42 protein-coding genes and 1 tRNA gene are annotated in these 56,822 nt (G+C 37.2%); 19 read left to right on the top strand and 24 right to left on the bottom strand.

Annotation, left to right across the window (positions count from 1 at the left end; all coding sequences use genetic code 11):
• The first annotated feature begins 426 nt into the window (after positions 1-426).
• Positions 427-4,584 (top strand): S-layer family protein, encoded by a 4,158-nt coding sequence (locus H6F39_RS12440; protein ID WP_190396795.1) that lies wholly within the window; start codon positions 427-429, stop codon positions 4,582-4,584.
• Between the two features lie 865 nt (positions 4,585-5,449).
• On the opposite strand, the gene H6F39_RS12445 is transcribed toward H6F39_RS12440, so the two are convergent.
• Complete coding sequence (locus tag H6F39_RS12445; RefSeq protein WP_137906790.1) at positions 5,450-5,980, bottom strand: ComEA family DNA-binding protein; 531 nt, start codon at positions 5,978-5,980, stop codon at positions 5,450-5,452.
• Positions 5,981-6,055: 75 nt separating this feature from the next.
• A tRNA-Ser gene (locus H6F39_RS12450) sits at positions 6,056-6,142 on the bottom strand.
• Between the two features lie 161 nt (positions 6,143-6,303).
• On the opposite strand from H6F39_RS12450, the gene H6F39_RS12455 reads away from it, so the two are divergent.
• The 3 genes from H6F39_RS12455 to H6F39_RS12465 are packed head-to-tail and all read left to right on the top strand — an operon-like array spanning position 6,304 to position 8,105.
• Positions 6,304-6,672 carry a 2Fe-2S iron-sulfur cluster-binding protein gene (locus H6F39_RS12455; protein WP_028082833.1) on the top strand — a complete coding sequence of 123 codons (369 nt, stop codon included), beginning with the start codon at positions 6,304-6,306 and terminating at the stop codon, positions 6,670-6,672.
• Between the two features lie 31 nt (positions 6,673-6,703).
• Positions 6,704-7,273, top strand: a complete 570-nt coding sequence (locus H6F39_RS12460; RefSeq protein WP_228036446.1) for a thermonuclease family protein — start codon at positions 6,704-6,706, stop codon at positions 7,271-7,273.
• A 28-nt stretch (positions 7,274-7,301) separates the two neighbouring features.
• On the top strand, positions 7,302-8,105 hold the full coding sequence (locus tag H6F39_RS12465) for an inositol monophosphatase family protein (RefSeq protein WP_137906792.1): 804 nt from the start codon (positions 7,302-7,304) through the stop codon (positions 8,103-8,105).
• Positions 8,106-8,563: 458 nt separating this feature from the next.
• On the opposite strand, the gene proC is transcribed toward H6F39_RS12465, so the two are convergent.
• The 10 genes from proC to H6F39_RS12515 form a co-directional block, all read right to left on the bottom strand.
• On the bottom strand, positions 8,564-9,379 hold the full coding sequence (proC, locus tag H6F39_RS12470; RefSeq protein ID WP_190396796.1) for a pyrroline-5-carboxylate reductase: 816 nt from the start codon (positions 9,377-9,379) through the stop codon (positions 8,564-8,566).
• A gap of 119 nt (positions 9,380-9,498) precedes the next feature.
• Positions 9,499-10,095, bottom strand: a complete 597-nt coding sequence (locus H6F39_RS12475) for a cell division protein SepF (protein ID WP_190372443.1) — start codon at positions 10,093-10,095, stop codon at positions 9,499-9,501.
• A gap of 456 nt (positions 10,096-10,551) precedes the next feature.
• Entirely contained in the window at positions 10,552-11,241 is a 690-nt protein-coding gene (locus H6F39_RS12480; protein WP_190396797.1) for a YggS family pyridoxal phosphate-dependent enzyme, read from the bottom strand.
• Positions 11,238-11,516: a transcriptional coactivator PipX gene (gene pipX, locus H6F39_RS12485; RefSeq protein WP_028082939.1), complete on the bottom strand. Its 279-nt coding sequence runs from the start codon at positions 11,514-11,516 to the stop codon at positions 11,238-11,240. The genes H6F39_RS12480 and pipX overlap by 4 nt, the downstream gene beginning before the upstream one ends.
• Before the next feature lie 327 nt (positions 11,517-11,843).
• Entirely contained in the window at positions 11,844-13,703 is a 1,860-nt protein-coding gene (locus H6F39_RS12490; RefSeq protein ID WP_190396798.1) for a hypothetical protein, read from the bottom strand.
• A 139-nt stretch (positions 13,704-13,842) separates the two neighbouring features.
• Positions 13,843-14,160, bottom strand: coding sequence for an acyl carrier protein (locus H6F39_RS12495; protein WP_190396799.1), 318 nt, complete (start codon positions 14,158-14,160; stop codon positions 13,843-13,845).
• Entirely contained in the window at positions 14,161-15,489 is a 1,329-nt protein-coding gene (locus H6F39_RS12500) for a condensation domain-containing protein (protein WP_190396800.1), read from the bottom strand.
• Between the two features lie 96 nt (positions 15,490-15,585).
• The gene (locus tag H6F39_RS12505) at positions 15,586-17,235 is read right to left on the bottom strand and encodes a PfaD family polyunsaturated fatty acid/polyketide biosynthesis protein (protein WP_137906798.1); all 1,650 of its coding nucleotides are present in this window, start codon (positions 17,233-17,235) and stop codon (positions 15,586-15,588) included.
• A 96-nt stretch (positions 17,236-17,331) separates the two neighbouring features.
• A complete protein-coding gene (locus tag H6F39_RS12510; RefSeq protein ID WP_190396802.1) occupies positions 17,332-20,022 on the bottom strand; it encodes a PfaB family protein in 2,691 nt (896 codons plus the stop codon).
• A gap of 120 nt (positions 20,023-20,142) precedes the next feature.
• Complete coding sequence (locus tag H6F39_RS12515) at positions 20,143-26,460, bottom strand: type I polyketide synthase (protein ID WP_190396803.1); 6,318 nt, start codon at positions 26,458-26,460, stop codon at positions 20,143-20,145.
• A 754-nt stretch (positions 26,461-27,214) separates the two neighbouring features.
• Here H6F39_RS12515 and H6F39_RS12520 point away from each other — a divergent pair.
• From H6F39_RS12520 to H6F39_RS12535, 4 genes are all read left to right on the top strand, one after another.
• Positions 27,215-27,544 (top strand): hypothetical protein, encoded by a 330-nt coding sequence (locus H6F39_RS12520; protein WP_028082946.1) that lies wholly within the window; start codon positions 27,215-27,217, stop codon positions 27,542-27,544.
• Between the two features lie 325 nt (positions 27,545-27,869).
• Positions 27,870-29,099 (top strand): ABC exporter membrane fusion protein, encoded by a 1,230-nt coding sequence (locus H6F39_RS12525; protein WP_190396804.1) that lies wholly within the window; start codon positions 27,870-27,872, stop codon positions 29,097-29,099.
• 30 nt (positions 29,100-29,129) lie between these two features.
• Positions 29,130-30,305 carry an ABC transporter permease DevC gene (gene devC, locus H6F39_RS12530; protein WP_190372437.1) on the top strand — a complete coding sequence of 392 codons (1,176 nt, stop codon included), beginning with the start codon at positions 29,130-29,132 and terminating at the stop codon, positions 30,303-30,305.
• 18 nt (positions 30,306-30,323) lie between these two features.
• On the top strand, positions 30,324-31,028 hold the full coding sequence (locus H6F39_RS12535; RefSeq protein WP_190372436.1) for a DevA family ABC transporter ATP-binding protein: 705 nt from the start codon (positions 30,324-30,326) through the stop codon (positions 31,026-31,028).
• Between the two features lie 51 nt (positions 31,029-31,079).
• Here the strand turns inward: H6F39_RS12535 and H6F39_RS12540 are convergent, their stop codons facing one another.
• From H6F39_RS12540 to petC, 3 genes are all read right to left on the bottom strand, one after another.
• Positions 31,080-31,853: a glucosamine-6-phosphate deaminase gene (locus H6F39_RS12540; RefSeq protein WP_190372435.1), complete on the bottom strand. Its 774-nt coding sequence runs from the start codon at positions 31,851-31,853 to the stop codon at positions 31,080-31,082.
• A 188-nt stretch (positions 31,854-32,041) separates the two neighbouring features.
• The gene (petA, locus tag H6F39_RS12545) at positions 32,042-33,043 is read right to left on the bottom strand and encodes a cytochrome f (RefSeq protein ID WP_190396805.1); all 1,002 of its coding nucleotides are present in this window, start codon (positions 33,041-33,043) and stop codon (positions 32,042-32,044) included.
• A gap of 122 nt (positions 33,044-33,165) precedes the next feature.
• The gene (gene petC / locus H6F39_RS12550; RefSeq protein WP_137906806.1) at positions 33,166-33,705 is read right to left on the bottom strand and encodes a cytochrome b6-f complex iron-sulfur subunit; all 540 of its coding nucleotides are present in this window, start codon (positions 33,703-33,705) and stop codon (positions 33,166-33,168) included.
• Positions 33,706-34,040: 335 nt separating this feature from the next.
• On the opposite strand from petC, the gene H6F39_RS12555 reads away from it, so the two are divergent.
• From H6F39_RS12555 to H6F39_RS12595, 9 genes are all read left to right on the top strand, one after another.
• Complete coding sequence (locus H6F39_RS12555) at positions 34,041-34,349, top strand: DUF3067 family protein (RefSeq protein WP_028090991.1); 309 nt, start codon at positions 34,041-34,043, stop codon at positions 34,347-34,349.
• Positions 34,350-34,607: 258 nt separating this feature from the next.
• Positions 34,608-36,902: an IMS domain-containing protein gene (locus H6F39_RS12560; RefSeq protein WP_190372433.1), complete on the top strand. Its 2,295-nt coding sequence runs from the start codon at positions 34,608-34,610 to the stop codon at positions 36,900-36,902.
• Between the two features lie 579 nt (positions 36,903-37,481).
• On the top strand, positions 37,482-38,723 hold the full coding sequence (locus H6F39_RS12565; protein ID WP_190396806.1) for a DUF4912 domain-containing protein: 1,242 nt from the start codon (positions 37,482-37,484) through the stop codon (positions 38,721-38,723).
• A gap of 270 nt (positions 38,724-38,993) precedes the next feature.
• Complete coding sequence (locus H6F39_RS12570) at positions 38,994-40,058, top strand: NAD-dependent epimerase/dehydratase family protein (protein ID WP_190396807.1); 1,065 nt, start codon at positions 38,994-38,996, stop codon at positions 40,056-40,058.
• A gap of 57 nt (positions 40,059-40,115) precedes the next feature.
• Complete coding sequence (locus tag H6F39_RS12575; protein ID WP_190396808.1) at positions 40,116-41,423, top strand: glycosyltransferase; 1,308 nt, start codon at positions 40,116-40,118, stop codon at positions 41,421-41,423.
• A gap of 14 nt (positions 41,424-41,437) precedes the next feature.
• The gene (locus H6F39_RS12580) at positions 41,438-43,120 is read left to right on the top strand and encodes a hypothetical protein (protein ID WP_190396809.1); all 1,683 of its coding nucleotides are present in this window, start codon (positions 41,438-41,440) and stop codon (positions 43,118-43,120) included.
• Positions 43,121-43,181: 61 nt separating this feature from the next.
• A complete protein-coding gene (locus H6F39_RS12585; protein WP_190396810.1) occupies positions 43,182-44,249 on the top strand; it encodes an NAD-dependent epimerase/dehydratase family protein in 1,068 nt (355 codons plus the stop codon).
• Between the two features lie 338 nt (positions 44,250-44,587).
• Entirely contained in the window at positions 44,588-45,661 is a 1,074-nt protein-coding gene (gene fba, locus H6F39_RS12590; protein ID WP_028084868.1) for a class II fructose-bisphosphate aldolase, read from the top strand.
• A 179-nt stretch (positions 45,662-45,840) separates the two neighbouring features.
• Positions 45,841-46,323, top strand: a complete 483-nt coding sequence (locus H6F39_RS12595) for a DUF29 domain-containing protein (RefSeq protein ID WP_190396811.1) — start codon at positions 45,841-45,843, stop codon at positions 46,321-46,323.
• Between the two features lie 79 nt (positions 46,324-46,402).
• Here H6F39_RS12595 and H6F39_RS12600 read toward each other — a convergent pair whose 3' ends face one another.
• The 9 genes from H6F39_RS12600 to H6F39_RS12640 form a co-directional block, all read right to left on the bottom strand.
• Positions 46,403-46,633, bottom strand: a complete 231-nt coding sequence (locus H6F39_RS12600) for a type II toxin-antitoxin system HicB family antitoxin (protein ID WP_190396812.1) — start codon at positions 46,631-46,633, stop codon at positions 46,403-46,405.
• Positions 46,634-46,761: 128 nt separating this feature from the next.
• On the bottom strand, positions 46,762-47,574 hold the full coding sequence (locus H6F39_RS12605; RefSeq protein WP_190372431.1) for a carbon-nitrogen hydrolase family protein: 813 nt from the start codon (positions 47,572-47,574) through the stop codon (positions 46,762-46,764).
• A 286-nt stretch (positions 47,575-47,860) separates the two neighbouring features.
• The gene (locus H6F39_RS12610; RefSeq protein WP_137906810.1) at positions 47,861-48,514 is read right to left on the bottom strand and encodes an HAD family hydrolase; all 654 of its coding nucleotides are present in this window, start codon (positions 48,512-48,514) and stop codon (positions 47,861-47,863) included.
• A gap of 125 nt (positions 48,515-48,639) precedes the next feature.
• A complete protein-coding gene (locus tag H6F39_RS12615) occupies positions 48,640-49,833 on the bottom strand; it encodes an NAD(P)/FAD-dependent oxidoreductase (RefSeq protein ID WP_190372430.1) in 1,194 nt (397 codons plus the stop codon).
• Between the two features lie 38 nt (positions 49,834-49,871).
• Entirely contained in the window at positions 49,872-50,444 is a 573-nt protein-coding gene (locus H6F39_RS12620) for a GNAT family N-acetyltransferase (protein ID WP_137906812.1), read from the bottom strand.
• 26 nt (positions 50,445-50,470) lie between these two features.
• Entirely contained in the window at positions 50,471-51,601 is a 1,131-nt protein-coding gene (locus H6F39_RS12625) for a succinylglutamate desuccinylase/aspartoacylase family protein (protein WP_137906813.1), read from the bottom strand.
• A gap of 118 nt (positions 51,602-51,719) precedes the next feature.
• The gene (locus tag H6F39_RS12630; protein WP_137906814.1) at positions 51,720-52,970 is read right to left on the bottom strand and encodes a competence/damage-inducible protein A; all 1,251 of its coding nucleotides are present in this window, start codon (positions 52,968-52,970) and stop codon (positions 51,720-51,722) included.
• A 35-nt stretch (positions 52,971-53,005) separates the two neighbouring features.
• On the bottom strand, positions 53,006-53,797 hold the full coding sequence (locus tag H6F39_RS12635) for a nucleoside phosphorylase (RefSeq protein ID WP_190396813.1): 792 nt from the start codon (positions 53,795-53,797) through the stop codon (positions 53,006-53,008).
• A gap of 15 nt (positions 53,798-53,812) precedes the next feature.
• Positions 53,813-55,345: a YifB family Mg chelatase-like AAA ATPase gene (locus H6F39_RS12640; RefSeq protein ID WP_190396814.1), complete on the bottom strand. Its 1,533-nt coding sequence runs from the start codon at positions 55,343-55,345 to the stop codon at positions 53,813-53,815.
• A 120-nt stretch (positions 55,346-55,465) separates the two neighbouring features.
• Between H6F39_RS12640 and H6F39_RS20760 the strand changes: the two genes are divergently transcribed.
• The gene (locus H6F39_RS20760) at positions 55,466-55,651 is read left to right on the top strand and encodes a hypothetical protein (RefSeq protein WP_236097061.1); all 186 of its coding nucleotides are present in this window, start codon (positions 55,466-55,468) and stop codon (positions 55,649-55,651) included.
• 404 nt (positions 55,652-56,055) lie between these two features.
• Entirely contained in the window at positions 56,056-56,406 is a 351-nt protein-coding gene (locus tag H6F39_RS12650; protein WP_028084856.1) for a histidine triad nucleotide-binding protein, read from the top strand.
• Positions 56,407-56,822 lie beyond the last annotated feature (416 nt).

Below are 56,822 nucleotides of genomic sequence, written 5' to 3' on the forward strand. Positions count from 1 at the left end.
AGATAGGGATAATCCTGTATCACGAGCTAAAACTCTTTGGTTAGGGTATCCGTTGTCTGTAACTGCTAATTTTACTTTGGCAATGCAGTCATGACGAACTCTCAGTGATCTTGACATTGATTTTTGTTAAGTAGTTGTTCACTTAGTTATTCACCTATATGGTGGGATGTTGGTATTTTACGCAATTACTTATAACGTTAATTGTCTTTTTCCAAGCTAATAGATCAAGTAAGTAAATGTCAACTATGTACTTTAAGGCTGATTTATCATCTATCTAAAGATAGATATTTAAATCCTATTGCTATCCAGGCGATTACAAACTCAGTACAAACTCAGTACAAACTCAGTACAAACTCAGTACAAAACTATCTCTCAGGTATGATAATATTGAGAAAATAACCATTCACAATACACAGGGTTATCTCCATGGCAATTTCAACTTTCAGTAACACTAACTTCATCTCTATTCCAGACGGCGGGGCAAGTGATCCTTATCCTTCAATTATCAATGTTTCTGGAATCAGTGGTAGCTTGACTAAGCTAACAGTCACCCTGACTAACCTCAACCATACCTGGGCGAGTGACATTGATGTGCTTTTAGTAAGTCCAACGGGCGCGAAGAGCATCCTGATGTCTGATGTAGGGGCTGATTTTACGGGTTTAACCGACGTTACTTTGACTTTTGATGCCACTGCCACTTCTAGTCTTTCTGATTTTGATGCCATTAGCAGTGGTACTTATCGGCCAACTAATTTTGATTTTGATTTTGATGACCCCGACTTTTTTGACTTCCCTGCCCCCGAAGGACCTTACAATACAGACTTTTCTGTCTTTAACGATACTGACCCGAACGGTGAGTGGCGGCTCTACATCGTGGATGATACTCGTGGTGATATGGGAAATGTTGATGGTGGTTGGTCTCTCTCAATTGAAGCCGAGGAAGGCATCATCGATGGTAATGATAGTAATAACACCCTTGATGGTAATATACTTGATAACACTGTTAGTGGTTTTGGTGGCAATGACACCCTCAAAGGTAGTGCGGGTGACGACACCCTAGATGGTGGAGCAGGTAATGACACAGCAGACTATAGCCAACTTGGTCAAAGTATAACTTTTTCACCCACAGGAATCATCACTAAAGGTGGTGGACTGGGAAATGATCAACTGATTTCAGTAGAGACAATTATTGCTGATGCCAGTGCGGTTAATAATACCATTGATGTGTCTACTACGGAGAATGCAGCCTCTATCAACTTCAATTTACAAACCCAACAATTGACTATCAATGGTGTCGGAACATTCACAGTCACCAATTTTGATCATGTTCTGGGAACAAGTCAAAATGACACCATTATTGGTGATACTCAAAATAACCAACTCTCTGGTAATGCTGGTAATGACTCCCTCAATGGTGCTGCGGGTAACGACACCCTCAATGGTGGTGCGGGTACAGATACCTTAATTGGTGGTTTAGGTGATGATATCTATATTATAGATAGCGCCACTGACATCATTACGGAAAATGCCAATGAGGGTATAGATGGAATTCAATCCAGTTTCACCTACTCTATTGCTGCCAGGCCGAACATCGAAAACCTGACCTTAACAGGAACAACAGCGATTAACGGTACGGGTAACGCTGGTAATAATACCATTAGGGGTAATAGTGGTAATAACACCCTCAACGGTGGTGCGGGTAATGATATGCTATATGGGGATGTCGCAGATTACGGCGGATCTACCTTATTCAACTACAATGGTAATACATATCTGTTAAGCACTGCTGGAACATGGCAACAAGCTCAAACTCAGGCACAGAGTTTAGGGGGAAATCTTGTCACCATCAATGATCAAGGCGAGCAGGATTGGTTAGTCACTACTTTTGGTGGTAGTGAACAACTGTGGATTGGGTTTACAGATGAGGTGACAGAAGGCGAGTTTAAGTGGGTGAGTGGTGAAACCTCTACTTACACTAATTGGTATTCAGATGAACCAAATAATTCCGGGAATGAAGATTATGTGGGGATGAATTTCGGTGGTGCTGGTACATGGAATGACTACGGTAGTAGCACTTTACGAGGCATCATTGAAACCATAACTGGTAATGATACCCTCAACGGTGGAGCGGGTAACGACACCCTCGATGGTGGTGGGGGTATTGATGCTTTAATTGGTGGTACAGGCAACGATATTTACATTGTTGATAGTAGCACTGACATTATTGTGGAAAGTGCCAATGAAGGTACAGATGGAATTCAATCCAGTGTCACCTACTCTATTGCTGCCAGGCCGAACATCGAAAATCTGACTCTCACAGGAACAGCAGCCATTAACGGTACGGGTAACGTAGCTAATAACGTCATCACGGGTAATAGTGGTAATAACACCCTCAATGGTGGTGCAGGTAATGACACCCTTGATGGTGGTGCTGGTACAGATACCTTAATCGGTAGTTTGGGTAATGATACTTACATCGTAGATGACGCAAATGATATCATTACTGAAAATTCCAGCGGTGGTATTATAGATGCCATTCAATCTAGTGTTACTTACACTATTGCTCCCAACGTGGAAAACCTGACCCTGACAGGAACAGCAGCTATTAACGGTACTGGTAACGCGGGTAATAACGTCATCACGGGTAACGGTGCTGATAATACCCTTGACGGTGGTGCTGGTACAGATACCTTAATTGGTGGTTTAGGCAATGATATTTACATTGTTGATAGCACCACTGACACTATTACGGAAAGTGCCAACGGTGGTATAGATACCATTCAATCTAGTGTTACTTTGACTCTTGCTGCCAACTTTGAAAACCTGACTCTCACAGGAACAGCAGCCATTAACGGTACTGGTAACACAGTTAGTAACGTCCTCACGGGTAATGGTGCTAATAATACCTTAACTGGTGGAGCAGGTAATGACACCCTTGATGGTGGAGCAGGTAATGATAATTTGATTGGTGGAGTAGGTGATGATATCTACATTGTAAATAGCACCACTGTCACCATTACAGAACTTACCAACGGTGGTACAGATACTCAATCTACTAGTGTTACTTCGACTCTTGCTACCAACGTTGAAAATCTGACTCTCATAGGAACAGCAGCCATTGACGGTACAGGTAACGCAGCTAATAACGTCCTCACGGGTAACGGTGCTGATAATACCCTTGATGGTGGAGCAGGTAATGACACCCTGAATGGGGGTGAAGGTATTGATGATTTGATTGGTGGTTTAGGCGATGATATTTACTTCGTTGATAATAGCAGTGACAGCATTACTGAAAATGCCGCCGCTGGCACGGATACGGTTAACAGCACCGCTGATTATGATCTCTCTGAGAATATCGAAAACCTGATCCTGACAGGAACAGCAGCAATTAACGGTACTGGTAACACTGCTAATAACACCATCACAGGTAACGCTGCCGATAATGTCCTTGACGGTGATGCGGGTATTGATACTTTGATTGGTCGTTTAGGCAGTGATATTTACTTCGTTGATAATAGCAGTGACAGCATTATTGAAAATGCCAACGAAGGCATGGATACGGCTTACACCACCACTAACTATACTCTCTCTGCAAATATTGAAAACCTGAACCTGATAGGAACGGCTGCCAATGGCACAGGGAATGCTGGTAATAACATCATTACAGGTAATGAAATCAATAACACCCTTAATGGTGGTGCGGGTATTGATACTTTGATTGGTGGAGATGGTAATGATACTTACGTTGTTGATAGTACAACTGATATCATTACGGAGGAACTGGAGGAGGGTGCAGATACTATTGAATCTAGTGTCACTTTTACTCTTGCTACTGCTCCCAACGTGGAAAACCTGACCCTAACAGGAGCAGCTATTAACGGTACTGGTAACGCGGGTAATAACGTCATCACGGGTAACGGTGCTGATAATACCCTTGACGGTGGTGCTGGTATAGATACCTTAATTGGTGGTTTAGGCAATGATATTTACATTGTTGATAGCACCACTGACACTATTACGGAAAGTGCCAACGGTGGTATAGATGCCATTCAATCTAGTGTTACTTACACTGTTTTGCCTGCTAACGTGGAAAACCTGACCCTAACAGGAGCAGCAGCCATTAACGGTATAGGGAACGCAGCTAATAACGTCATTACTGGTAACGGTGCTAACAACACCTTAACCGGGGGGCTGGGAAAAGATACTCTGACTGGAGGGTTGGGAGTAGACCGTTTTGACTACCGTGTTTTAGCTGATTCTGTTTTCAGTAACAATATCAATAACAGTAACTTTGATGTGATTACTGACTTCAATGCTAATGATTTATTCCTTGTTTCCACTGCTCGCAACGGATTCTTTAATGCCGGATCTGTGATAGCACTTAATACAGCAAGCATTACAGCTAAGTTAACTCCTACTGCTTTTATAGCTAACTCTGCTGCTCAATTTACCTTTGGTACCCGTACTTTTGTCGCTATTAATGACGCTACCGCAGGATTTAATGCCACTACGGATGCCATTATTGAGGTGACAGGTTTAATTGGTACTTTAGGACCCAATAACTTTATCACTACCTTAGCGTAGCTTCTGGTATCATGTAGCTGAACCACGTTGTAGAGACGTTTCATGAAACGTCTCTACATCATCAAATTATCCTGTGATTGATGGGATATGATCAAGATTCAATTATTCATAACCGCACATTAGACAATTTACATGATTTGATAATATGGTGCGTTACTAATCGCTAACACACCCTACATACCATAAGTTAACCTATTTGTCAATGGTATATTTGTTCTAATAGTCAAAGTACATGATTTGCTGAATAATTTTTTCCCAATTGACTCTTTCAAACCACTCCTAATTTGTAAAGTTTTGTATATTTTTTCAAAATTTATCTCTGAAACGACTATAAATAAAGACTTTTACAGATCATCTTTTTAGCAGGGTACAAAATTGACAATAGTAACCCAATTATGAAATTCTCAATAATTCTAGCAAATCGCCGAAAGTATTGCAAGCTCGTTGCTAAATAAAAATTATTCTCAATTAATTGTTAAGAAAATCTCAAGTTGAATTTTCCTAAGTTCTGAATATTAAAAGTATTGTAGATTTTATATAAGTTATATTTATAATACATAAAAAATGATAAATAGGTTTGCTGATCAGATTTATGAATGATATAGAATAACAGAACTTACATATAAATTTACGTATAAATTACGGAAGAATGAACCACGAAGAACGCAAAGAACAGGAATTTAAGAGGGTTTGAGAGATATTTTGCGTAAGCCCGAATTTCCTCCATCCCAAAAAGACCACAGGATACTCACTCTCTTCCTGTACACAAACCCGGCATTTAGGGTATCTGCTAAATTATGTAAAACCCTTTGACGATGTTCTACAACAGAATTGTACCAACTTGTGTTCATTTATTGACAACTAACTAAAATCGCAAATAATACATTAACTGAGCGATCGCTTCCCCTGATAATTCTAACCGTTTTTGGAAATCCAGTAAACTTAGGTAAGGACCAGCAGCCAGTCTGTTTTCTATAACTGTCTGTGCGAGGGATAAATCAATAAAAGGAATTTTACACAACCCCTCAACCGTCGCTGTATTGGGATTAATTAGTTGGGGTTTATCTAAAGAATAATTGTCATAATAGTTAAATCTTAACAGAGGTTTTAGTGGTTCTAATCGCTGCACTGGTACACCCAAAGCCGCAGCCACATCTTCAAGACAATAAAATACTACACCAGCGCGGGAAAGTTCCACCAAAGATCGGCATTGATGAATTGATAACCCAGGTAAACGCAACCAATCATCCACCGTCGCTTGATTAGCATCAATCCCCAAACCCAATTCAGCCGCTATTTGCACTTCTTCACCGGATTGTAAACGATAGTAGGGGTCATTGAGTAATTTAACCCGGAGCTTTTGTAATTTCAGATTTAACGGTAGCCACTTATTCATATTTTTACAGTTATAAATAAGTGATTCTTACCTAAGCTAGTCATCATCAAATCGAACTTTTTTGTCACTTAGGAACGGAGAGGGAGGGATTCGAACCCTCGTATACATTACTGCATAACAGACTTTCCAGGTCTGCGCCTTCAACCACTCGGCCACCTCTCCAGGTGTCTCGCTTTACAATCCTACAACAGAATTTTCAAAAAAGCAAGCATTTTAAAAAAATATTTTTTTTCATGACTCCCTGACCTGAAAATGCCGGGTTTTCCACCTATTTTCTTATAATAGACTTTGACACCCCCTCAGCGGAAAAGCTAAAAATCAAAATGGTTCAAACCCACACCATTAAAGTTTATAATCGCCAAACTGGTATATCCCATACCCTGGAAGTTCCCGAAGACCGTTATATTTTGCACACTGCTGAACATAACGGGGCTGAACTCCCCTTTTCTTGTCGTAATGGGGCTTGTACAACCTGTGCGGTGAGAGTTGTATCAGGAGAAATTTATCAACCAGAAGCCATTGGCCTTTCCCCTGCTTTACGCCGTCAAGGGTACGCCTTATTATGTGTAAGTTACGCCCGTTCTGATTTAGAAGTAGAAACACAAGACGAAGATGAAGTTTATGAACTTCAATTTGGGCGCTTCTTTGGTAAAGGTAGAGTTAAAGCGGGTTTACCCTTAGATGAGGACTAATACTTTTTCTGTGTTCAAGTTAACAAATTTCATGGCGAGGACGATCTCTATTGTATTCCGTCTTCGCATTCCTGCGACAAAAATAAAAATAATTATATTGTTGAGTTTGTTATTTTTGGTGAGTTGTCAAAGCCAAAATAAATCCGCAACAATTCCCTCTGATGTCAAATTAGCGCGGGTTGTGAGTGGACAAACTTTGGAAGTGTTGGGAATGGAAACACAACCCAATTTAACCTCCCAAATCCGATTAATTGGTTTAGACGCTCCAGATCTGGGTCAAACTCCTTGGGGGGAGGATGCAAAAAAAACACTAGAAACCTTGATTGGTGGTGTAAATCAATCTCTAAAACTGGAATTTGACCTAGAAAACAAGGATAAATTTAACCGTACCTTAGCTTATGTATGGAAAGATCAACTATTGTTAAACGAAGAAATCATTAAACAAGGATATGCTTTATTTGTGGCGCGATCGCCTAATAATAAATATAACCAACGTTTGGAACACGCCCAACAATGGGCCAGAATCATGGGGAAAGGTATCTGGAACCCTGATCAACCTATGCGAATCACTCCTGGAGAGTATCGTCGTCTTTATCGTTAAATCCACTGACAACTGACAACTAACAAATATGCAAATTTTTCTAGATATTGCTACAGAAGCAGCCCTGGCCGCAGGTGTAGTTTTACAAGATTATTTAGGTAAATTAGAAAACACAATCACCGAAAAAGGCCGTCCGGGTGACTTAGTTACTGCTGCTGATAAAGCCTCAGAACAGGTAATTTTAGAAGTCTTGCGTCGTCATTTTCCCCAACACTCAATTTTAGCAGAAGAGTCGGGAAAACTGGGAAATCAAGACCATGATTTTCTCTGGGCTATTGACCCCCTCGATGGTACAACTAATTACGCCCATCAATATCCTTGTTTTGCTGTTTCCATTGGCTTATTGATTCAGGGTGTACCCAAAGTAGGAGTAATTTATGACCCTTTTCGTGATGAATTATTTCAGGCTGGGGCGGGTTTAGGTGCAACCCGTAACCGTCGTCCTATTCATGTTTCCCAAACAGCAGAATTAAATAAAAGCCTGTTATCCAGTGGATTTGCTTATGATCGTCGAGAAACCGCTGATAATAATTATGCTGAATTTTGTCATCTGACCCATCTTACCCAGGGTGTGCGTCGTGGTGGTGCAGCCGCCTTAGATTTAGCCTATGTAGCCTGTGGACGACTTGATGGTTATTGGGAGAGAGGAATAGCTCCTTGGGACGTTGTGGCTGGGATAATACTGGTTCAGGAAGCGGGAGGAAAGGTCACTGCTTATGATGGGACTCCGATCAAAATTGAATCAGGGAGAATTTTAGCTACTAATGGTCATCTTCATGATAGTCTCAGTCAAGAACTAATAAAAGTTCCCCGTTTATCTAGTTGGACATGATTTTGCTATGATGATTGTGGGTGAGAAACTTACTTTTTTTCATAAGTCGGTTAAAACCGACTTTTCTATATTAGAGAAGGAATTTATTCCCTGGAAGGAGGTTTGATATTATGAACTTAAAACCCATTAGAACATAAACAGATTATCAACAAGCATTAAAAGCAATTGAACAAATTTTTGATGCTCAACCTAATACACCAGAATATGAAAAATTAGATATTTTAACCACCTTAGTAGAAGTTTATGAACAACAAAATTATCCTATTGATCCTCCCTCCCCCATTGCCACAATATTATATTATTTAGAAAGTCGTAATCAGGGAATTTCTACTTTTATTGAAAACTTAAAACATCATGGAGTTAGTGAAGAAATAATTAATATAGCTTTAAAGGAAATGATTCACTGATTTCTGATGATGTACTTGCTACCATAAAAATAGAAACATTCACCTCACCTATCAACCATTCCCCAATTCCTGAGCGCGTTCTTTCGAGGCTTTAACAGCTTCCATAACAGCGGAACGGAAACTGGCCTTTTCCAACGCGCTAACACCAGCAATAGTCGTACCCCCAGGGCTGGTAACTCTGTCTTTGAGTTCAGCGGGATGGATTTTGGTTTCTTGTAACAGTTTAGCTGTTCCTAATACTGTTTGTATAGCTAGTTGTTGTGCCATTGCTCTAGTTAAACCCACAGCAACACCACCATCAGCTAAAGCCTCGATCATCAATGCCACATAAGCAGGTCCACTCCCAGACAAGCCTGTAACTGCATTCATCAAGGTTTCGGGAACTTCCACCACTTCCCCCACAGCGGCAAAAATCTTTTCTGCTATTTGTTTATGACTAGCGTAAGTATAAGCACCTAAAGAAATCGCCGTTATTCCCGCGCCTACTGTGGCGGGAGTATTAGGCATAGACCGAATTATCGGGAATTGGCTAAAGGCTGCTTCCAATTGTTTTAAATTTACACCCGCCAGTATAGAAATGATTACAGGTGAATTTTCTGCCGGGGAAATATCTGCTAATTCCTGAGCTACAGTAGTAAATATCTGGGGTTTGACTGCCAACATAACAGCTTCCTGTGCTTCCCCTAAAACCCGACTATTATCTGTAGTTACAGATATCCCATATTTCTGTTCTAAATAGCTGCGGCGTTCCCCTTGGGGTTCGCTGACTATAATTTCTGATGGTTGATAAGTACCAATTGCAATAAGGCGGGATAATAGGGCTTCTGCCATTATCCCACCACCAATTAAGCCAAATTTTATATTCATTGTCATTAGTCACTAGTTAGTAGTCAATTCTTAATAGTTAATTATCCTTGTTTAGGAAACGCTAGGGCGAATACAATTAATTGGGGATTTAAAACTATGAACTAATGACTAATTTAGCGCTACTGTGCCATGCGAGTGGGTTCATTTCCCCAAGCTGAAGTTGCTGTAGCTGCTGGACGGGCAGGACGGGCTTGGTTAATCGGTACTTCATGTACTAAACCGCTTTGGGTGCTAACTTGTACGCAACTGGGGGTAAATAAGAAGATGCTTTCGCCAATTCGCTCTTGATGTCCGTCTAAGGCATAAGTACCACCGGCAACAAAGTCAACTGCTCGTTGAGCTTGATCCGGGTCCATAATCGTCAAGTTTAATACTACTGATTTGCGTTCGCGTAAGGCCTGAATTGCCTGGGGCATTTCTTCAAATGTCCGAGGTTCTAAAACTAGAACTTCAGATATTCCATTAATTGCGCCGGGCATACCAATAACATTACTCATAGGTTTGGATACTGTTGGTGCTACTTCATCTGTAGTTGCAGGTGGATTTTCCCGCCAACGTCGAGGAGGATTAGTTTCCTGTGGGGCTGGCTGAGGATTGGGTTGTTGATAGACATTCTGATAATTATCGCCGGCATCGGCTTCTTCTTCGTAGTATTCGTATTCTACCTGCTCATTCAAACCGACAAAATCCCTGAGTTTAGAAAATATATTGGCCATGTTGTACACTCCCGGATGAAAATTACCCTAATTTTCCTGGCTATAAGTTGCATTTCGGCCCCTTGTAGCCAGTATTCATAACTATAGTAGATACTTGACTTAGAAATTGTACTACTTACTTTATTCTTTAGTACAAATGATCAATTATCAACAGATATTGATGTTAATGCTTGTACATTAACGAATCTATAACAATGAGTTAAGATTATAGCCTAATGATAATTAAAAATAAAGGTGGTCACACCCCTTTTACAATTCAGCATTATTTATGAGATTATAATATTCTTTGACAATTCTGGCGGACTTCAGTAGTTAAGAGTAAAACCCTTAATTGTCCAAGCCTCTGCGATAAAAATTAGTATCTAATTTAATTGCATACCGCTATATCAATAGCGGAGATTATAGATTCTCGAAAGATTGTCAATCCCTTCTACACTACCACAGCTACAGCGTTATCTATGGACGTTGTCCAAACAATATTGTACCTAATCTTACCATGGTCGCCCCTGCTTGCACTGCCAATTGGTAATCTCCAGACATCCCCATTGATAACTGCTGCATTGTAATATTTGACCAATTTTGTGATTGGATGGTTCGCGCTAGTTCGTAGGTACTATTAAACACCTTCAAGATTTCTTCAGATTCCAACCCTAGAGGCGGAATTGTCATCAAACCTTGAATTTGTAAATTTTGACATTGATTGAGTGCTTCCAAGTCAGCAAATAATTCTGGAATCATCCAACCAGATTTATTCGCATCGGGGAGAATTTTGACTTGTAAGCATACCTTTGGGGTCACTCCCAATTCTTGCGCTAGAGTATTTAAACGTTGCGCTAGTGCTAAGTTATCTACGGAGTGAATCCACTGAAATAGTTCTAAGGCTTTTTTAGCCTTATTACTTTGTAGATGTCCTATAAAGTGCCAGGTAATATCCGATAAATCTTGTAACTCGGCTTGTTTACTGGCAGCTTCTTGGATGCGACTTTCGGCAAAATCACGAATTCCTGCGGTGTATGCTTCCCGCATTAATTCAGTAGACACTCTTTTTGTCACAGCAATCAACCTCACCGTAGGGGGTAGTGAGGAGCGAATATTAGCAAGGCGTTGCCTACGGTGAGCGAAGCTATCGCTAATGGAATTAGTCATTGGAACGTGCGCTGAAATACACCTTGAAGTTGATCATACTCTTGGGAGTTACCACTGCGGCGCAAAATACGTAAACGATTTTCCAGCATCATTCTAGCTTCAGTGCGGCCAATGGGCTGAAATTTCAGGACTTTAAGTTCACTTGTTACCAGAAAAAATAGGCGTTGGGCATAGAGTGTGGTAAACAGATCCTGGTTCTCATCAACCATACTGATCCTATAGAGCAAACCCCAAGTTGGATGATTTAGGTAAGTTTCTGAGTTTTCTGGATTCATTTCCTAGTCAAGGTTGGGAGTATATAGGGTGTTTTGCAATCAACTAACATTCAGAGGATAGTACGTCCCTTCCGCCAAAATTTTCGTTGACAATGGGAAAATAACTATTTTATTACAATTTCCCACAGCTAACAATACTTTTTTGTCTTGGATCATAACCTAAGTTGATGCAGTATTGCCATGGCTGCCTCCATCGTGCCACAATTCTCCCTCAATGGCGCAAAGATGGACATTTACCCAGCCGGCATATAGCAGGAGTCAGGAATAAAAAAAATGCCAGAAGAAAGAAGAAAGAAATTTTTCCCCTATTCCCCTGACTTTTCCCTGTCACCGATTTCTCAGAGAGGGGAAATTTTTACCACCTAATTCAATTTCTCCAATCACACACCCAGCCTTTAACCTATTTACTAAATACTCCCAATCATTAGCAATAAAATTTGTCCCATGATCTGGTTCTACTAAGCTAATTAATTTGACATTATGAATGATTTGATCGCCTAAATTAGCAATTCCTAAAAAGTTTAAAACTCCTGATTCATAAGTTCCACAAGGTACAGCAGGATTATTCATCCCCACACAGTATTCATTGTCTTGAAACCAATCAAAATCAGGATAGCCATGAAAGTGAACTATGGGCGCACCATTTTTAATTAATTCTGGTGTGTACAAAGCCGCTGCTAAACTAATAGCTAACATCACATAGATATCATAGGAAGGTTTAATATCTGCCTTTTTTGATTGATTTCCTAATGGTAATTGCAGATGTAATGTATCTTTTAACCCAATGCGAAGGACATCACAATCAATATTTAAAGCTGTTTTATTTGCGCCAGAACGAGAACTAACTAGCCAAATATCAGGTATTTGTTTAAATCTATTTTTTGCGTTGATATTTAGTTTTAGATAACGTCTACCTTCTTGATTTTGACGAAGTTCATAAATACTAAATCCGGGTACAGGTAATAAGTTTTCCCATTCCTCAATAGTGATTTCTGGTTTACCTACATAATGAGGAGGTTCAGCATAAGCTACAAAACCATAAGATACTCCTGTTCTGCCATTAACGATCACATTGACAATATCTCTATGGGATTTTCTTTTAATAACTTTGTCTAATTTAAACCCCGCTGGAAATAAACCTGTAGATGCTAATTCTTCACCCATTTTCACCAATTTATGAGCATAATCTGATAAATGAGGATTATATTCTCCCAGTTGAAAACGGTTAATTAATAGAGGAGTAATAGGGACAAATATCTTAGGAATCAGAGATTTTAAGGCAAAATCCTCAACTTCATCCTGATTAAAGTTAGAATCAGAGAGATTCATATTCAGAATAGAAAATTTTTCATGGGATATACCAATAACAACTTCTGAAAAAGTTTTCACTAGTGTATTTATCCCCATGGGAATTTTTTCTGTATAAGGTGTAGTTGGGCTAACAAATTTATCATCTATATCAGTCAAGATTACTACTTGTGTATTTGTAGGATCTTCCACATATTTAGCTGCGTGATCTTCAGCCCAACTACTCAATTTAGCAATTTGCACAACAGACATTTGTTGTTTTTCCTTTAGCCATCTATAAGATAATTTATACCAACTTTCAGCGATAATTATTCCTAATTTCCTTAACCATGAATTTGGTCTTTCCACGTCTACAATAGCAGCAATATCTGCTTTGACTACCTGCATTTTTAAAGATTGATGCCAGTTAATAATAGGGATTTTCATAGTATGTTGTAATTCCATTGTCGCTTCTTTCCAGGGAATTACTTTCACACCATGCTTTTGCAAATAGAAAATTAATTGTTGACGAAATCTAATAATAGCTTTATTTTCATAATAATCAGGCAAAGGTCTAAAAGTAACCTTCAAATTTTCAGCCATGAATTTAGCATTAATAACTGGAGGTTGGTATCCAATGGGTGATTCTCCAGAAAAACCACCAATTAACTTACCAATAGTTTGTAAACTAATTCCTTGAATTAAACTTTGATTAGTATAGTTATCTGTAACATTCATTTCCTGAATTAATGCTAAAATATCTGCTTTATATCTAGCTATTTCTAATTGCATTTCTGGAGTAATTACACCTTGGGGAGAACGAATATTAAGTTTGCTATTTTCTGCCCAAAATAATACACCTTGTTGAGTAAGTTTGGCTAAAATTTCTGCTGCATTCATAACAAAATTTCTCGTATTTAAAAACAACAATTTAGGAAAGAGGACACCTGGCTGATAGGATTTTCCTAATCTAGCGAAGTGTCCCAATAATCAAGGAGGAAAAACTAGATTGTCAGTAATTAAACAGAATATGTAGAGATTATAGCTGGATAATTTCTGACTGTGAATTTTCTAATTCTTCAGATAGTCTAATAGAAAGTTCTTGAATAGTGGGATAATACCAAAGGTGAATAAGAGATAATTTGCATCCCAAAAACTTTTCGGCCTTACTAGCGATAATTATGGTTTGTGCTGAGTCCAAACCGTAACTATCTAAAGGTTCACGAATATCTATTTCTTCTGGGTTAACTGCTAATAAAGAGGAAATTTCGCAAACTAACCAAGCTTGGATTTTAGCTGTGTTATCTTGATTTTTAGATAGATAAGTGGATAAACTATTATTTAGTTTATTATTCATTTATGCAGCTCCTATTATTGACGAATGAGAGGAGATTTTCATCATATCTGATATACAATCATCTACAATTTTTTCCATAGTTTGACGATTAATTGCCGGTTGAGAAAACACAAAATTTAGGGTCATTTTTTCCTGAAAAGTAGCAGCATGAACAATAAACATTCCTGCATATAAAGCATGAGAACCAACAAAACTGATTTCTTTTAGTTCTAATTCACCATAAACACAGGGAATATTGACCTTACCAACATTAGAAACTGAGATTGTAGCCGATACTTGATTGGGGAAGAGCAAAGCAAAATTTATCAGGTGTTTAGCGAGAAATATCATGTTAAATATCTCCCCTTGATTTATTTTTTTATTTAAATCCTTTTTAATGTTCCGTGCTAATTCCCAAATACATATATTATTCTTAATTCTATAAAATCCCATCAAAGATGTTGCTAAAACTGCCATATTTTCCGCATTAATTTTAGGTTCTAACCTTTTTCTCAAATCAATATATGATAAACAACTAACTTTAATATGATCTTCATAGCTTTGAGTAATTTGTTTGCATACTGTTAACATTAGTGCCGCACATAAAGCACTTTGTACTGTAGTATTTTCTTGTCTACATTTTTGAATAAACCTTTGGGTTGATTCTTCGCTAAGTTGTCTATGAATAATTTCACAACGACGCTGAGAAATGGGAACATAATTTTCTACTTTTAATGTTTTTGGAGGATTCAAGTATTTTTGAAGTGCGATATTTAATAATAAAGCAATTCTAGATAGTTTGTTTTGAAAACTATTTGTCCATGACGGTAATAGTTTTTCAATGGGTGGGATATTTTCTAAAGTATTAACTACTGGAATAGATTTATCTTCAGTGATTTCTTGACAATAGGTTAAAATTTCTGAGTGAAGTTCGATGCTTGATAAACCGTCAGTAATAGCATGATGTGTAGTTGTAATCAGATAATTGATATTCGGCTCATTTAATACTTTTACAAGTACAACTCTTAGTAGATATTTACTACTATCAATTACTTGATTCATTTCTGCATTAACGACCGCTTCCCATTCCTGAATTTCTACAAGATTAACAACTCTTACAGGAAGTTTTCTTATACCTGCGGACTGAAAATAGTAGGAATTATCAGAGTTAATAATATGAGAATTAAGGACAGGATGACGATATTGAATAATATCTAAAGACTGTCTAAGAACTGTTTCTTGAATATTTCCCTGAATACGACTAATAGTAACTAAGTTCCATGTTTTAGCTCGTTGATTCAGGATTTCCATTGTTTGTTCTAGCTGTCCCAATTTCCTAAGTATAGCCACATTTATCACCCTTTGCTAAATCAGAAATATCAAAATAGTTGGTAGTGAGGGATTTATCCCTCACTATTAGCACCAAAGCACTAACTACAAACTTGCTTATTTATTTAAGTTAGATACTGGATGATATTGACTAAATTCTTCTGGCATTTGTAAACCTTGAATTTTCAAATTTTGAATGCGATATAAATAAGCAGCACCCGTCATAATTTGATCGGCTATATCAACTACTTGACGATTATTAATATCTGCTAAGTAAGAACCACGCACCCAATTATTAAAACTTCCCATTGCAGGTCCACACCAAATTTGATAGTCAATTTCTCGACCTTTTTCTCCAGTATTAGACCACCGAGAAGATAGTCCTAAATACCAGCGAAATATTAATGCCATTTTTACTTTAGGATTATTAGCTGCTTTGCTTAATTTTTCCGGGTGACGTTGAGATAAATAAGTAGCTGTTTCTTGCCAAATTTCGGAAATTGTTTTTCGCAGAATTTGTTTTTCTAATTTTTCTATTTCATCCGGGGGAATTTCTGCAATTGAATTATAGTTTTTGTATAATTCCCATAGTTTTTGAGCGCGGAGGGGAAAGAGAGTTCCTTTTTTAAGAACTTGTAATTTTATTCCCATTTCAAACATATCAGCCGCTGGAGCCATCATTACATCCGTCATTTCTGCTTCAGCTAATAACTTTTTTGTATATTCAGAAGTACCAGCTTCAATACAGGATTGATTAATAGAACCAGTGACAATATAAGCAGCACCCATCATTAAAGCTGCTAGTGCTGATTGGGGTGTAGAAATACCACCAGCTACACCAATTCTTACAGGTTTTTCATAATTATATTGACGCTGAATTTCATCTCTTAATTCTAAAATAGAAGGTAATAAACAAACCAAGGGACGATTATCTGTATGTCCTCCTGAATCTGCTTCTACAGTAATATCATCAGCCATAGGAATTTTAGCCGCCAGATTAGCTTGTAATTCGCTAATTAATCCTTGTTCAACTAATTGTTTCAGAATTTTTGTAGGTGCAGGTTGCAGGAACTTAGTAGCAACTTCTCGACGGGAAATTTTGGCGATAATTTTATTGTTAATTTCAATTTCATTAGCTGAATTTAAACTCAGACCAACAGACCGATAGTAAACTATATTATCACTCAAATCTAAGAATGCAGAGGCTTCAATTATTCTGATTTGATGCTGTAAATACAAATCAATTAAACGACGTTCAATAGCAGGTTCACTGGGACTATGAAGTAAGTTAAAAGCATAGGATTTGTTATGTAAAACTTGTTTAATTTTATCAATTGCTGTTTCTACACGATTAGGAGATAAACCTCCTGCACCAAAGGAACTTAAAATGTTGGCTTTTCCCAAAGCAATTACCATTTCTTCTGATGCAATACCCTGAGCCATTGCACCAGTCATATATGCGTATTTTACGCCATAAAACTCTAGAAAGCTTGGATCACCTAATTGATGAAACTTAATAGCAGGAACAGTTAAAAGCATTTCTAATTGCTTAGTTTTACCATTAGCACTATAGGATAAACTTCCGACATTACTAATCCCAATTTGTCCTTCTTTATTCAGAATATAACAAGGATAATCTAAATTCATCAGTTTATTTTTAATGTTCTCTGCATCGAAAGATACAGTATTTAAATCGCCTTGCCATCCTTGATAATTATTGTTCATTGCCGGAGAAAATTTGAGTTTTTGATGGTATTTGTTCAACATACTTTCGGAATTAAACACTTTATTTGACCTCAGATAACTAAACTATTGTGTATTTAAGTACGAGATGCCTATTCCACATCACAAAAAGCTAGATATTTACTTTTCTTTTCTTGTTTGTATGACCATTTTTTTGTATAAATCTAATTGCTGCTGGAGAAATAGGCTAAGTTCTTGAAGTGATCTTTGCCGAGACTGTAATAAAAAGCTGTGTGCTTTAGCCAAACGCAGATTATTATCATTTAAACCTTGATAATTAGGAAGAGATTTAATACTGCGTTCATAATTAAATAAGGAAGTATCCAGCAAAGATGATTGATTTTTGTAAGCAATGTCTTGTTCAAATTTGATATTAGCTAAGGAATATAAAGGTGATAAATCCAACTCAACTCGATGACTAAATAGTTTAGCTAATGCTTTAATAATAGAGGTGTGATCATCTACACCTCTTTTATTTAGAGATACAGTTAAATGTTCTTGATGTTTAAGAATTTCGCTAATCCAACGGCTACAATTACTACCAACACCGACTTCAATAAAGATTCTAATCTGATCATTATAGACATGATTAACTAAGCGCGGAAAATCAAGTTGTTGACAGAGGGCTTTGGCGATATTTTTGCCGATTAAATGACCATCAATTTTCATGGGTGCATATTCAGCAGCAGAATAGAAAATTGTGTTTGAATCTGTTTGAGTTGGTAAGGTATTAACTTTAACTAATTCATCATATTCAGATTGCATTGCTTCGCAATGAATTACATGATTAATTGATGTAGGAAAAGCGTCACATTTTAAAGTTTCAATCACTCTTTGACAAGCCTGAGTTTCACCAGCAATAACTACTTCTTCGGGTGTATTAATTAAAGGTATATAAACCAGGTTTTCATTTTTTAAAACTTCTTCTACTTGGGAATATGAACAGATTAAAATGTAGTTACTCCAAAATTCTTCGCCTTTATTTTCATCAATTAAAGGTAATCCCCAATGCTGACGAACTGCATTTTTAGGACCTGATAGCCGGGTTTTAAATAAAGGTGATGAATTCAAATAATCACTGGTACTTTTAAAGCTAGTCCAGATACCTTGGGCTAACATCATACTGGTTTCACCAAGGCTATATCCAAAAGCATAAGGTGATTGAATCTGGAAATAGTTTTTCAGAATTGCTGTCATTAATCCGGCAAAACCAACTTCTGATTCCAGCATAGAAACTGGATCATTTATTAATGTTTGTTCTATAGTTTCTAGTTGTCTTTTTGATAGTTTATCAATACTACGAGGATAGAGAATTTTTTCAATATTAGCGACTCGATTATAAACACTTTTAATGACAACATCATTATGTAGTTCGGGAAAAAGACGGAAAATATTTCTGCCTATTCCTATATAAGAAGTAAAAGAACCAGGATAAACAAAGGCAACATGACCTTTTTTTCCTTGGGGATTAACTGTAAAATAACTACCAAGGGGAGTTTGCCAATCTTTACCAGTATCGAAAGCAATATTTACTCCCTGAATTGCCCTTTCAATTTCTCGTTTTAATTCCTCTGGATGTCGTGATAGAATTGCTAAAGCGTAAGTTGATTTTTGATATCGCTGATATTTTTGAAAATAATTACTAGCCAGTTGATCTAGGCAAGAAATACCTGTAATATTTTCTTGAAGTGCGGTAATTTGTCTTAATAAAGAAGCAGGATCATCTCCTGCAATAGTAAATAAGTAATAAGGCATTTGTTCCAAATATTTACTATTACGTTCTCTCTGGCTGATTTCTTCTGACAAAATTAAATGTCCATAAGTATTATCTTGATTATCTTCTTCCATCATATTTACCGCAGCTATTCTTTTAGTTGCACCAGGTTCTAAAAACCAAGGTTTTGATTCTACTGCTACATAAAAAGGACTTCCCCGCCAAATTTCCGGCTGTTTAGGATTTGACCAATGGGGAACACCGGGAATATAACGATGATATAGACAAAGCGCAGTTTTGATGAGACTAAATATACCAGCAGTTACTTGTGTATTGCCAATATTTGCTTTAACGCTACCCATAGCACAACTGAGATTTTCTTTCTCTGTCTGATAAGCTGATATTAAACCTTGAATTTCCGCTGTATCTGCGTTAAGAATCCCACTAGCAACAACTTCTAAATAACCAATATCTGCGGCTTTAATATCTGCTATTTGAAACCCTTCCTGACAAACTTGAGTAACAACTTCTGGGTGATTTGGAGAATGTTTCACCACACTCAAACCATCAATAACTGCATAGATGCAACGATTTTGTTGTTTAGCTGTTTCATGTAATTCTAATACCACTGCGGCTACACCTGCTGTTTTAATTATATCTTTGGCATTTTCATCATAACTAAAAGTATATACACCTGTATTAACTTCCATTAAGTAATTTCTATCTATTCCCACAATTAAAACAGCTTCAACTTGTTGATTACTTAATAATTTTTGACTCATATCTAAAGCTGATAAGAGCGATTTTTCTACCGACAAAAATCCTACTTCCGCAGAAATATAACTAGCTAAAGTAGAATTTTCTAGAGGAGAAATAATAATTAAGCCTATTTTTGTTTCTGGCTTAATTTGAGCATCTTTAAGAGCAGAATTGATCACTTCTCGACTTAATGGACTTTGCTGATAATCTTCAGATCTAACTGCATCTTGCTTAGTTTCATAAATTAGTCTTTCAAATTTATTTAATGTTGATGAATTACTAATAAAACAATCCATACCAATAATTGCTAACTTGGGATTTTGTGCCATTAATTTCATGATCATTCTCCATATTTTAGAATTAAAATCACCTTTTACGCAAAGGTAAAAAGGAGCAAAAGCACCAAGTTTTAGAACTTTAATTTTCCCTGCCCCTTTGCGTCTCTGCGTGAAAAATATCTAATATTTTGCTATTTGTCTAGGTAAAATTGTTCCTTTTGCACCAATCATCCGATTATAAATTTGTCCTTGACGATTATAAGTAATCACATCTGTAATTACCGAAGATTCTGTTTTTGATTTCACCTCACAAGTAACATAAAATGTTTCACCAAAAGGCACTTTAGCAAATTGTTCAAAGTTGTTAATTTCTGATGGTAAACAGCCAACTTGATGAAAATGTTGAGTCCAAATCCAAAGAGAATGAATCTGGACATCTGCTATATAGGGATTAAATGTTTGGACGGGAAATTGTCCTTGTTGTTTTGCTGTCGGTTCTGATAAAAAGCATTCAATTGTTATCTGGCTAGGACTAGTATTTAAAACTGATTTTACACCTTGAAAAGTGCCTCCATGAAATAGGCTAGAAGCATTTACTTGATACAATTCTTGATTATTTTTTAGCAAATTTTGATCCTGATTAAAGTTCAAGCTTCCATAATTTGCAAAGGGGGGAATTTCTCGTTTGAGAATTAAATTTGTACTAAAATGATAGCGGATTTTTCCATCTGGCGTTTGACTACTAATTTTAGCAGCAAATTCTATTTCTTGATTTTCATGTTTCGCAAGTTCTTGAATTTCTAAAACATATTCATTTGCTGAAGTTTCATCAAAAACTATGCCCTTTAAAACTTTGAAATCTGAAGCAATAAAAGCTGTAAATCCAGGATATAGTTGTTCACAAGCATTTGTCATCCATAATAACCCACAGGTAGCGGGAAGTACAGGACAACCAGCGATAATATGATCCTGTAAAAATGGGTTTTCTGCTAATGTTAATTGGCGTTTAATGCGATAGGTTTTTAACTCATTAGATAAGGTCGAGGGAATATAAACTAAGGGACTACCAATCACTAATTGCACTGTATCTTGATTAGGGTTTGTTAATTCATCAATTAATATTTGCGTTCCTGTTTCTATGGTAATAGTCTCAATTCCTCTTTCCGCAAAAGCTTTTTTTAATTCTGGTGATACCATGCCACTTTCCCAAGGTCCCCAGTTGATAGCCATGACATGACAATTGGGGTAATTATGTTTAATTAAATGGGCTGATTTGTTGAGTATTTCATTCGCTATGGCATAATCTGATTGTCCCACATTTCCATAAAATCCGACTACAGAAGAGAACAAAACTAAATATTGTAATTGACTGGCTGGTACACAGCTTAAAAGATTTTTTAAACCTTTAATTTTAGCTGCATAAACATTTTCAAAATCCTGAATTGATTTGTTTTCAATGCGTTTATCAGCTAAGTTTCCTGCACCATGAATTATGCCAGTTACTTGCCCAAAACGTGCAATTACATCTGCCAATTTTGATTCTAATAATACTGTATTGGTAATATCTACACTCAGATATTCTGCTTGTCCTCCTGCTTGTTCAATGGCTTTGAGAGTATTTTTAATTTCTCGTTGTGAGGAAATAAGTTGATACTTTTTCTGTACCATTATTGGTGTTGGTTTTTCCCCTTGGGCTTGGAAATCTTCTAAAATTCGCTGTTTTAATTCCGCTTCATTTTTACAATTTTCTGCCCAAACAGGTTCAGGTTCTGTACTGGAACGCCCTAAAAGAATAAATTTACATTGATATTTTTGGGCGATTTTAATTACACATTGGGCTGTGATTCCTTTCGCACCACCACTAACTAAAAATACTTGATCTTTAGTAATCTCTCTCAGAGAATTTGTGCTTGGTAATGGGGTGAAATCTGCAATTAAGTTAACTCTACCTTGGCTGCTGTACCCTACTTCTTGAATTAACAAGTTTGGATCATGAATTTCCGCGATAATCTGTTTAACAGATGTTTCTAAATCTAAGTCTGGATTTAAGTCAATGGAACGACAGAATACATTTTCCCATTCTTGATTAATACTCTTACTCAGTCCAAATAATCCTCCCGCAACAGCACTAAATTTATTGGTTTCTCCTAATCCAAATTTACCATCTAAATGCGCCACATTAATAAAACAACTGCGTCCAAATTTTGCGGCTTCGTTGAGTGATTCTTTCAGGTGTTTGGCGATTAAAAAAACGTGACGAAGAATAGATTTCTCTATGTCTAATGGTGTTAATGGGTGGAGGTGAATAAATGCAGCTACAGTACCATAATTATCATTAATTTGTTTTAACTGTTGTTGTAAAGTGTCTTCATTCCAATCAGTTAAAACTACTCTATTTATTCCTTGATTAACATTTGGTTCGATACCAGGAAAACTTAAAATTACTGTTTTCCAGCCTTTATCTATCAAACTTTTTGCTAATTTCTCAGTAATAAAAGAACCATTATCAGTTATTAATGCAACATGGTTATCAGCAACAGAAAATTCTAAACTGTCAGGTGCAGGAATTTGCTGTAATTTTGCAATACTGCGGCGGATATTTGGCTCAGATGTGGTTTTTGTTATCTCTACTATTTCTTCAGTTAATAACTTAGTAATTCTCTGGGCTTGCTGCTGCATATAACTAGCAATTTCGCCCAAATTTCTCAATTCTCCAATTTCTTCAGGGTTGGGTTTAGGTAAGTCAGGATATAGTTCTAATAAACTTCCTAAAATTTCTACCTTTTTGATGGAATCAATTCCTAAATCTGCTTCTATATCCATTGACATTTCTAACATTTCTAACGGATAACCTGTTTTTTCACTGACTATGTTTAATAGGTTTTGACTCAGGGTAGCTTTATCTATGTTAATTGGGATTTTGGGAACTACGGTAATAGTTTTTTCTGTGTTATTGATGAATGGGATGATTTTTTCCTCACCCAGAGGCGCAGTGACGCTGACAGTTTGCGGCTGATTTACATAATTAATGGCTTTTTTTTCTGAAGTTAGTAAATGAAAATGTTGTTGCAGAAGTTGAAAATAGTTCTGGGTATATTCCTGTTGATATTTGAGATATTTTTCATGAATACGCAGAGTATCACCTTGATGATCATGAAACCGCATCATGTTACGTTCAGAACTGGAAATTATTAATTCTTGAATTTTGGCTTGATGTTCTGTAGTTTCACTATTTTCTAATAATGAATACTGTTGCTGCATTAATTGAGAAAACGTTTTTGTGTATTCTGCTTGGCTGTGCAATGACTGTTCATGAACGTGAATAATATCCCGTTGTTGTTGACTAAATTCTGTGATAAAATTTTCTAAGCTATGAATAACTTTTTCATAATTTTGGGGCTGAATTTCTGCTTCTTCTAATTTTTCATTAAATGACGTTACAGGCTTTTCGTTAACTGTTGGTTGAGGTGATACAACGCTTATATGAGAACCGTTTTCTAAAGCTTTTGCAAAGGCTTTTTGAGTTTTTTCGGTAATATTTGTACTATTTAATCTCACGTTCAAAACTTGTTGTTGGGGAACTTCGGTAATTTTAGTTGGGACTTGGTAGGGGTCTATATTTTGCAAAGATAACCCAGCTACTTGCAATTGAACTATGGCTTGTCGAAGAATTTTATCGCTATCTTTAGTATGACTTGCATTGACAGCTATAGCTATGTGGGGTTTATCACTCAAAATCTCTTTCACTAAATTAGTAAGGACATTTTTGGGACCAAATTCTACAAAACAGTAACCACCAGCAGCATAAATATTTTCAATTTCCTGCTGAAATAATACCTGATTTAACAATTGTTCTTTAAGAATTTTTTGGATAGCGTGGGGTTCTTGAGGATAACATTCACCCGTGATATTTGTATAAACGGGAATTTGGGGTTCGTTAAAATTTACTTTTTCAACAGCTTGGGCAAAAGGTTTTTGGGCATGAGATACTAATGGTGTATGAAATCCTGCGGAAACTGCTAATAAAAAAGTAGAAAATCCTTGATTTTTGAGAAGTTCTTGTACTTGCTTAATTTCGGTTTTCTTCCCAGCTAATACTACTTGTTTCTGAGAATTTCTATTAGCAATAACTACTTGGGGGAAGTTTTTGATTACTTCTATTATTTGACTAATATCTCCTTTAACAGCTAACATTTCTCCCGCATCAAAATTAGGATTTACAGGTGCAGCCATAGCTTGTCCTCTAGCTTTTGCTAAGAACAAATAATCCTCTTCACTTAATACACCCGCAACCCACAAAGCTGTTAATTCACCGAAACTATGACCGGCAACAAAATCAGGTTTAAATCCAGCTTGTTGCAATATTTTATATAATCCCACACTAAACACACCAATTGCCGGCTGTGCATATTCAGTTTTATGCAATGTTTCTAACTGAATTTGCTTTTGTGCTTTATCAATAACTGGTGGGGGAAATACTACTGCTGATAAAGATTGTAAACCGTCTTCACACAACAGACTATCTATATGCGTATATGTTTGCCGCAAACAAGGAAAATTCATTACCAACTCCCGCCCCATTTCTAAGTATTGTGAACCCTGTCCAGAAAACAAAGCCACCACTTTACCCGTCATATCTATCCCCGTTTGACGGTAGTAAATCCCTTGAGGATGTTCCCATGATTGGGCTTCAGGCTTCTGTTTTAGCCCTTCAATCGCAATTTTCAGTAATTCCTTCCCTTGGGCTAAATCATTGGCTACAAAGCCAATTCTGGCGTAATTAAGGGGAATCTTGCCAATCTGAGAATCAGTAATTAATTGTTGATAGTGTTTTTCTTTGCTCTCACTCTGTAGCTGTTGGTGGATTTGCTGACAACGAGACAACAAAGCTGAAGCTGTGGGGGCAAATAGTAGCAAGGATTGTGGAGTATGGTGTAAACGGTACGGGTGATGATGTTCATGTTCATATTCTTCTAAAACAACGTGATAATTTGTACCACCGAATCCAAAGGCACTGACTCCAGCCCTTCTCGGTTGGGTAGGATGACTTACCCAAGGTCTCGTCTCCGTATTTAAGTAGAATGGTGAGTTCTCAATGTTCAGTTTAGGATGGGGCTTACTGATATTAATTGTCGGTGGTAAAACTTTATGGTGTAACGCCAAAGCCGCTTTAATCAGACTAGCCGCACCAGCAGCAGCTTTAGTATGTCCAATCTGGGATTTAACAGTTCCTAAAGCGATATGCTGTTTTTTGGGATTATTTTCACTAAAAACGGTGGTAATTGAGCTAAATTCTGTAGGGTCTCCTACCATCGTTCCTGTACCATGGGCTTCAATTAAGCCTATACTGGCTGGATTTACTCCTGCTTCTGTATATGCACGATGCAAAGCATTTATTTGTCCTTCGGGACGAGGTGCATAGATACTTTTATACTTACCATCGCTAGAACTGCCAACACCTTTAATAACTGCATAAATGCGATTGCCATCTCGTCGAGCATCTTCTAAACGTTTAAGTACCAGCATTCCCACGCCTTCACCTAACATCATTCCATCAGCATCAGCATCAAAAGGCTTCACCTTATCCCCAGGAGAAACAGCTGGGGTTTTGCTAAAGCACATATACGCGAAAATAGAATTATCAGTATCCACACCGCCAGTTATCATCATGTCGGCGCGATATTCCGTTAATTCGCTAATAGCCATCCTTAATGCGCCTAGTGAACTTGCACAGGCTGCATCTACTACGCAATTCATTCCTCCTAAATTTAAACGGTTAGCAATACGTCCAGAAATGACATTAGCTAACATTCCGGGGAAGGCATTTTCCTCCCATTCTACATATCCACTTTTGATTTTTTCAATAATTTTCTGACTATCTTCCTCGGATAAACCACTATTTTTGAGAACCTTTTTCCAAAGAGGATATTGTAATCTTGCACCCAAAGGAACAGCCAATTGTCTACCAATTGCTACTCCTAATATTACCCCTGTTCGTTCATGATTAAATTGGCGAGATGCACCATAACCAGCATCTTCCATTGCCTCTTTTGCCACTACCAAACCGAGTAATTGCGAAATATCTGTCACCTCTAAAATATTAGGAGGTAAACCAAATTCCATGGGATTAAAATCAATATCTGGCAGAAAACCACCCCGTTTACAATAGGTTTTATCCTGGGCTTTGGGGTCAGGATCATAATAATCATCTATCTGCCAACGAGAAGGAGGAACATCAGTAATACAATCCACTTTCTGGATAATATTTTGCCAGTATTCCTGTAAATTCTTCGCTTGGGGAAAGATAGAAGCCATGCCAATAATGGCTACATTAGTAGTTCGCAATTTGGCATGAATTTTATTTTTAATTTCATCTTTAATCTTTGTGGTATCAGGCATATCTTTTTTCACCTTTATCATCTTGATTACAGACTTTTCACAGTTACTAATTTCAGATTGTAACTGTGCGAAAGCGGCTTCAAATTTGGAAGCAGCCATAATCATATTTCACTCTTTTGATCGGGCAGTCGGTTAATAGAAGGTTTTGAAAATTTAGTGAATTTCAGAAGATATGACTTTTATTCATTTAGGCATATCCAAACTATTGATTTTCGTCTTGAACAGTGGTGACAACCCTATTACAACTCATTAGCAACTTACGTGCAACTTGGAAAAAGTCTTGCAAATGTAAAGTTGATAGAGAAGTCAGACAAATATTTTTGCTTATCCAATACAATCATTATTATCTAGGTTTTAGCCATTTTGACCAAAGTTGCATATATATTGCATATCTTTTTAATATAAATGAAGTAGCCGATTTAAAATAGTGTTTTTAACATCAAGAGTTTCAGATATCTTGAAGAATTGTATTTATTGCTAAATTCTGCATTTTTACATCTATCCTCAGAAATATATTTTCCTGGCTGTAAAATTTGTCACCACAAAATATATCTTAGGAATTAAAAAATATTTTTCAATTTATTTGAGTCCAAAGTTTGAGATAATAAAAATTAAGAATAAGTCAAGAATTTAAAACTTGCAATTTTTACAAATTTCATATATGGCGATAATTATCGTTTTATGAAACAACTTGTTGCATATAGGTTGAAATTCTCAAAAAATTAGTTTAATCTATATGATTAAATCAGGGAAATTAAAACAGTGTTTTAGCATCAACTCAGACATTTCAACTCGATTATAACATTTGGCTTCTGCAATATTGGACTTACAAAAACTATAAGGGCTTGCTGGCATGAGACTATCTGAATTAGATCCACTCATCCCGCTGAATGAGTTACGAGAAGACCTCCTCAAATTACCAAAAGGTTACTCATTTTATGAAGATGAATTAGTCGATTTTTTATCACGGAGAAGATGGCCTGAAAGCAATCGTCGAATTGATAGAACAACATTTTGGCGGTGGCGTAATGACAACGCTATTGAACATCAAAAAATCTTTAGTCGTTTGGATCTTCTTAAACTATGTCAAATTTGTGATCATTACCGAGTAGACGGAACACGCAGCGAATACTTGGCAATTATGCGCAAGAAAAAAGAGAAAGAGGTAGTCCTAAATAAATAAAAATCTCGATGTTGGTAATTGGTATTATTAGGAATAATATTTGATATTTGATATTTGCATATAATGGCTAAAATTTTTCAGATGTCACTTATGATTCCTACAGTAACTAATTACCAATTACCTGTCAAAATTTTGATCTTTAAGTAATTAAGTATTTTATATAATCATCAAGTTTTAAAAAATCAGCAAGATTTTGATTAATAGTATTTTGCTGGATATTATATTAGACCCAAGGTTATCAAGAGATGCTATCAAGTGTAATGTCTTTTCTGTCTCTTATTTAGAGTCATAAATTGTCATGTTTCCTAACTTAAAAGACAAAATTATGCTACACAGAGAAAAGCACTCATTAACAAAACCTGTAAGTTTCTGGCCGATAATATTGGCGAGTTCTGGAGTCATAGCTACTGGTGTAATATCTATTTATGGCCTTTCATATTTTCACTTTCAGAAAACTTCAAAATCAGCCTCTACCATATCTTCTATTACCCCTAATTTAGTCCCTACTATTACCGCTGTTGCTGCTTTAGGACGTTTAGAACCCCAAGGAGAAGTAATTTGTCTCTCAGCACCCAATTCTCAAACAGGGATAAGAGTTAATCAACTTCTAGTTAAAAAAGGAGACAAAATTCGTCAAGGACAAGTATTAGCAATTCTTGATAGTTATATTCCTAATCTTGCGGCTTTAGAAAAAGCCAAAGGACAAGTAGAAGTTAGTCAAGCGAATCTTCAGCAAGTAGAAGCAGGTGCAAAATTGGGTGATATTTTTGCTCAAAAAGCCGCAATTTCCCGTTTAGAAGCTGAATTACGAGGATCATTTTTCACACAAAAAGCCACAATTGCTCGTTTAGAAGCTGAATTAAAAAATTCAGAAACCGAAAATAAACGATATCAAAAATTATATCGAGATGGTGCTATTTCTGCTTCTGATGCAGATACTAAAAGATTACGTCGAGATACTGTTCAACAACAACTTAATGAGGCTAATGCTAGTTTGAAACGGACTATAGAAACTTTGCAAAAACAGTTAACTGAATCTAAAGCTAGACTCAATAGTATTGCAGAAATTCGCCCCACAGATGTACAAGTTGCCCAAGCAAATCTGCAAAGTGCTAAAGCATCTGTTCAACAAGCTCAAGCCGAGCTAAATTTAAGTTCTATCCGTTCACCTATTAATGGCCAAGTTCTAAAAATTAATACTTGGCCAGGAGAAATAATTGGCAATAGAGGCATCCTAGAATTGGGACAAACGCAACAAATGTATGTAGTTGCAGAAGTCTATGAAACTGATATTAAAAAAGTTCGTTTAGGTCAAAAAGCAATAATCACAAGTGAAGCTTTTCCAGGAAAAATAAAGGGAACAGTTGCAGATATTGGTTTACAAGTTGGTAGACAAAATATCTTTAATACTAATCCCGGTTCAAATACAGATAATAGAATAGTTGATGTGAAAATTCGCATTGATAACTTAGCAGATAATCAACGAGTTTCTAGTTTAACTAATTTACAGGTACAGGCACTTATTCAAATATCAGGGGTAGGTAATAATGAATAGGTAATAGCTAATAGCTAATAGGAGTAAAATATGATTTCAAATATACCTTTAGCTTGGCTGCAATTGGTAAAACAAAAAGTACGTTTTTTTGTAGCCTTAGCTGGTATTGCTTTTGTTGCTGTTTTAATGTTTATGCAAATTGGTTTTCAAGATGCTCTTTATGCTAGTGCTACTCAATTACATAAACATCTGGAGGGTGATTTGTTTTTAATTAGCTCCCAATATAAATCTTTGACTTCCACTCAAAGCTTTCCTCGTAGTCGTTTATATCAGATATTGGGTTTTAATGGCATAGAATCAGTCGCACCTTTATATCTACAATTTGCTAAACTTAAAAACCCCATAAATGGCCGCAAATATCCTATTTATGTCCTGGGATTTGAACCAGTCAAATCTATATTTAGATTACCGGAAATTGAACAAAATTTTCAATTATTAAAAATTCCTGATCAAGTATTTTTTGATCGGGCTGCACGTCCAGAATTTGGTCCAATTGCTGAATATTTTCAAAAGAATCAACCCATAACTATGGAAATATTTAGTTATTTAGCTACTGTTGGTTATAAAGTCAAAGTTAGTGGTTTATTTAGTCTTGGTCCTTCCTTTGGTGTAGATGGTAATTTAATTGTTAGTTCTTCTACTTTTTTTAAAATCTTCCCAGAACATGGCGCAAATGAAGTGGATATAGGCTTAATTCATCTCCAAGCAAATGTTAATCCTCGGACAATTTTAGCAACTTTATCTAAAAGTTTACCTAGTGATGTCATCATCATGAACCGTCAAGAATTTATTGATTTTGAAAAAAGCTATTGGACATTAAGAACACCAATTGGATTTGTATTTAATTTGATGGTAATGATGGCTTTTGTAGTCGGTGTAATTGTTGTTTATCAAATTCTTTATAGTAATATATCTACTCATTTCGTCCAATTTGCTACCCTCAAAGCTATGGGATTTAGAAATAAATATCTTTTAAATGTTGTATTTCAGCAAGCTTTGATTTTAGCTGTCTTGGGTTATATCCCCGGTTTTGCTATTTCTCTAGGATTATATGACGTTGCTAAAGATGCAACTAAATTACCAATTGTTATGGATTCAAGCAAGGGATTATTAGTATTTACTTCTGTAATTTTTATGTGTTTAACTTCTGGTTTCTTTTCTACCAATAAACTTCGTAAGGTAGATCCAGCGGAAATTTTTAATTAATTAATAATCTCACTAAAAATGCAATATTTACCTGGTAACAATATTTTGGAAATCACCAATCTTCATCATTACTTTGGTCATGGTAAATTAATTACTCAAACTTTGTTTGATATTAATTTGACTATCAAAGCTGGAGAAATTGTGATTATGACTGGACCTTCTGGTTCAGGAAAAACTACTTTATTAACATTAATTGGTGGTTTACGTTCTGTACAAGCGGGGAGTTTAAAATTCAATGGTCAGGAATTATTAGGCGCTAGTAAGGAAGAATTAGTACAAGTTCGTCGTCAAATTGGCTATATTTTTCAAGCTCATAATTTACTAGATTTCCTCACAGCTATGCAAAATGTTCAAATGTCTTTGGAATTACAGCATAATATTTCTCAATGGGAATCTTATATCCAGTCAGAAACAATGCTCAATGCTGTGAAATTAGGAGATAGAATTAATTATTATCCCTCTGATCTTTCCGGGGGACAAAAACAACGGGTAGCTATCGCTCGCGCTTTGGTTAGTCGTCCTAAGTTAGTATTAGCTGATGAACCTACGGCTGCTTTAGATAGTAAATCAGGACGAGACGTGGTTAACTTGATGCAGCAATTAGCCAAAGAACAAGATTGTACGATTTTAATTGTTACTCATGACAACCGAATTTTAGATATTGCTGACAGAATCATTACTATGGAAGATGGTCATTTAATGCAGCAAATCAGGAATATATAGATCCCTAACTTCTTTAATAAGTCGGGAATGTCGTTATTTAACTTTATTTAATTAAGATAATAAACTAGCAGAATTGACATCTAAAAATAAACTAGCTTGAGGTTGTTCACGCAAAATGGAAGCTGGACAATTTGTGATAATATCTCCTGTTAACATAGTTTCAACTATGCTTGATTTTCTGCTGTCTGGTACTAAACAAATTATTTTTTTAGCAGCACAAATCATGGGAATAGTTACAGTAAATGCGTATTGGGGAACATCTGCTAAATTCGCAAAATATCCAGTATTCACTTGTTGTTGACGGTTAACATCATCTAGTTTGACAAGTTTAACTTGAGCAGGATCTTGAAAATCTGCGACTGCTGGATCATTAAATGCTAAATGACCATTTTCACCCAAACCTAAACAGCATAAATCTATGGGTTGATTTTCTAAAAGTTTACTATAGCGATCGCATTCCGCTACTGGTTGTAACGTATCTCCTTCGATATAATAAAATCTTTGAGGATTGACCTTTTCTTCTACCCGTTCCCGCAAATAATGACGAAAACTTCCAGGATGATCTGATGTAATTCCCAAATATTCATCTAAATGGAATAAAATTACCCGTGACCAATCTATTTCCCCTAAAGCTATTAAAGCATCTAAAAACCGAATTTGGGAATTACCTGTAGCTAATAAAATAGCAACTTGATTTTGTTTATCAAGCAGATTTTGTAAATACTGATGTGTGATTTTAGCCACACTTTTAGACATTGCTATTTCAGAAGTGTAAATTTCTACCAACAGATTATCAACATAAAAAGATTTTGTAGGTTCTGTCATTTACCTGTTACCAATAACCAATAACTAATTATAAAAAAAGACAGGCTTTTTGCCTGTCAAATAGCTGATAATTTAGCAAATAATTCAGAATCAGGAATCATCTAAGTCCAAATAAATAAAATTTGCACTATCATACTTAATTCCTGACTTGACAATTATTCTGACTTCTGACCCCTAAATTATTGAATTTAGAAATTCATTTCCGCAGCTTGGACTTTTTCTACTTGTTTCTTCTTGAGAACTAGCATTACTTGTGCTAACATCACCAAACAAATAAAAGCAACTAACCATGCAACTCTGGAGGAATCTTGTAAGACGATTTCTGCATCTTTTTGTCCGAAACCACCAACGTTAGGGTTATTAGTCAAAGCATCACCAGTGTTAACTGCTTGTCCTTCGGCAACAATTAATTCTGGTCCAACGGGAATTGTATCGGTAACAACATCACCAGCAGCCGTTGTGATACTAATTAGATTCTTAACGTTACCGTCCTCATCTTCTGTTTGAGCAATTTTGCTAATTGTACCCGTAGCGGAAGCGTTGAATAAGTTATTATTGCTCTTTTCACCAGTGGGGTAAACTTGTCCACGGCCACGATTACCGCCTACATGAACAGAGTATTTGCCAAAGTGAATATTTTTGTCTGTAGCGGGGTTAGGAGAAAGAACAGGGAAAACAATTTCTTGATATTCTTCACCAGGTAATGGTCCGACAATGACAACATTTTCCTTATCATCAGTGTAAGGGGTGAAAGTCATATCACCCACTTCCGCCTTCATTTCTTCAGGAATACGATCTTCTGGCGCAATCTTGAAGCCTTGAGGCAACATTAACACAGCCCCAACATTTAAGCCAACCTTAGAACCATCCGCGCCTACTTGTTGCACGCTGGTATCATAGGGAATTTTCACAACCGCTTTGAATACGGTATCAGGAAGTACAGATTGAGGAACTTCTATCTCCGTATTTTTAGCTGCTAAGTGACAGTTAGCACAAACAATCCGCCCTGTTGGTTCGCGGGGAGTTTCAGGAGCGGTCTCCTGGGCCCAGAAAGGATAAGCAGCAGCAGTTTGTGGTCGGGTTATATCGCTAGTGAAGAAAAAAGTCACGGTAGCGATCGCTATTAGCAATGTATTAACCATCACTTTAGCGGTGCGAGTTAATCTCGCTGGTGTAAGGGCATTTCTCATCTCTATAAAGTCATTTGTCAGTGGTTAGCGGTCATTGGTCGGTGGTCATTGGTCATTGGTCAAGAGTTGATGAAAATCCCTTTTGTTCTTGACTGGAGACTAATAACTTTTGCACTATGTATTTAAGCCCACCAAGCGGCATCCCCAGTACGGAAGTCAGTTTCCGTCCAAGGAGTTAACAGAACTTTGTCTTCTTCAACTTTTGCATGAGCTAGGGCTAAAGATTTTGGTGCAGGACCACGAATCACCTTACCAGTAGCGTCATACTGTGAACCATGACAAGGACATTTAAACTTGTTTTCAGCCACATTCCAGGGGACAACACAACCTAAATGCGTACAAATAGCATTAATTCCGTAGTCAGCGATCGCTTCTTTACTTTGAACTACAATGTAGGTAGGATCGCCCTTGAGTCCTTGTACCAGAGTGCGGTCTCCCACATTATGACTATCCAGAAATTGACTGACTGAAACATCGTTACCCAATTCGTTCTTAGCTACTGTACCGCCGCCAGCGCCACCACTAGCAGGGGGAATGAAGTAGTTAACAACAGGGTACAATGCACCTAACGCTACTCCGGTAACAGTCCCGAAAGTGAGCAGGTTCATAAATTGACGACGACCCATATCGGGTACATCATTGATTTCAGAAAATTGAGCCATAATCTACGCGCTGTTTGTGTAATTTATTAACCATTTCGACAAGAGTACCAGCACTGGAGTAATTCTTGTCTGCATCGAACTAATAACGCCCGCAGCGATGCTGTACCTCTTTGTGCAAGACTCAAGTGAGCATCTTTTCTGTTAGCATTACATTTCTTTATATCCTTATCATACTGGACTCACGGAACTTAACATCATAACTAAATGTAAAATCTAAATAAGAGCAGGGAACAGGAAAGGGGAAACCCAGAGGAAGATAATTTTTTCTCATACTCCGCACTCCGTAATCACCAATGCCAAAATCCAAAAGCCAAAATCCAAAAGCCAAAATTACTATGACTGGAAAAGAATTACGCCAACTGTTAATTAATAAATGGGGACAACCCTATGATGTCCAGTTTCGCCGCACCCAGGGTAAAATCTTCTTGCAAATCATGTGGAAGTACCAAGGCCAAGCTTCTTTCCCCTTGAGCGAAAGCGATTACCAAGATCATCTTGACAGCATTGCTAATTATCTCCATGCTTTAGGAGGAACACAACAAGTAGAAACTTTTATTACCGATACCAAAGAGCGTCCCCGTCTCGGTAAAGCAGTTAGCATTCCTCTTGATTTGGGTGAACGTGCCTCCGAATGGATTGTCTAAAAATTAGGGTATAGTGGGTTAGGCCAATACAATAAAATATCACTATGAGTTAAAAATTCCCGATTTAAGATATAAATAAAAATAAAATTATCGGGCAGAAAATAAGATATCTGTTACTATCTACACCTATAGTGCTAGATCAACACGGTATTAATAAAGCTATGATTATGAGACGGTTTTGGCAGCCTAGTATGCTCTAGGTGAATTATGTTAATTTTTACGAGATGCTACGAGAACACAGTGCAGGGGACGTAAGCTGTGCGAATTCCGCTCGATTACTACAGAATTTTGGGATTACCGTTAGCGGCAACTGAGGAACAATTGCGCCAGGCATACAGCGATCGCATTGTCCAACTACCGCGACGGGAGTATTCAACTACGGCTATATCTTCTCGCAAAGACTTAATTTCAGAAGCTTATATGGTTTTATTAGATGCTAAAAAGCGCAAGTCCTACGATGAGCTTTATCTATCTCATATCTATACTGATAACACAACTGCTGATCAAGCGCCATTGCCCCTATCTCCCACAGAGACTAACTCCCAACGTCTTGATCCTTCAACTCTCAGCATCGAAATCAGCCCAGACCGATTTGTTGGTTCTTTGTTAATTCTCCAAGAACTAGGAGAATATGAGTTGGTATTAAAACTTGGTCGTCCGTACTTAGTCAATAAAACTGGTAAAATTAGCGTCAAAACAGGTAATCGTCTCACTCAAACCGAAATTCCCGAAAACCCAAATTTACCAGATATTGTCCTCACAGTGTCTTTAGCTTGTCTAGAGCTAGGACGGGAAGAATGGCAACAAGGTAACTATGAAAATGCGGCAGTTTCTTTAGAAACAGGTGAAGAATTATTGGCCAGGGAAGGATTATTTCCCACGGTTCGCGCCGAAATGACGGCTGATCTTTACAAACTCCGTCCTTATAGAATTTTGGAACTATTAGCACTGCCAAAAGAACAGGTCGCTAAACGCCAACAAGGACTAGAATTATTACAAGGTATTTTAGAAGATCGTGGCGGCATTGATGGCAGTGGCAATGATCAATCAGGGTTAAATATAGATGATTTTTTGCGATTTATCCAGCAAATTCGGCATTTTTTAACAGTATCAGAACAGCATAAACTCTTTGAATTAGAAAGTAAACGTCCTTCAGCCGTGGCCACATATTTAGCAGTATACTCCTTAATCGCCAGAGGTTTTGCCCAACGACAACCAGCTTTAATTCGCCAAGCCAAGCAAATGTTAATGCAATTAGCAAAACGCCAAGATGTACATTTAGAACAATCTCTTTGTGCTTTGCTGATGGGACAAACCGAAGAAGCCACCCGTGTTTTAGAACTAAGTCAAGAATATGAAGCTTTAGCGTTTATTCGAGAAAAATCCCAAGACTCACCCGACCTGTTGCCAGGACTGTGTTTATACACTGAAAAATGGTTACAAAAAGAAGTATTTCCCCATTTTCGTGATTTAGCAAAACAGAAAGCCGCTTTAAAAGATTATTTTGCAGATAGACAAGTACAGGCTTATTTAGAATCATTGCCTACAGATGCTCAAACAACTGAATGGGCAGTGATCAATCCTCAATCCTTTCCCCAGCCAGATACTAATCATTTCCCTCACCATCCTCGTGAAACCGGAGAAACTCACCAATATCATCACCAACCATCCAACCCTGAGTTACTAGAAACACACCATAGCCCCCACCATGAACCTAGCCAGATTTCCATGCCAAGATGGAATCATGTTGCAACCAATGGAAGTGTAGCCAAGCAAGGATCACAAATACCCGTAACACCAACAGCGGCAACCCCCAACAGAAAACCACATCCAGGTAATAACATTTCTAAAGCAGCTACAAACCACCAGCACCCAAGGCGCAGACGACGCAAACCCAGCGCCAATAACATTCCACAACGTTTTTTACAGTCTCAAACTAATTTCCTCAGTAGCCTAGATCCGAAAACACGCTTAGTTTGGATGGTGTTCTTCTCATTAGGAGGAGTAGTAGTTTTTTCGTTGTTAGTATCAACAACTGTGGAATTGGTCAAAAATATCTTCTTTTCCAACCCATCATTAGAGGGAGAACAGTTAGCAATAGAACTAAATCAACCACCGATAACCATTCCTGACCCCAACGGCCAACCTGAAGCAAGGGACGAAGAACTAACAAATAAGACAGCCAAGGAAGTAATTGAAACTTGGTTATCTGTTAAAGCAGCAGCTTTAGGGGAAAATCATGACATTGATGGTTTAAACAAAATTTTAACAGGTCAGGTTTTATCGCAATGGCGTTCATTAGCCCAGCAAGAACAAGAAGATAAACGCTATCGGCAATATAAACATGATGTAAAAGTAGAATCTGTCTCTAAAAAAGGCACAGATAAAAATTATGTATCTGTAGACGCTACGGTACAAGAAGTTACTCATTTCTATGAAAATAGCCGACAAAAAAAGTCTTCTCATGAAAACTTGCGTGTTCGCTATGAGTTGGTTCACAAAGAAGGTAAATGGCTAATTCAGCGAATGTCAGTAATTCAGACGTTTTTGTAATTAGTTAGTTGAGTGAGTTGTGCGTTGTCAGTTTTTCCCTGTTACCTGTCCCCTGTTACCTGTCCCCTGTCACCTGTCCCCTGTCACCTGTCCCCTGTCACCTGTCCCCTGTCACCTGTCACCTGTCCCCTGTCACCTGTCCCCTGTCACCTGTCCCCTGTCACCTGTCCCCTGTTCCCTGTCCCCTGTTCCCTGTTCCCTGTTATAAATATTCTCCTTTGCCTGAAATGTTATGAAATCTTGACAATAATACCCTAGTTAACGGCAATATGTTAAGGTTTCATGACAAAACGATCCCCAAAGGGCTGATAACTACGTGAAATACGGTAAAATCCATGTTTAGACCCCTTGATTCCTGGATAGTTTTACTGGTTAATATTTACTTAACAACTCTTTGCAATTCTCAAGCTAAGAATTTAGAGCAGTTGGGATCTTAATAAAAAAAACAGACAGTAAACAAATTTAAAACTGGGGTTTTGTCCAGGAGTCAGTGATAAAAAAATCTGGGTAGATGATATTTGATCAAACTCTATTTTAACCCGGAAAAACTTACCTTTCAAACTACTGGAGGCCAAATTAATGGCAAAAGAACGCCCACCGCTAGAAGAGATGACACTACGGCAATTACGTAAAGTTGCCAGTGAATATTGTATATCTCGCTATAGCAGAATGCGTAAATCGCAATTATTAACATCAATTCAAGATGTTCAGCGTAGCAAATTCTCACTCAGTTCATCTCGTACACAGGAGGCACAAGAAACCGTGGAAGCAACAAAATTTGAATTAGGCCAAGAAGATCGTACTGGTGGTTCTCTTGCTGATGTTGATGAAGCACTAGGGGATTTACCCGCAGGTTATGGTGAAAGCCGGATAGTTCTATTACCCCGCGATCCTCAATGGGCTTACACTTACTGGGATATTCCTAACGACCATAAAGAAGAACTCCGTCGTCAAGGTGGACAGACCCTAGCGCTGCGGATTTATGATGTCACTGATGTTGATCTAGATTACCAAAGTCCTCACAGCTTGCAAGAATACCCTGCGGATGAACTAGCCAGAGAATGGTACTTGCCAATTCCCGTGAGCGATCGCGATTATGTGATAGATGTAGGTTATCGCACCGCTGATGGTGGCTGGTTAGTATTAGCCCGTTCTGCTAGAGTACATATTCCTCCCGTCTATCCTTCCGATTGGATTGAAGATGTCTTTATCACTGTAGACTTTGAAGAAGACTTACGTGCTAAGACCTTCTATGAACTAGTTCCCCCATCTAAGAAATTACCAACTGTTACTGCTAGTAGTGAAGGAAACCCGATTTACGAACAAATCTTTGGTCTAGCAGAATCCGCTGAAGCTCAACGAGTTGCGGGTTCTCTATTCGGTTCTATGCAGCACGTCCCCGGTTCTGCTGCTCCAGAACAAGCCATCAGTTCCTACGTTTTCCCATCTGGTGTAGGTATGTGGGCTGTTCCTAACGTATCTGGTTTAAATATGTCTGGTGTGGGAATGTCCGGTTTCTCCGCTGGTGCTGTTCCCGCGCGTCCCCGCAAATTCTGGTTAGTTGCTGATGCTGAATTGATTGTTTACGGTGCAACCGAACCTGATGCAAATGTCACTATTGGTGGTCGTCCCATTAAACTCAATTCGGATGGTACATTCCGCTTCCAAATGTCTTTCCAAGATGGTTTAATTGACTACCCAATTCTAGCTATTGCGGCTGATGGTGAGCAATCTCGTTCTATTCACATGAAGTTTGAGCGGGAAACACCTTCTCGTAATACTAATACCAAAGATGAAGCTGTTCTGGAATGGCTTGCATAATTGCTGTATTTGAAGATTAACCATAACTGCATTTGTTGATTTCACCCACTATAGAAATACTATGGTGGGTTTTTTAAAAAATGAACCGCGAAGAAGCGTTTACTAAAAGATAGTACAGGAAGGAAAAGAGGTTTATCCATAGATATTTTATTTGTAAATATTTGTAAAAATTAATATACAAGGAATTTACTAAAAGTAGGCTATATGTTACTGTATTTCTGTAATGAAGATTACTTCTAAGTTACTATCATCCAAATTTAATTTGTTTGTATGAGTATTATTTTGGTAACAGGGGCTGCTGGACTCATTGGTTCTGAATCAGTCAGGTTTTTTGCTGATCGCGGTTTTACAGTTGTTGGAATTGACAACAATATGCGGCAGGTTTTTTTTGGTGAAGATGCGTCAACAGAATGGAACCGCGATCGCCTTTTACAAGATTATGGTGATAAATATATCCATCATAATGTTGATATTCGTGATCATGATGCAATCTCCCAAATATTTCAAACCTATGGTCAAGATATAAGTCTAATTATTCATACTGCTGCTCAACCTTCCCACGATTGGGCAGCTAAAGACCCTTACACCGATTTTACAGTTAATGCCAATGGTACATTGGTGTTATTAGAGAATACCCGTCAATATTGTCCAGAAGCCGTATTTATCTTTTGCTCTACTAATAAAGTCTATGGCGATACTCCCAATTTATTGCCCCTAATTGAACAAGAACTGCGCTGGGAAATTGCAGATACACATCCCTACAACCAGGGTATTAATGAAAGTATGAGTATTGATAACTGCAAACACTCGCTATTTGGAGCTTCTAAAGTAGCGGCAGATATCTTAGTGCAGGAATACGGACGTTATTTCAACATAAAAACAGCTTGTTTTCGGGGAGGATGTTTAACTGGTCCTGGTCACTCAGGTACTAAACTGCATGGCTTTTTATCTTACTTGATGAAATGTACCATGACTGGGCAGCCTTACCAAGTATATGGTTATCAGGGTAAGCAGGTTCGTGATAACATCCATAGTTATGATTTAGTTAATGCTTTCTACCACTTTTATCAAGCTCCCCGTGTAGCTGAAGTTTATAATATTGGCGGTAGTCGTTTTAGTAATTGTTCAATGTTAGAAGCAATTGGGCATTGTGAAGCCATAGCCGATAAAAAGCTGACCTGGAGCTATGAAGAATCCAATCGAATTGGCGATCACATTTGGTGGATTAGTGATGTTCAGAAATTCAAAAATCACTACCCTAACTGGGATTTAACCTATACAGTGACAGATATTTTGAAAGAAATTTTTACCGAAAATATCAGCCGATGGAGCTAAGGATACCCAAGTTTTATTTCTAGTTTTAATCAATTGTTATTTTTGGATTTGCTCGTCATGTTGAAAAAGCTATTTCGGCAAAAAGTTTTTAAGTTTCTCATCGGTGGTGGTGTTGCAGCAGTCATCAATTTGTTACTGATATTTGGTCTGATTGAGTGGCTAGGATTTAACACCCCTACTTTACGCAATGTCGCTAATGCAGTATCCATTGAATTATCTCTGTTAGCAAGTTTTTTCATCTACCGGGTTTGGGTTTGGCCGGGAGGTGTTTGGACAATAAGAGAAGTATTATGGCGACAAATTCCCCTTTATCATCTGTCCGCTGGGGCTGCTGTAATTACTCGCATCTTCATTGTTTTTCCTTTGTTAGATAGGTTAGGAGTTAATTACGCCATTAATACCTTAGTAGGTGTATTATTAAGTGCGGTTATTAACTATTTGATTAGCGATCGCTTAGTATTTAAAACTCCAGTTCAATCTGATCAAACACGAACACAATTTACTACAAAAATCTATTATCCTGAAGGATTAGCTCCTGGACTAGAAAATAAATCTTCTCACCCAAAACACCCTCAATCAGACAATTTAACAGGAATTAAAGTTTTCTCTATTGTCATTCCTGCTCATAACGAAGAAGGTTGTATTGTCCCAACTATTGAGTCCATTAGCCAAATATTAGAACAAGAAAAGATTGCTTACGAAATTCTAGTTGTTAATGATAATAGTCGTGATAAAACAGAAGAATTATTGCAGCAGCTAAATTCTGAAAATAGTCAAGTCCGTTATATCAATAACTATTATCCCAACGGGTTTGGTTTTGCTGTACGCTGCGGCTTAGAGAATTTTCAAGGTGATGCGGTAGCCATTGTGATGGCAGATAGTTCTGATGCACCAGAAAATATTGTTGATTACTACTATAAACTGCAAGAAGGATATGATTGTGTATTCGGTTCTCGGTTTATTAAAGGAGGTAAAGTCATTGACTATCCGACGCACAAGTTACTAGTAAATCGTTTGGCTAATTTATTTATTCAAATCCTATTTGGCTTGAAGTTTAATGATACAACCAATGCCTTTAAAGCATATCGTCGGGAAGTAATTGAGGGGATTTCTCCTCTACTATCGCACCACTTTAACCTAACAGTGGAAATACCTCTCAAGGCTATTATCAGAGGATATTCTTACACAATTATGCCTATCACTTGGCAAAACCGCGCCACGGGAGTATCTAAACTGAAGTTGAAGGAGATGGGTAGCCGCTACTTGTTTATTGTTCTTTATGCTTGGTTAGAAAAATATCTTTCTAGAGGAGATTATCGGCGTAATCAGGCTCAGTTGGTAAATAGAAAACACAAGGTAATTTAGAAGGAGTTAATTTTATGATAAGATATCTCAAAAAAACATATGAAGTTTTCAATAACTATAGCATAGATATAGTTTTGTTTATCTTTTTAACAATTTCCTTAATTAAGCTAACGTCTTTAATTGAAAATACTGATATAGGACTTTATGATGAAAGCATATATTTAGATAACGGTGTAAAAATATTTGAACTCCCACTGTCATCCTTAAGGGCTAAAATATATTGCCTTTGGTACTATCTAATTTTCCTATTAGACAATGACAAAGTAAGTCTGTATTTTTTAAATTACAAAATTTTAGTTTTTCTAACAACATTAATATTTTTTTTATATTTAAGAAGACTTCAAGTATCGCCTCTATTAGCGACAACATTTTCATTCTTATATTTGGTATCACCAATTCCTCATATATTGCCTAGACCTACGCTTTTTGCGCTTTTTATAATGCTATTATTCCTAATAATAGCAACCTTTTCTAAATCTCGATTAGGTTACTATTGTCTTGTATCCTTGGGAATTCTTACTGCCTCATATGCCAGGTCAGAATATTTAATCGCTTTCATTATTTATTGTACTTTATCTGTGTTATTAATTGTGCGAAATATAAATCGTGAGCCAATAACAATTTCCTCAGTTATAACGATAATTTTTCCCTATTTAATAATAAGTTCATTGCTATTCTTTCTATTTGGTAGTCCCCTGGCTGGATCGGACTCTTTTTTCGCATTTGGGCAACACTTTTCTTTAAATTGGGTAGCATGGAATCATAGTGAAATTAATCCTTGGACTAACTGGATTTCAATTATTGAATCTGTTTTTGGTAAGGTTACTAGCCCATATGAAGCTTTAATATCTAATCCCAAGGAGTTTTTTAGACACATCTTCACTAATTTGTTACTATATATTAAAACTTTAAGTAATATCTTCCTCGTGCAATTCCCTAATTTTAGTCCAACACTCACTAGGTTACTAAGATATTTGGAAGCCTTGTTATTTGCATTAGCTATGATTTACTTAATATGGAAACGAAAAATAATATCAAGACAATGGAATAAAAGAACTTTTATCGATTTGTTAATCTTTTTTATATCCATATCAATTGCTGTTCTTCCATCCGTATTGCTAATTTATCCTAGAAGTCACTATTTAATGGTTCAAGTAGTTATGGGCATAACGATATTTATTTACCTTCTTTCAAATTCTATTCCTAAAAATAAGATAAAAAAAATAGGATTACTAAAGATTTTAACAATTTGCCTTTTCCTCTTCATGTTGACTCCTACTTATCTACCAAGTAAAGCTACACCAAATTTCAATGTAATTACATTTATTAATAAATTGGATATTAAGAATAAAGTCAACTTATTTGAATCTGAAGGAGGATATTCTATTTATTTAGGAAATAATTATAATTGGATTCAGGAACATGAACTTGATGCGGGAGGTCAATATGAAATTTGCTTAGGAGATAATAATGTTAAAACTAATAAGTGTGATGAGAAAGAAAATTTTAAAAAGTTTGCCTTTCACAAACAGATTAACATGATTGTATTGAGCAAACAATTGATAAAAGACACTAGATTTATCGATGACAATGAATTTAATTTATTGCTCAATAAACCTGAATTATTAAATTTTTCTAGATTCCATGTTCCTAACACAGATATAGATTTATTGGTAAAAAATGAATTGTTGAAGTAGGAAATAGCTCCTATCTTTATGTATACCTTTCTACTTATTAAGTAATATTTCAGCAAAGAAAATGAATAAAAAAGTTTTAATCACAGGTGGAGCAGGATTTGTAGGTAGTGCATTGGGTCTAGGACTGGCTCAACGCTATCCTGACTGGAAAATTACCGCTTTAGATAACTTAAAGCGACGAGGTTCAGAATTGAATTTACCTAGACTCAAACAAACAGGGATTCAGTTTGTTCATGGTGACATTAGAAGTCAAGAAGATTTAGATCCGGTAGCACTTCAACCCGATTTAATTTTAGAATGTTCGGCTGAACCTTCAGTTTTAGCTGGCTACACTTCTCCGGGTTATGTGCTGCAAACTAATTTGGTAGGAACAATTAACTGCTTAGAGTTAGCACGACAAACTCAAGCAGATTTTATTTTTCTGTCTACCAGTCGGGTTTATCCCATTGCTTACCTCAATGCTTTGGAATTTACAGAAACAGAAACCCGTTTTCAACTCTTAGAACAACAGCCTTTAGTAGGGGCATCAAATCACGGTATCTCTGAGGAATTTCCCTTAGATAAAGCCCGCTCTCTCTACGGTTCAACTAAACTCGCTTCAGAGTTACTGATTGCTGAATATGCTGATGCTTATGGAATCAGAACTCTGATTAATCGTTGTGGAGTCCTAACTGGTCCTTGGCAAATGGGCAAAGTAGATCAAGGTGTGTTTGCTTTGTGGATGGCGTTTCACTACTTCCAAAAACCTTTAAAATACATTGGTTATGGGGGGACAGGTAAACAAGTGAGAGACTTTTTACACATATCAGATTTATTAGATTTGATTGACACCCAGATTTGTAGTCTAGAGGAATTAAAGGGGCAAACTTTTAACGTCGGTGGTGGGGTCAATAACACCCTGTCACTGCGGGAAACAACTCAGCTTTGTCAAGAAATTACTGGAAATCAGATTCCCATTACCCCTATTCCCGAAAATAGAATTGGTGATGTGCCGATCTTTATTACAGATTCTCGCAAAGTGATGAATGCTACTGGATGGCAACCTCAAAGAGATGCCAAAAAGACCCTAACTGAAATTTATGAGTGGATTTGTCAATTTGAGTCCCAGGTCAGTGATATTTTTAATTAAGAGTTGTTTTTTCACTCACACTTGGGCAAATAGCCATAGGGGTAAAAATTATCCTAGAGACAATTCATGAATTGTCTCTACAAGGGTTTGGTGGTTATGCACATTTAATTACCACCAGATGTCTAATAAACAATTTTGTACTTAGTTGTTTGATTAACATAACTTCTACATAGCTTGAGAATATCAGCCTATAAATTTTCTCAACAAAAGCACCCACTACTAGATATAATTTTCTGTAAGTTGAAAAAAACATTAAGATTAGCGTAAAAATTACATTAAAATAAAGATTACGCTTCTATTAAACTGACTGGCTGATACCCAAATTAGGAGGAATATATATGGCGCTTGTACCTATGCGGTTGCTTTTGGATCACGCTGCTGAACACGGTTATGGCATTCCCGCTTTTAACGTTAACAACTTGGAGCAGATTCAGGCAATCATGAAAGCAGCGACTGAAACAGACAGTCCTGTGATTTTACAAGCTTCTCGCGGCGCTCGTAATTATGCAGGGGAAAATTTCCTCCGCCACTTGATTTTAGCTGCGGTAGAAACCTATCCTCAGATTCCCATTGTCATGCACCAAGATCATGGTAATGCTCCTTCTACCTGCTACTCAGCTATTAAGAACAATTTCACCAGTGTAATGATGGATGGTTCTTTAGAAGCTGATGCTAAAACTCCTGCCAGCTTTGAATATAATGTTAGAGTTACCAGTGAAGTTGTCAACGTCGCTCACTCTTTAGGTGTCAGCGTTGAAGGTGAACTAGGTTGTTTGGGTTCTCTAGAAACTGGTGCTGGTGAAGCTGAAGACGGTCACGGTTTTGAAGGTACACTAGACCATTCTCAACTATTAACTGATCCTGATGAAGCTGTTGACTTTGTAGAAGCTACTCAAGTAGATGCTTTGGCTGTAGCTATCGGTACTAGCCACGGTGCTTATAAGTTTACCCGCAAACCAACTGGCGAAATTTTGGCTATTAGCCGCATTGAAGAAATTCACCGTCGTTTACCTAATACCCATTTGGTAATGCACGGTTCTTCTTCTGTCCCTGAAGATTTGTTGGCGCTAATTAACCAATATGGTGGCGAAATTCCTGAAACCTACGGTGTACCTGTAGAAGAAATTCAAAAAGGTATTAAGAGTGGTGTACGTAAGGTAAATATTGACACTGATAACCGTTTAGCGATTACTGCGGCTGTGCGGGAAGCTTTGGCGGCTAACCCCAAGGAATTTGATCCTCGTCACTTCCTCAAACCTTCCATTAAATATATGCAGAAGGTTTGCGCTGACCGTTATGTACAGTTTGGTACTGCTGGTAATGCAAGCAAGATTAAGCAAGTTTCTTTGGAAGATTTTGCTGCTAAGTATGCTAAGGGTGAATTGGTCATGAGGGCTGCTGCTAAGGTTTAATCTTTCTTAGCAATAAATTAAGGTGTAGCTAGGCTATGCCTTTACAGAAGTAAACTGGGAAACGTTACTGTTTCCCGGTTTTTTATATTAATTGTAATTACCTATAAATTTACTTGAGAATAACATCCCTGTGATGAATGTGATATGGTAAGACAATGGCGTAAATAAGGCTATCTGTTATGACTACCAATTTACAATCTACATTCTTAAGTAGTTATATTTATGATCAGGATTATTGTTTGTGGATAGAAACTACAGCTAAGTTGTTACGCAATCGCCAACTAGAACAAGTTGATTTTGAGCATTTGATTGCAGAAATAGAGGACATGGGGAAAGAAAAACGACGTGAATTAAAAAACCGACTCATAGTTTTACTAATGCACTTGCTTAAATATCAATTTCAACCTGAAAAACGTTCTTCTAGTTGGGTAAGTACAATTTGGGAACAGTTTTATCAAATTGAATCTTTATTGGAGGATAGTCCTAGTCTCAAACCTTATTATTTAGAACTATTTTCTGATTGTTATTTAAAAGCTGTTCGCGCTACTAGTACGGAAACTGCTGTATCTATTCAGGTTTTTCCTATTGACTCTCCTTTTGAGCCTTTGGATGTCATTAATTCTGATTTTATCATGACAGTGCTGAGTCAGAAGGAAATTTAATTTTTATTTTTGGTTAAATTAATGTAATTGTCATTAGCTAAACCTAAATTTAGGTGAAGTTAATTGTATTTTAAATCTTCTATTTGGCGGTGATTTGTAATTCAATTCGTTGTCCGAGTGCGGCCAGTGTCCGTTCTATGGTAGATAACTTTGTTGCATGGTGAGGATCTAAAATCCGTCTTACTTCCTTTTCATGGATATTGAAGGAGTTACCTTGAGTAATGGCTTCTGGCAAATCACGAAATATCACTACAAAGCCACCATCTTTTTCATCAGCAGTCAATAAGGCTGGATATACAAATCGAGTCATAATAATCCTGGTGTTAAATTTCATGTTCTTCAATTCCCAACTGATTTAACATGGCTTTGAAAGTGCCAGTTTTTAGTTCATCTTTGGGGTTACGAACAAATGATCGCGGGCAAGATGCCCGCACTACATTAAAATACGCGATGTTGTAAAGATGGCATTTGTCGGCGTACTTGTTCTAATCGAGTAGGTTTAATTTCGGCGATCGCTACTCCCGGTTTTTCGCCGGCATCTGCTAAAATTACACCCCAGGGGTCTATAATCATAGCGTGTCCATGGGTTTGGCGACGGTGATAATTATTACCAGTTTGAGCAGGAGCAATCACGTAGCAGGTATTTTCTATCGCCCTAGATTGTAACAATACTTGCCAATGGTCTTTCCCTGTAAAAGCCGTAAAAGCGGCGGGTATAAATAAGACATCTGCACCGTGACTGGATAAATGGCGATATAATTCAGGGAAACGGACATCATAACAAATAGACAGGCCAATTTTGCCCAAATCAGGGGAAGAATAGACAGAAGGTAATTCTTGTCCAGCCATGACGGTACTTGATTCTTGATAAGTATTACCATCAGGGACATTGACATCAAATAAGTGTACTTTTTGGTAACGGGCGAGTTCTTGACCGTTAGGACTGACAAGTAACGCTGTATTATAGACTTTACCATTACCATTTACAGGGATAGGGAAGCCGCCGCCGAGAATGGTAACTTGAAAACGTTGTGCCATTTGGTGAAGAAATGTTTCCGTGGCTTGGGCGATCGCAATTCCTTGTGCTATTTTATCTTTTTCTTCACCCATAAAAGAGAAATTTTCTGGTAAACCCACTAATTCCGCACCTTGACGCACGGCCAAATCAATTAATTCTTCTGCTTGGTCCAAATTTTTTTGTAAATCCGGTACACTGGTCATTTGAATAGCGGCGGCTAAATAAGACTTCATAGATTCAAGAACAAACGGTAGATTGAAACAATACAGATATTCAATAAGTAGGTTAGCGTCAAAAATTGTCGTTATGACAAGAGGGAAGAGAATTGGGGAAATTTTACTTTTTGTTACATACTGTTGTTTTTTGTGCCTCTCGACTCATATCTTTATATCATATCAGTTTGAACAACTGAAAACACCTATCCTCCGCATTCACCCAATGGTTGAAAATCTAGTTCACAGATGATATTTTTATTGACAGTCAAAGCAAACTACAAGCTAGATATTATGCTAGATAGTATTACAGACTGGGATTACGGTTAATCCAAATCGCTCTCATTCCTGCTGCTTTAGCACCTTGATAGTCATCCCTGATACTGTCGCCAATGTGCCATGCGTCTTCCGGGGAACAATTGTGCTTTTTTAAAGCGATTTTAAAAATTTCTGGATCTGGTTTAGCGGCACGGACTTGAGTAGAAATGGTGACAGAAGTAAAATATTCTTTCAGCCCCAAACCTTGTAATACCAAGTATAAACGGGAATCAAAATTAGATAAAACACCCAATTCAACCCCTAAGCGTCGCCAGTTCATTAAAGCTAAGAGAACATCAGGATAAACATACCAAGGTTCAGGAGTACCAAAGTGAATATAAAGTTCACTAAAAAAAGCGGAAAAATCAGTAAAATCTTTGAGAACACCTGCACCTTCAAAAGTATTTAAAGCAATAATGCGCCACCAATCATATTCGCGTTGGGGAATATCTTTAATATCTGTGTTAGGAAATATAGGTGGTGGTGCGGACTTAAAGCTTTTAATAAAGTTTTGATCTAAAATTTGGGCGGAAACTTCGACACCAAATTCCTGGGCGATTTGTCGGTAAATTTCACCTATACTAGTTTTAACACCAAACAATGTGCCTACAGCATCTAGAAAAATTACTTTGGGTTTTTTCATAATAATTAATATTTAAGTCCTCAGTAGTGGGTAAATACATAGCAATGATATCTGAATTTGTGTGGCTTACGTTTCAGATCCCCGACTTCTGCGAGAAATCGGGGATCTTGATCTTAATTTTGAAATTATTGGGAAATGGCTTGTATTATAGGGCTAAATAACCAGTTAAAACCGACTTTTAACTGATGATTTAATGTGGGTAAACGATAGAGATAAGCCAGACGACGGGCTAAATACGCAAAAGAACCGTCTAATTGCACACCCAAACCTGTGAGAGTGGCGTTATCTATTCCTAAAGCCATCATTTCCCCTAATGGTTGATAGCGGAAGGGAAGGAGGGGACGATTGGTAATAGCAGCCCAGATATTCCATGCGGTATAATCAGCTTGTTGAAATGCGACTTGGGCTGTTGCGGGGACTTGCTTTCCTTCTGCGTCGAGACAGTCTGCTAAATCCCCTAAAGCGAATATTTCGGGATGTTCCAGAACTTGTAATTGGGGTGTGGTGGTAATTTGTCCGCGCTGATTTTGCTTGACTGGTAAAGCTGTCACCACTGGAGAAACCTTTGTTCCTACTGTCCAAATTACCAAATCCACGGGAATGGTGTCTACTTGACTTTTATACTCCAAAGAGATACTATCTTTGTCAATGGCGACTACTTTGGTTTCTAAGTCAATAAATACGCCTTTGCTATCTAAGGCTTTTTTAGCGGCTTCACGGTTAAATTCTGGAGAAGTTCGTAAAATTTGATCACCGACCTCAATGAGGCGAAAACGTCCTTTTTGTCCGATTCTATCTGCTAATTTACAAGCTAATTCTACCCCACTGTAACCCCCACCAACTATGGCGACACGGATTTTTTCTGGGTTTTTTGCTTCTAAAATTCGCAGCCGTTCTTCCAATCGGTAAGCGTCAGTAATAGTACGAAATGGGTAGGCATTGTCAGTAGCACCGGGAACTAAGTCTAGAGGGGTTTCGCCACCTAATGCTAATACTAAGTGGTCATAATTCAGTTCTGATTTATTTGCTAATTGGACTCTTTGCTGGTTGATATCTATGGCGGAAACCGTGGATTGGTAAAATTGAATACCTGTTTCTTGGAGTAATTCGGAGTAAGGTGGGGCTATTTCCCAGGTTTGGAGTTCTCTGGTCAGGAGTTCGTAAAGTAGGGGAGAAAAGACAAAGCGATCGCTCTGATCTACTAAAATAATTTCAGGTTTTGGTGTAGATTCCCAGGGTAATTGGCTTAAGCGTAGCGCGGTGTAGAGGCCACCAAAGCCACCACCGAGTATACAAATTTTTGTAGTTGGTTGAGTCATAATTTTTTTAGCAACTAAATTCCAGTCAGATATTTATTTTAGTGTAACGATTTATTGCGTTCTCTTGCCATTAGCCAACAATCCTGATATTTACCTTCGTGTAAATCATGACCTGATAAAAGCTTGACTTTGACAAAACCACATTTTTCATAACAGCGAATAGCGCGAAAATTTTTCACATTAGGATCGATAACGATTTTAGCAGCTTTCAGGCGATTAAAAAGATAATTTATAGCAGATAAAAGGACTTTTGTACCAATTCCCTGATTCCAATATTGAGTTTCACCAATAAATAAGTCAATACCATAAACATTATTAGTGTTTTCCAGCAAATACATTTGTTTAATATTTTCTGGTAATTTATGCAAATCATAATATTGTAAATAGCCAATTTCCAAATTTTGATATGAGAAAATACAGGGAATTAAAGGTTCTTCTCCTTTAATTCTAGGTTGATAGATTTCTATAACTTTTTCTAAATCAAAAGGATCATCTCTACCACCATAGAATTGTAATACTTTTTCATCACTACGCCATTTTTCCATTAATTGATAATCATGGATATCATCTTTCATGGGACGAATAGTAATTTGGTCTTTGATGATTAACATGAAAATTAAATACTGCTAATTATAAACTACATAGTTGCTAGTACAAATTCTCCTTCATTAACGGAGTTATTTATTGATATATCATAAACCAAACCTGTTTTCTCGGCATAAATATGAATAGTTGTGGGTAATTCACCGATTTTATTGAAAGTGAGAACCTCATATAATAAATCTCCCTGATTAACTAAAGTACCTAATTTAGGTTTAGATAAAATCATTCCTCCTACAGGACTCCAGTATTTTTTAATTTGACTGAGTGAACGAAAACTGATTTGATGGGATCTAGTTTCTGGTTGGGTTAAATCCTGTATTTCTAAAATGCCTTTTTGAGTTAAATAACTTTTAATTCCGCGCACTCCTTTAGATACTGAATCTGGATTCATTTGCATTCCAGTTCCTAATTCTAGGGTCCATGCTTCTATATCAAATCTGATTTTTTCGCCGGTTAATTTTGACAAAGCATCCTCTAAAGCCAACCAAGGTTTGATAAATGATTCATCAAAAGCATCACCATCATATTCATCAAATATAATACCATAATTGAGGAGAAATAAATTAGCACTATCTTCTCGATTTCGGAAACAATAGAGATATTCTATTCCTTCTCCAGTGTGACTATGTAAATCAATTACGTAGTCTGCATCTAAATAAAGAGATTGCAACTTATAGCGATATTTATCAGTTAGTTGTACACTACTAGGGGAATTTATTTTTTCTAAAAGACTGTCGAAACTAGATTTGATTTTTTGAAAAAAATTATACTTAATAGTGTCTATATCTAAGTCAATTTGAGTACAGGCAAATTCTTCTATATGATCATGTTGTTTTTCATAATCCCAAAAAATTCTATTCCAATTTTTACTATCATAAATATTGAATCTACCAGTGGAAAAGTGATGATTTCGCTGGTTAACAGCCAAAGGATTACAAACAGGAACAAGCCAAATTTCTCCTATTAGCTGAGTATTGTCTAGTGTGATTAAGAAATCAATGAGTTGGGAAATAACAGCATTACCAACAATTTCCGCACCATGTAAATTAGATTGTATATACACCTTTTTACCTGATTTAGCACCAAAAAACTTATATATCTGGAGAGAAAGAAAGTCACCAGAAGCGAGTTGAAAAACGGGAATAGTGGAAACAATGGGAATCATAAATAAAATCCAATAGTCGCTAAAAAACTTGTTTTAAGTATGTCAACACCCCTTCAGACTTAATTTTCTATTTTGATCTAGTTTAAATGCTGAAGGGGTGAATGAACCTAGACAAAACCTATCTTGTCAATAACCGCCGTCGTAAATTGTCTAAAGACGCATTGGCACTAACATAACGAATTAAAGAACGTCCGCGAATCGCTCCCAAACGATGTTCAAAACTTATGACTTGATCTCCAGGACCTGCTAACCCGATATATACTAAACCCACTGGTTTGTCTTCTGTCCCTCCAGTCGGTCCAGCAATTCCCGTAATACTTAATCCCCAAGTAGTTGAAAGACGATTTTTAATACCGATAGCCATTTGTTCGGCCACAGTCGCACTCACAGCGCCAAATTTATCTAAATCTTCTGGGTTGACTCCTAATAATCCGACTTTTACTGAATTATCATAAGCAATTACACCACCCCAAAAATAATCAGAACTACCAGGAATTTCTGTTAACATTTGCCCTAGTCCTCCACCCGTGCAAGATTCTGCTACTGATAGTGTTTCCTGGGAAGACCTTAACAAATTACCAACTACTGAAGCCAAACTGTCATCATCAGCACCGTAATAATCTAAGCCAGCAATTTCTATCAGTTGTTTTTCCACTGGTACAATTAAAGCCTGGGCTGTTGTTGCGTCGGTGGCTTTAGCGGAAATTCTTAATCTGACTTCTCCTTTGCCTGCATAGGGCGCTACTGTGGGATTAGTTAGGTCAAAGTAAGCAGCCACTTTTTCGGCTAAAGCTGATTCTCCAATACCCCAAAACCTTAAACTGCGGCTGTAAATAATTTCTTTTCCCCAACCTTGACTTTTAAGAAAAGGTACGGCTGTTTCTGACCACATTCGATACATTTCGCTGGGAACACCAGGGAATGTAAAAATAGTTAATCCAGTGCGAGGTTGCCAAATAATACCAGGTGCTGTGCCTGTGGGGTTAGGTAGAATTTCCGCACCTTGGGGAATTAAGGCCTGTTTGCGATTATTGGGAGACATGACTCGTCCCCGTTGGGCAAATTTCTCTGCTATATCTTCGACGATATCGGCTCGTTCTACTAAAGGAGCGCCAAAAAAATCAGCGATAGTTTCACAGGTGAGATCATCGGGTGTGGGTCCTAAACCACCTGTAAAAATGAGAATTTGCACTCTAGAAGCAGCAATTTCGATAACTTGCTTGAGTCTGTCTGGATTATCCCCTACTACTGTTTGATAGTAGTGGGGAATGCCTAGTTTTGCTAATTCTTGAGCAAGATATTGGGCGTTGCTATTCAGAATATCTCCTAGTAGCATTTCTGTACCAACACAAATAATTTCTGCACTCATGATAGTTCTTGATGATGTGAATAAACTTAAGAAACTTAAGTAAGTATTTGATCTGACTGGAAATTTGTAGCTGCGTGAATGGCGGTTAAAATTGCATTGTTGATAGCTAAATCCTTTGTTGATAAGATAATATTTTCTGACATGGTACGTTGAGCAATGACAGCACAAACAGCCGCCGCCACAAAATTATATACACCTGCCATTTTAAATAACATTCCCGATTCCATTTCGTAATTGAAAATATTTAATCGGCGATATTCTTCGGTAATTCTCTCAAGAGAACGTATTAAATAGGGATTAGCTGAATTAGTCCGTTCTTGTCCTTCATAAAAGGTATCAACTGAGGCGGTAATTCCCAAATAATGCTCAATTTTTAATTCTTGTGCTGCTTTGACTAAAGCCACGGTCAGGAAAGGATCTGCTATAGCTGGATACTCTACAGGTGCGATATCATTAGCTGCTCCTTGACGACACGAAGCCCCTTTACTAATAACAATACTCCCTACAGATATATGCGGTTGAATTGAGCCACAAGTACCAATACGAATTATTTGTCGAATACCTACTTGCACTAATTCATTAACTACAATACTCAAGGAAGGCGCACCCATTCCACTAGTAGCAGATAAAATCTTTTTTCCATTGGGTAAATAGCCTAAATAGCTATGGAGTCCACGATTTTCTGATAATATACGTACATCCTGTAAATAGGTGTGGGCGATGAAATTAGCCCGCTGGGGATCACCTGATAATAAAGCAATTTCGGGAGGAAATTTACCTAAATCTTCTTTGCTAAAACCAATATGATATAGCATTTTATTATCCATATTTTTGGAGGTTTTTTACTGCATTCTATCAATTGTCCGATATTGAATTGCTTCTGCTACATGGTGGGGTTTAAGATTTTCATCTCCTGCTAAATCTGCTATAGTGCGTGCTACTTTTAAAATGCGATCACTTGCTCTTGCGGATAACCCTAATTTCCTAATTGCAGATTCTAATAAATTACGACTAGGATCATCTAATTTACACCATTTTTGCAGATGACGACTTTGCATTTGGGCATTACATTGTAAATTTCTTTCTTCTTGAAAGCGAATTAGAGAAAGTTCTCTGGCTTTTTCGACTCTTTGGGCTACAGATTTTGATGTTTCTCCTCTTGGTTGTTGGGTTATTTCCTCTGGTTTCAAACGATTTACTGCGACTTGTAAATCAATTCTATCCATTAATGGTCCAGACAATTTTGCCCAGTATTGTTCTCGTTGTCGAGGTGAACAAGTGCAGGCTTGAATTGTATCACCATAATAACCACAAGGACAGGGATTTGTACTAGCTACTAATGTAAATTGAGCAGGAAAAGTGACAGATTGCTTAGTTCTAGAAATTGTCACATAACCATCTTCTAAAGGTTGACGTAAAAACTCTAAAACGTCTCTTTTAAATTCGGTTAATTCATCTAGAAAAAGTACACCTCTATGGGATAATGAAATTTCACCAGGACGGGGAAAAGTACCACCACCAACTAAAGAAGGACCAGAGGCAGAATGGTGGGGACTTCTAAAAGGACGATCTTTTACTAAAGAACCACGATTTTTTAATAATCCAGCTACAGAATGAATGCGTGTAACTTCTAACGATTCGGAAAAACTTAAAGGTGGTAAAATCCCCGATAAGCGCCTTGCTAACATTGTTTTTCCACTTCCGGGTGGTCCAACAAAAATCAAATTATGTCCCCCGGCTGCGGCAATTTCTAAGGCTCTTCTAGCATGAGCTTGTCCTTTGACATCTTGCAAATCTGCTAAATTTAAAGATGTTTCTGAGGGGTTTTCTAGGCTTTGATTAAACTGTACAGGTTTGTAATTTTTGGGATGATTTAATAAGTCTACTACATCAGCAATATGTTGACAACCATAAACTGATAAACCTTCAACAACAGCCGCCTCTTGAGCATTATCAACGGGAACAATAATACCGGAAATTCCCATTTTTTTTGCCGTTGCAGCAATGGGTAAAATACCAGCAACAGGACGCAAACTACCATCTAAGGAAACTTCTCCTAAGAATAAAAAATCTCCTAACAAATCTGCTTTAACCTGTTCAGAAGCTGCTAAAATTCCTATACTAATTGGTAAATCAAAAGCAGGTCCTTCTTTGCGTAAATCCGCAGGAGTTAGATTAATGACAATTTTCCGCATGGGAAAGGCAAAACCGGCATTTTTTAAGGTGGCTTTTACTCGTTCTTTAGATTCTTGAATGGCTGAATCTGGTAAACCTAAAATCACAATTCCCGGTAAACCCCCAGAAACATCAACTTCCACGCCCACCTTAACCGCGTCAATTCCAACAATAGATGCACTCCAAACTCTAGCCAGCATTTTTTACATATCAATAAACTTTATCCATATCAAAGCAGATTTTTAGGTAAATTAACAATGGGTGAAATCACTCAAGAAGATTGTTAATATAACAATAGCAGCTAAAGATGCAGGTGGCTTATGGTTCAAGCATTAACAAAATTATTAACCTGTGCAGAATTTGTCTTTCAATACGGTAACAAACCCCGCTATGAACTTGCAGAGGGAAAAGTGATTGAAATCGAACCAACTGGACTAGATGAAGCCGTTGGTGGTAACCTGGCAACTAAACTGGGTATTGCTATTACTCATGCTGAACTTCCCTAGTTTATGCCGCGCACCTGTCTAATCTGTCCTTTTGCAGAAACAGCCACAGCCCGATGACCTGATATTCTAGTATTAGATGAAACTGTGCTACACCATGAACCTTTAGGAGAGTTTATTAAATCAACTCTTTTACCTTCGCCGCAACTGCGTTTAGATGATATTATGCCGCGAAATTGTATAAATGTTAGTTAGGATATTCTAAATATGAGAAAAATAATTTTTTTCAATATCGCTTGGTCTTAATTCCTCTTTTACCCAATTGTTGGGTGCGAGGCTAATTAAGCGTTTGGTCAGGTCTGGACATAGAGCTATAGATAGATGCACTAATTAAATAACAACTTAACTTTTAATCGTCTGTTCTAACCATCGCTTAAAATCTTGAGCAGATGAGTAAGTAAAACTGCATGAGTCAGAACACAGAAACGATTTTCAGTAAAATCATTCGTAAAGAAATTCCCGCGCATATTGTTTATGAAGACGATTTAGCCCTGGCCTTTACAGATGTTAACCCCCAAGCACCAGTTCACATCCTTGTTATCCCCAAAAAACCCATAGTTAACCTGGCCACCGCTGAACCTGAAGATCAAGCTCTCTTGGGACATCTTCTATTAATAGTGCAAAAGGTTGCAGCACAAGCCGGACTAGAAAACGGTTATCGAGTAGTTATGAATACCGGTGTTGATGGCGGTCAAACAGTCCATCATTTGCATATACATATACTAGGCGGTCGTTCTATGTCTTGGCCTCCTGGTTGATTTTTACATCCAAAATAGTCCATAATTCCTGTGGGGTGGGCATCCTGCCCGCCCAATTATCACAATAGCTTCTATAAATCCCATGATATTAGGAAAACTTCTGAAATAGTCTAGAACTCCTGTGGGGTGGGCATCCTGCCCGCCCAATTATGACAAGAGCTTCTGTAAATTCCATCATATCAGAAAAACTAATGACTTTCATAACTAATACTTACTTTAAATATCTTTACAAATCGAAACATAAGGCTTAATATAAATTCATGAGGTAGAAACACCTACCAAAACATACATAACTCAAACGTAATTATAAACACATGACCACAACACTACAGCAGCGCCAAAGCGCTAACGTATGGGATCGCTTTTGCGAGTGGATTACCAGCACAGACAACCGCCTCTATATCGGTTGGTTCGGA

The sequence above is a fragment of the Dolichospermum sp. FACHB-1250 genome, assembly GCF_014696335.1.
Taxonomy (GTDB): domain Bacteria; phylum Cyanobacteriota; class Cyanobacteriia; order Cyanobacteriales; family Nostocaceae; genus Dolichospermum; species Dolichospermum planctonicum.

What these genes read in the sequence shown, in the direction of transcription:
- H6F39_RS12440 (WP_190396795.1), top strand. Translation starts at nt 427, where the DNA reads ATGGCAATTTCAACTTTCAGTAACACTAACTTCATCTCTATTCCAGAC.
- H6F39_RS12445 (WP_137906790.1), bottom strand. Translation starts at nt 5,980, where the DNA reads ATGAATAAGTGGCTACCGTTAAATCTGAAATTACAAAAGCTCCGGGTT.
- H6F39_RS12455 (WP_028082833.1), top strand. Translation starts at nt 6,304, where the DNA reads ATGGTTCAAACCCACACCATTAAAGTTTATAATCGCCAAACTGGTATA.
- H6F39_RS12460 (WP_228036446.1), top strand. Translation starts at nt 6,704, where the DNA reads ATGGCGAGGACGATCTCTATTGTATTCCGTCTTCGCATTCCTGCGACA.
- H6F39_RS12465 (WP_137906792.1), top strand. Translation starts at nt 7,302, where the DNA reads ATGCAAATTTTTCTAGATATTGCTACAGAAGCAGCCCTGGCCGCAGGT.
- proC (WP_190396796.1), bottom strand. Translation starts at nt 9,379, where the DNA reads ATGAATATAAAATTTGGCTTAATTGGTGGTGGGATAATGGCAGAAGCC.
- H6F39_RS12475 (WP_190372443.1), bottom strand. Translation starts at nt 10,095, where the DNA reads ATGGCCAATATATTTTCTAAACTCAGGGATTTTGTCGGTTTGAATGAG.
- H6F39_RS12480 (WP_190396797.1), bottom strand. Translation starts at nt 11,241, where the DNA reads ATGACTAATTCCATTAGCGATAGCTTCGCTCACCGTAGGCAACGCCTT.
- pipX (WP_028082939.1), bottom strand. Translation starts at nt 11,516, where the DNA reads ATGAATCCAGAAAACTCAGAAACTTACCTAAATCATCCAACTTGGGGT.
- H6F39_RS12490 (WP_190396798.1), bottom strand. Translation starts at nt 13,703, where the DNA reads ATGAATGCAGCAGAAATTTTAGCCAAACTTACTCAACAAGGTGTATTA.
- H6F39_RS12495 (WP_190396799.1), bottom strand. Translation starts at nt 14,160, where the DNA reads ATGAATAATAAACTAAATAATAGTTTATCCACTTATCTATCTAAAAAT.
- H6F39_RS12505 (WP_137906798.1), bottom strand. Translation starts at nt 17,235, where the DNA reads ATGTTGAACAAATACCATCAAAAACTCAAATTTTCTCCGGCAATGAAC.
- H6F39_RS12510 (WP_190396802.1), bottom strand. Translation starts at nt 20,022, where the DNA reads ATGAAATTAATGGCACAAAATCCCAAGTTAGCAATTATTGGTATGGAT.
- H6F39_RS12515 (WP_190396803.1), bottom strand. Translation starts at nt 26,460, where the DNA reads ATGGCTGCTTCCAAATTTGAAGCCGCTTTCGCACAGTTACAATCTGAA.
- H6F39_RS12520 (WP_028082946.1), top strand. Translation starts at nt 27,215, where the DNA reads ATGAGACTATCTGAATTAGATCCACTCATCCCGCTGAATGAGTTACGA.
- H6F39_RS12525 (WP_190396804.1), top strand. Translation starts at nt 27,870, where the DNA reads ATGCTACACAGAGAAAAGCACTCATTAACAAAACCTGTAAGTTTCTGG.
- devC (WP_190372437.1), top strand. Translation starts at nt 29,130, where the DNA reads ATGATTTCAAATATACCTTTAGCTTGGCTGCAATTGGTAAAACAAAAA.
- H6F39_RS12535 (WP_190372436.1), top strand. Translation starts at nt 30,324, where the DNA reads ATGCAATATTTACCTGGTAACAATATTTTGGAAATCACCAATCTTCAT.
- H6F39_RS12540 (WP_190372435.1), bottom strand. Translation starts at nt 31,853, where the DNA reads ATGACAGAACCTACAAAATCTTTTTATGTTGATAATCTGTTGGTAGAA.
- petA (WP_190396805.1), bottom strand. Translation starts at nt 33,043, where the DNA reads ATGAGAAATGCCCTTACACCAGCGAGATTAACTCGCACCGCTAAAGTG.
- petC (WP_137906806.1), bottom strand. Translation starts at nt 33,705, where the DNA reads ATGGCTCAATTTTCTGAAATCAATGATGTACCCGATATGGGTCGTCGT.
- H6F39_RS12555 (WP_028090991.1), top strand. Translation starts at nt 34,041, where the DNA reads ATGACTGGAAAAGAATTACGCCAACTGTTAATTAATAAATGGGGACAA.
- H6F39_RS12565 (WP_190396806.1), top strand. Translation starts at nt 37,482, where the DNA reads ATGGCAAAAGAACGCCCACCGCTAGAAGAGATGACACTACGGCAATTA.
- H6F39_RS12570 (WP_190396807.1), top strand. Translation starts at nt 38,994, where the DNA reads ATGAGTATTATTTTGGTAACAGGGGCTGCTGGACTCATTGGTTCTGAA.
- H6F39_RS12575 (WP_190396808.1), top strand. Translation starts at nt 40,116, where the DNA reads ATGTTGAAAAAGCTATTTCGGCAAAAAGTTTTTAAGTTTCTCATCGGT.
- H6F39_RS12580 (WP_190396809.1), top strand. Translation starts at nt 41,438, where the DNA reads ATGATAAGATATCTCAAAAAAACATATGAAGTTTTCAATAACTATAGC.
- H6F39_RS12585 (WP_190396810.1), top strand. Translation starts at nt 43,182, where the DNA reads ATGAATAAAAAAGTTTTAATCACAGGTGGAGCAGGATTTGTAGGTAGT.
- fba (WP_028084868.1), top strand. Translation starts at nt 44,588, where the DNA reads ATGGCGCTTGTACCTATGCGGTTGCTTTTGGATCACGCTGCTGAACAC.
- H6F39_RS12595 (WP_190396811.1), top strand. Translation starts at nt 45,841, where the DNA reads ATGACTACCAATTTACAATCTACATTCTTAAGTAGTTATATTTATGAT.
- H6F39_RS12600 (WP_190396812.1), bottom strand. Translation starts at nt 46,633, where the DNA reads ATGACTCGATTTGTATATCCAGCCTTATTGACTGCTGATGAAAAAGAT.
- H6F39_RS12605 (WP_190372431.1), bottom strand. Translation starts at nt 47,574, where the DNA reads ATGAAGTCTTATTTAGCCGCCGCTATTCAAATGACCAGTGTACCGGAT.
- H6F39_RS12610 (WP_137906810.1), bottom strand. Translation starts at nt 48,514, where the DNA reads ATGAAAAAACCCAAAGTAATTTTTCTAGATGCTGTAGGCACATTGTTT.
- H6F39_RS12615 (WP_190372430.1), bottom strand. Translation starts at nt 49,833, where the DNA reads ATGACTCAACCAACTACAAAAATTTGTATACTCGGTGGTGGCTTTGGT.
- H6F39_RS12620 (WP_137906812.1), bottom strand. Translation starts at nt 50,444, where the DNA reads ATGTTAATCATCAAAGACCAAATTACTATTCGTCCCATGAAAGATGAT.
- H6F39_RS12625 (WP_137906813.1), bottom strand. Translation starts at nt 51,601, where the DNA reads ATGATTCCCATTGTTTCCACTATTCCCGTTTTTCAACTCGCTTCTGGT.
- H6F39_RS12630 (WP_137906814.1), bottom strand. Translation starts at nt 52,970, where the DNA reads ATGAGTGCAGAAATTATTTGTGTTGGTACAGAAATGCTACTAGGAGAT.
- H6F39_RS12635 (WP_190396813.1), bottom strand. Translation starts at nt 53,797, where the DNA reads ATGGATAATAAAATGCTATATCATATTGGTTTTAGCAAAGAAGATTTA.
- H6F39_RS12640 (WP_190396814.1), bottom strand. Translation starts at nt 55,345, where the DNA reads ATGCTGGCTAGAGTTTGGAGTGCATCTATTGTTGGAATTGACGCGGTT.
- H6F39_RS20760 (WP_236097061.1), top strand. Translation starts at nt 55,466, where the DNA reads ATGGTTCAAGCATTAACAAAATTATTAACCTGTGCAGAATTTGTCTTT.
- H6F39_RS12650 (WP_028084856.1), top strand. Translation starts at nt 56,056, where the DNA reads ATGAGTCAGAACACAGAAACGATTTTCAGTAAAATCATTCGTAAAGAA.